Consider the following 57,671-nt stretch of genomic DNA (forward strand, 5'->3'; position numbering starts at 1 on the left):
CCGACGCGATCATCTCCAGCGTGTTCTGCTGACGGCCGAGTTCAGCGCCCACAGCACTGGCCACCTCCGGATCCACCACCGAGAGCTGGTCGTTGAAGACGTCTACGGCACTCGCATTGCTGGACGGACTCATGGGACTCCTTCCGCGCTGGGAACCAGCAGAGGAGATCGACGAGCGAGCGAACGCGGCAGCACCCTGCCCTCGCCTGAGATTCAACTGACATATCAGATGACTTTCACAGCGTAAGCAGCTCGAATCGCACGGTCAAGAGGGTTCGAAATCCCGATCACCGACACCTCGCGAGCCGTCGCCGATCCCGCGCCCACCACGAGGTTTCCCCGCCGCGAACGGCTTTTCAGGCACGACCCGCCGGGCGCGTCCTCCACTCGGCGGCGTGTCGCGCGCCAGGCCTCCCCGATTTTCGACGGACCCCTTGACCCCGCACCCACCAGTGCCTACCTTGCTGTCCAGTTGATATATCAGCTGTCCTCATTTCTCCCGGCTCCAGAAGGCCGGTCTCCCCGCTTCGCCACCCGACCTCGCGTCGGCACCGACTTCCCAAGTCGATGGAGCCTCCAGCCGCGGCCGGCCGCGCCTCGCGCACCGGCTTCGGCGATCACGAGCCCCCAGCCGCTCTGCAGCCGGATCCGTTGCGGCTCAGGGCAAAAACTCCCGAACAGCGCCGTCCTCGTAGCGGTCGTCAGGCCGCCGTTAGGAGACCAGCATGGGCACGACCCCTCGCGTCGTCATCATCGGAGCCGGGATCGTCGGAGCGAACCTGGCCGACGAGCTGACCGAACGCGGCTGGAACCAGGTCACCGTCCTCGACCAGGGACCGCTGCCGCTCACCGGCGGCTCCACGTCGCACGCGCCCGGATTGGTCTTCCAGACCAACGGGTCGAAGACGATGACGGAGTTCGCCGCCTACACGGTCGACAAGCTCAAGGGGCTCGACGTCGACGGCGACTGGTGCTTCAACCAGGTCGGCGGCCTGGAGATCGCGACCACGCCGGAGCGGCTGCACGACCTGCACCGCAAGCAGGGGTGGGCCACTTCCTGGGGCGTGGCGGGGGAAGTCCTCGATCCTGAGGAGTGCGCGAAGCTGCACCCGCTGCTCGACCAGGACCGCGTCCTCGGCGGGTTCCACACCCCCGCCGACGGACTCGCCAAGTCGACCAGGGCGGTCGTCGCGCTCGCCCGCCGCGCCGAATCCCGCGGCGCCACCTTCCGAGGTTCCACCCGCGTGATCGGCATCGACCAGCACGGCGGCCGGGTCACCGGCGTGCGGACCGACCACGGCGAGATCCCCGCCGACATCGTCGTGTCCTGCGCCGGGTTCTGGGGGCGGGCCATCGGCGAGATGGTCGGCATGAAGGTCCCGCTGCTGCCGCTGGCGCACCAGTACGCGCACACCGAACCGCTGCCCGAACTCGCCGGGCGCAACGACGCCCGGATCGAGGCGCGGATGCCGATCCTGCGCCACCAGGACCAGGACCTCTACTTCCGGGAGCACAACGACCGCCTCGGCATCGGCACCTACGCCCACCGCCCGATGCCGGTGCGCCTGAGCGAACTGCCCGAGCAGGACTCCCCGACCGACGCAGCGATGCCCTCGATGCTGCCGTTTACCGAGGACGACTTCGCGGCGTCCTGGGAGCACAGCCGCCGGCTGCTGCCCGCGCTGCGCACGGCGCGGGTCGAATCCGGGTTCAACGGGATCTTCTCGTTCACCCCCGACGACGGGCCGCTGGTCGGCGAATCCCCCGACGTGGCCGGGTTCTGGATCGCCGAGGCGGTGTGGGTGACCCACTCCTCCGGCGTGGCCCGCGCGGTCGCCGAGCTGCTGGTGGACGGCCGCAGCCGGACCGAGCTGCACGGCTGCGACGTGCACCGGTTCGACGAGGTCGAGACGACCGACCACCACGTCGACGAGACCGCCCAGCGCAACTTCGTCGAGATCTACGACGTCAAGCACCCCCTGCAGCCGAAGCTGTCACCGCGCAACGTGCGGGTGAGCCCGTTCCACGCGCGGCAGCGGGAGCTCGGGGCGGTCTTCCTGGAATCCCACGGCTGGGAACGGCCGCACTGGTACGAGGCGAACGCCCCGCTGGTCAAGCGGCTCCCGATGGAGTGGCAGCCGCCGGCGCGGGACGCCTGGTCGGCGATGCACCACTCCCCGATCGCCGCGGCCGAGGCGTGGAAGACCCGCAACGCCGTCGCCCTCTACGACATGACCTCCCTCAAGCGGCTGGAGATCAGCGGGCCGGGCGCGCTGTCCTTCTTGGACCGGCTCACCACCGGCAAGATGGACAAGTCGATCGGCGCCGTCACCTACACCCTGGTGCTCGACGAGGCCGGCGGCGTGCGCAGCGACCTCACCGTCGCGCGGCTCGGCGAGCAGCTGTTCCAGGTCGGCGCCAACGGGAACCTCGACTTCGACCACTTCACCCGACGGCTCCCCGACGACCACAGCGTCCAGGTGCGCGACATCACCGGCGGCACCTGCTGCATCGGCGTGTGGGGGCCGCTGGCCCGCGACCTGGTGCAGCCGTTGAGCCACGACGACTTCTCCCACGAAGGCCTGAAGTACTTCCGCTGCGCCCAGGCGCACATCGCGGGGATCCCGGTGCTGGCGATGCGGGTGTCCTACGTCGGCGAGCTGGGCTGGGAGATCTACACCGGCGCCGAGTACGGGCAGCGGCTCTGGGACGTGCTGTTCGAAGCCGGTCGCGAGCTCGGGGTCGTGGCCGCCGGGCGGGCCGCGTTCAACAGCCTGCGGCTGGAGAAGGGCTACCGCGCCTGGGGGTCGGACATGACCACCGAGCACAACCCGTACGAAGCCGGGGTCGGGTTCGCCGTCCGGCCGCAGAAGGGCGAGTTCGTCGGGCGCGACGCGATCACCGCGATCGACGAAGACGCGGTGACGCGCAGGCTGTCGTGCCTGACGATCGACGACGGCCGCAGCGTCGTGCTCGGTCACGAACCGGTGTTCGTGGACGGGGAGCCCGCGGGCTACGTCACCTCCGCGGCGTTCTCGCACACCCTCGGCATCCCGATCGCCTACGCGTGGCTGCCCGCCACCGCCGTGGTCGGCACCCAGGTCGAGGTCCAGTACTTCGGCCGCGGGGTGCGTGCCACCGTCGCGGCCGAACCGCTGGTCGACCCGGACATGCACCGCATCCGCCGCTGACCGCGCCCGCAGACCCCGGAGGACTCCGCATGCGCACGGACACGATCGACTCCTTCTTGCACGACCTCGCCGCCAGGGTGCCCGCGCCGGGCGGCGGGGCCACCTCCGCGCTGCACGCGGCGCAAGGTGCCGCGCTGGTCGCGATGGTCGCCCGCTACAGCGACGGTGCGCGCTACGCCGCGCACGCCGCGGCCATCACCGAGATCCGGGACGCCGCCGACGAGCTGCGCGCGTCCGCGCTGGCGCTGGCCGAGCAGGACGCCGTGGCGTTCGGCTCCGTCGGCGCCGCCTACGGCCTGCCCAAGTCGAACGACGACGAGAAGGCCGCCCGCACCCGAGCCATCACCGCCGCTCTCGCGGAGGCCGGGCGGGTGCCCGCCCGCGTCATCGCCGTCGCCGCTCAGGTGCTCGACCTCGCCCAGGGGCTGCGCCCGATCGGGAACACCAACGTGATCGCCGACATCGCCGCGGCGGCCGACGCCGCGCGGGCCGCGGCCTCCACCGCGCGGGTCAACATCGAGATCAACCTCGCCGGGATCACCGACGTCGCGATCCGCGCCGAACTGGGCGAGTCGCTGGAGCGGGCCGCCGACGTCTTCCCGCGAGCCGACCAGGTCACCTCAGCCGTCCGGGAGCACATCCTGCGATGACCACCGCACAACGAGAACCCGCCACCCGAGCCCTCGACGGCACCGGCCTCGCCCGCGCGATCCGCGCCGAGGTCGCGGCCACCGCCGCCGCGCTGTCCCAGCGGGGCACCACGCCGAAGCTGGCCGTCGTCGTCGCCACCGACGACGAGACCAGCGCCTGGTACGTGCGCTCCATCGCCAAGACCGCCGCCAAGGCGAACATCGACTGCGAAGTCGTCGACCTCGGAGCCGACGGCTCCCCCGCGCAGGTCCGCGCGGCGCTGGACTCGCTCAGCGCCGCCGACTCGGTGCACGGGATCATCCTGCAGACCCCGCTGCCCGCCGGCGCGAGCTTCGAGGAGCTCGCGTCGGCCATCGCACCGGACAAGGACGTCGACGGCGCGAACCCGGTGTCGCTGGGCCGCCTCACCGCCGGCTCCCGCGCCTTCGCCCCGGCCACCGCCGCGGCGGTGCTGGAACTGCTCGACCACCACGAGATCCCGCTGGCTGGGCGCAGCTGCGTGGTGGTCGGCCGCTCCAACGTCGTGGGGAAACCCGCCGCCCAGCTGCTGCTGCGGCGGGACGCGACGGTGACGATCTGCCACCGCCACACCGCCGACCTCGCCCGGTTCACCAGCGACGCGGACGTCCTGGTGGTCGCGGTAGGGCGACCCGGCCTGATCGGCTACGCGCACGTGCGCGAACGCTCGATCGTCATCGACGTCGGCACCAATCCCACCGCCGGCGGCGGACTCGTCGGCGACGTCGACGAACCCGCCGTCACCGGCCGGGTCGCCGGGTTGACCCCCGTTCCGGGCGGCGTCGGTCCCGTCACCACGGCGCTGCTGCTCCGGCACACCGCGGCAGCGGCGGCGCGGGCTTCGACGTGACGGCGCACCGATCCGCCACCGCACCGCCGCGGGAAGGACTCCGCGCACGACCAGGTTGGGAGCGCACGTGACCCTCTCGGTCTTCGAGCTGTTCAAGGTCGGCATCGGCCCGTCCAGTTCGCACACGGTCGGCCCGATGCGGGCGGCCCACCTGTTCGTCGAGCACCTGCGCGGCTCGGGCGAGCTCCCCCGCGTCGCGGGCGTCCGCTGCGAGCTGTTCGGATCGCTCGGGGCGACCGGGCACGGCCACGGCAGCGTCGACGCCGTGGTGCTCGGGCTGGCCGGGGAGCAGCCGCACCTGGTCGATCCGGTCGCCGCCGAACCGGAAGTGCGGACGGTGCGGGAGGAGAACCGCATCAGCCTCGGCGGCGAGCAGAAGATCGCGTTCTCGGTCGTCGAGGACATCGTCCTGCACCGCACCGGGCGGCTCGACTTCCACAGCAACGGCATGGTCTTCGAGGCGTGCGACGGCGACGGCGCCCGCATCGACCGCCGCGAGTACTACTCGGTGGGCGGCGGATTCGTGCTCGACCAGGACGAGGCCGGGCGCCCGGTGCTGGCCGAGGACGAGACGCCGGTGCCCTACCCGTTCCGCACCGGGCAGGAACTGCTCGCGCACGCCTTCGGATCCGGTCTGCGGATCAGCGACATCATGCTGGCCAACGAGCTGTCCTGGCGCACCGAGCAGGAGGTCCGCGACGGGCTGCTGCACATCTGGTCGGTGATGCGGCAGTGCGTCGAGCAGGGCTCGCACACCAGCGGCACGCTGCCCGGCGGGCTCAAGGTGCGCCGCCGGGCCAACGAGCTGCGCGAACGGCTGGAGGCCACCACCGACGAGCACGACGCGCTGCACGCCATGGAGTGGGTCACCCTCTACGCCCTCGCCGTGAACGAGCAGAACGCCGCGGGCGGCCGGGTGGTGACCGCGCCGACCAACGGCGCCGCCGGCATCGTGCCCGCGGTCCTGCACTACGGCGAGCGGTTCCTGCCGTCGTTCTCCGCCGACGCCGCGGTGCGCTTCCTGCTGACCGCAGGAGCCATCGGCGTGCTGTTCAAGGAGAACGCCTCCATCTCCGGAGCGGAGGTCGGCTGCCAGGGCGAAGTCGGCTCGGCCTGCTCCATGGCCGCCGCCGGGCTCGCCGAGATCATCGGTGGCACCCCGGAGCAGGTCGAGAACGCCGCCGAGATCGGCATCGAGCACAACCTCGGCCTGACCTGCGACCCCGTCGGCGGTCTCGTGCAGATCCCCTGCATCGAGCGCAACGCGGTGGCCTCGATCAAGGCGATCACCGCGGCCCGGATGGCGGTGCGCGGCGACGGCAAGCACCACGTCTCGCTGGACAAGGCGATCAAGACCATGCGCGAGACCGGGGCGGACATGAAGGACAAGTACAAGGAGACCGCCCGCGGCGGCCTCGCGCTCAACGTCGTCGAATGCTGAAAGCCTGTCTTTGATCATGTCGTTCCAGTGAGCGGCGGTGGTGGTCGTTGTCTTGTCAGCGGCAGAGCCGCTGAGCAGTGACCAGCTTGAGCAAGATGACCACCGGCGGGTTCTCAGCGGCTTCCTCGTGAGGACAGCGATTTCGCCGTGTACGGCATACATCAGAAATCGATCCCGCAGCGAGGAAGCCGCTGAGGTTCCGCTGAGTGACCCGCTACGCAGGCCAAGATCAAAGACAGGCACTGAGGAGGATCCGTTGACCCGCTCTTTCACGCTCACCTTGAGCTGCCCCAACCGCAGCGGCATCGTGCACGCCGTCAGCTCGTACCTCTTCCAGCACGGCTGCGACATCGGCGAGCACCAGCAGTTCGACGACCCGGTGCGCGGCAGGCTGTTCCTGCGCACCCACGTCACCGCCGGGCACGACATCGACATCGATGAGATCTCGCGCGGCTTCGAACCCGTCGCCGCCGACTTCGAGATGACCTTCGCCTTCGCCGCCGATCGCAACGCGCGGATCCTGGTGATGGTCTCGAAGCTCGGGCACTGCCTCAACGACCTGATCTACCGCTGCCGCGCGGGCAGCCTCGGCGCCGACATCGTCGCGGTGGTGTCCAACCACGAGGACCTGCGCCCCATGGCCGAGAACGCGGGCCTGCCGTTCATCCACATCCCCGTCACCCGCGACACCAAGCCCGAAGCGGAGGCCCGGCTGCTGCGGGTCGTGGAGGAGCACGACGCCGAGCTCGTGGTCCTCGCCCGCTACATGCAGGTGCTGTCCGACCAGACCTGCAAGGCCTTGCACGGCAGGGCCATCAACATCCACCACTCGTTCCTGCCCGGGTTCAAGGGCGCGAAGCCCTACCACCAGGCCTACGGGCGCGGGGTGAAGCTCGTCGGGGCCACCGCGCACTACGTCACCCCGGAACTCGACGAAGGACCGATCATCGAGCAGGAGGTGATCCGCATCGACCACACCCACGACCCGAAGGCCTTGCAGACGGTCGGCCGCGATGCCGAGGCGCTGGCGCTGTCCCGCGCCGTGCGCTGGCACTGCGAACGGCGCCTGCTGCTGAACGGGCAGAGCACGGTGGTCTTCCAGTGAGCGCCCTCGAACCGCGCGCATGACGGAGATCGACGTCCCTGCCGCCGATTCCTCCTGCCGCCCTTGACATCCGGCTTCCGGCGCGCTGCTATGTGTAGCGCATCGCGCATCGGGTTGCGTCGTGCGCAACTCCCTTGATCCTGCTCACCTGCTCCCCTCCGGGGAGCCACGGCCCCACCTCGCCGAGCGCTCGTCCGGAGCGCCTTGACGCGAATCCGTCCTCTCGAGCAAGGAGCACTTCCATGACGACCGGTGAGCTCTCCGCATCCGTTGAGGAGCAAGGACTCCCCGCGAGCCTGCGGGAAACACTCGCGGGCCACTACTACACCGATCCCGAGATCTTCCGCGCGGAACAGGACTCGATCTTCGAGGCGGGCTGGTTCTGCTCCGTGCTCAGCGCCGACCTGGCCCGTCCCGGCCAGTACGAGACCGTGCAGATCGGCCGGGAGAGCGTCATCGTCGTCCGAGGGCGCGACGGCGGCGTCAACGCCCACCTCAACGTGTGCCGGCACCGCGGGGCCCGGTTGTGCACCGAGGAGCAGGGCGAGGTGCGGCGGTCGTTCCAATGTCCGTACCACGCCTGGACGTACGCGCTGGACGGCAAGCTGATCGCCGCGCCGAACCTCACCGCGATGCCCGACATCGACCGAGCCGAGTACGGACTGCACCGGGTGCACGTCCGCGAGTGGCTCGGCTACGTCTGGCTGTGCCTGGCCGAGGACCCGCCGTCGTTCGAGGACACCGTCGTCAACGACGTCACCAACCGCCTGGGCACACCGGACGCGATCGTCGGCTACCAGGTCGCCGACCTCAAGCTCGGCAGGCGCATCGAGTACGACGTGAAGGCGAACTGGAAGCAGATCGTCGAGAACTTCATGGAGTGCTACCACTGCGCGACGATCCACCCGGAGCTGACCGAGGTGCTGCCGGAGTTCGCCGACGGACTCGCCGCCCAGTACTTCGTGGGCCACGGCGCGGAATTCGGCGAGAACATCCAGGGCTTCACCGTCGACGGCTCCGAGGGCGTCGAACGGCTCCCCGGCGTCAACGAGGAGCAGGACCGGCGCTACTACGCCATCACCGTCCGGCCGCAGGTCTTCATCAACCTGGTGCCCGACCACGTGGTCTTCCACCGCATGTTCCCGGTCGCCGTGGATCGGACCATCGTGCGGTGCGACTGGCTGTACCTGCCGGAGGTCGTCGACTCGGACGTCGACATCGAGCGCTCGGTGGAGCTGTTCCACCGGGTCAACAAGCAGGACTTCGACGCCTGCGAGCGCTGCCAGCTGGCGATGGACTCTCGGTCCTACAAGAGCGGTGGCGTGCTGGTCCCCAGCGAGCACCACATCGAGGAGTTCCACGACTGGGTGCGCGCCCGCGTCGGATGACCCCTGGCACCGGCCCCGTGCGGACGTGTCCGCACGGGGCCCTCGTGCTGCGCCGAAAAGGCGCCCGCACCGCAGGAACCCGTCCCGGTACGGGAGAATCACGTCGTACGTCCTACCGGCCCGCGCTCCAACGTCCCGTCAGCGGCGAAGCCAACGTGCCGCGACCACCGGAGCACGACGACCCCCGGCGGGTTCTCAGTGGCTTCCCCGCGAGGACAGCAAACGCGCGCATGGCGCAAGCCGCTCGAATAATCGATCCCGCAGCGAGGGAGTCGCTGAGGTTCCGCCACCCGACCACCGCGCAAGCCATCCGGGAAGGCGCGTCACTGGCGGGGTTGCTCCAAGGGGACGCCCTCGTCGGACAGCGGCGGGGCGGGGAGCTCGGCGCTGGAGGTCAGCGGGGCTGCGCCGTCGAGGGGGCGTCCGGCCTGCTCCTTCAGGAAGTGGGTGCTGATGACGCCGATGACGCCCGCGCCGACCAGGTAGAAACCCGGCCAGTCGAGGTTGCCGGTGGCCGTCACCGCCGCCTCGATGATCGTCGGCGCGGTCCCGGCGAACAGCGAGACCGCCAGGTTGAAGATCACGGCCAGGCTGCTGTAGCGGATCATCGTCGGGAACAGCGCGGGCAGCGTCGAGGGCGACACCGCGGCGAAGCACACCAACGACATCCCCATGATCAGGAGCCCGGCGACCTGGCCGGCCAGCCCTTCGCGGAGCAGCCACACGGCCGGCAGCCCGAAGAAGATCAGTGACAGGCTTCCCGCCATGAGAACGGGTTTTCGCCCGATTCGGTCGCTGAGCCGGCCGACGGACACGATCACGCACAGCATCAGGACCATGACGGCGACCTGCAGGGTGGCCGCCACCGCCTGGCTGCTCCCACCCGCGCCGTTGCGCGGGAGCGTCGCGGCCAGGTAGGTGGGAACGTAGTTCGTCATCACGTAGTTGGTCACGTTCCACGCGACGATCACACCGGTCGCGACCAGCGCGGCGGAGCGGTAGTGCACCACGACGATCTGCAGCGCGCGCCGCGCGGACATCGTGCTCAGCGCCGGAGAACGCTCCATCAGCTGCCGGAACGCCGGGGTGTCCTCCAGCCGCATCCGCAGGTAGATGCCCGTCAGGCCCAGCGGCAGCGCGAGCATGAACGGCAGCCGCCAGCCCCACGACAGCAGGTCGCCCTCCGGCACGGCGGCGATCACCGCGGCGCACACCCCGGCGCCCAGCGCGTATCCGGCCAGGGTGCTGAATTCCAGCCAGCTGCCGAAGAATCCGCGCCGCCGGTCCGGGGCGTACTCGGCGATGAGGGTGAGGGCACCCGTGTACTCGCCGCCGACGGCGAACCCCTGCAGCATCCGGACGAGCAGCACCAGCAGCGGAGCGGTGAGGCCGATCGTGCCGTGGCTCGGGACCAACCCGAGCAGCACCGTCGCGACCGCCATCAGCAGCATCGTCGCCGAGAGCACCTTCGTGCGGCCGATCCGGTCCCCGAGCCGCCCGAACACGAACCCGCCGAGCGGGCGCATCAGGAACGCGGCGGCGAACGCGGCGAGCGTGTACGCGGTCGCCCACTGGCCGCCGTCGGGGAACAGGACCCGGTCCAGCACGGCGGCGGCCAGGTAGGAGTAGATGCCGAAGTCGTACCACACGGCGACGTTCCCGACGGAAGTCGCCGCGACCGCCCGGTGGACGGTGCGTTCCTCTTGCACGACAGGAGGAGTCAGGCCCCGCCTGCGACGTCTCGGTTGCTCGGTCATGAGGTCTCCCCAGGTGCGAACTGCGGCGCTCCGCGACAGTGTCGCAACCTCAGCAGCCCCATCACCCTGATCGCGGGGATCGACGGTTGATATATCTGTGCACGATAAGACAGCGGTCGGGCTGGGTCAACGCCCCGATCGGCTAGTCGATCCGACGCTCCGGACACGGCCCGCCGGGGACGAAACCCGTGCGCTACAAGCAGATCCCCGCTCCGGTAACGCGAGCGACCCGCTCGACGACGCTCCATCGAGAGCATCCGGCCGAGCGCGATCCCGCGAGCGGCCCAGCCGGCACCGGCCCTCGGGGTCGTTGCGCGGAGCGCAACCGGGCGCTCGGATTCGCCGCCGAAATTCCATCGTTGACGACCAAGGGGGCGAGCCGCATTCTGTCTGTTGCGAATTGCACTACGGGTTCCGCCATCTGCAACAGGAGGCAACATGATCTTCGTAGGTGAGCTCGCCGACCTCCCTCCCGGGGAGTCGGCCCGCGTCCAGGGCGAGGCACCCATCGCGGTGTTCAACGTGGACGGTGAACTGTTCGCGATCGACGACACCTGCACGCACCAGGACGCGTCCCTCTCCGACGGCTGGCTGGAGGGCTGCGCGGTCGAATGCCCCTTGCACGCGGCCTGTTTCGACCTGCGCACGGGCCGCCCCAGCGGGCCTCCCGCGAAGAAACCCGTTCGCACCCACCAGGTGTCCGTCGACGACGGCCTGATCTACGTCCTCGAGTCGACGCGGGTCGACGCGGCAGCGGAAGGGGTGAGTTGATTTGCGGGACATCACGATCGTCGGGGCGTCGCTGGCCGGCCTGACGACCGCCCGCTCCTTGCGGGAGCAGGGTTTCGACGGGCGGATCGTCGTGATCGGCGACGAGGAGCACGCGCCCTACGACCGCCCGCCCCTGTCCAAGGAGTTCCTGGCGGGCACCTCCTCCGAGGACGACATCGGCCTGACCGAGCCGGAGGACTCCGGGCTGGGCATCGAGTGGCGGCTGGGCAGCAGGGCCGAAGCCCTCGACACCGGTGAGCGCGCGGTGCTGCTCGACGACGGGGAGCGCATCACCGCCGACGGTGTCGTGCTGGCCACCGGGGCGCGGGCGCGCACCCTGCCGGACTCGGTGCCCGAAGGCGTGCACACCCTCCGCACGCTCGACGACGCCCGCGCGCTGCGCAAGGAACTCGTGCCCGGGGCGCGGCTGATCGTCATCGGAGCCGGGTTCATCGGAGCCGAGATCGCCTCGACCGCGGTCGGGCTCGGCTGCGAAGTGGACATCGTCGAAGCGGCGGCCGTTCCCCTGCAACGAGCGCTGGGCACCGACATGGGCGCGGTGTGCGGCCGGCTGCACGCCCGCAACGGCGTCCGGATGCACCTGCGGGCCGGTCTGGCCGAACTGGTCGGCGAGCTCCGCGTGACGGCCGTCCGGCTCGAAGACGGGCGCGAGCTGCCCGCCGACGTGGTGGTGGTCGGCATCGGCGCCCAGCCGAACGTGGAATGGCTGGCGGACTCGGGAATCCCGTTGCACAACGGCGTTCTCACCGACGAACGGGGCCTGACCGACGTCCCCGGCGTCGCGGCCGTCGGCGACTGCGCCAACTCGCACCGGTCCTACACCGCGGAATCCATGCGGCTGGAGCACTGGACGAACGCGCTGCAGCAACCCGCGGCGGCCGTCGCGGCGCTGCTGGGCCGGGAGCACGCCGCACCCGCCCACCACGCGGTCCCCTACTTCTGGTCCGACCAGTACGGCCACCAGATCCAGTTCGCGGGGCACCGCACGGCGGACTGCTCGATCCAGGTGGAAGAAGGAGATCTCGACTCCGGCGACTTCCTGGCGCTCTACGTCGACGGCGCGGGCGCTCCGGTCGGAGTGCTCGGCATCGACCGCCCCCGCGCGTTCGGCCGATGGCGCCGACGCCTCGCGGGCAGACTCTGACCGCTCACCGACGCGACGCGCTCCCCAGGCAGCACCGCCGTCCGCACCGGGCTCCGCGCGGACCCGGTCGGAGTCCTGCACGAGCCGGCACGCCGTCGGACGACATCACCCACGCGTTCCGGCGCTGCGACACGGGCTCGGACGGGAACGCGACCCAGGTCTCGTTCCCGCTCGCCTACCCCGGTCGCTCCGGCGGGTGTCAGACCACCGCCCGGATCGCCTTCTCGAAACCCAGCACGTGCTCGCGGGCGAGCCGCTCGGACTCGGCGGAGTCGCGCGCGCCGATCGCCCGCAGCAGCGCGGTGTGCTCACCGACGTGGCTGTCGAAGTTCACCATCCGGTCCAGGAACAGGCAGAAGATCCGAGTCGCCAGGTTGTCGTAGCGCACCAGGGTGTCCTCCAGGTGCGGATTCCCCGCCGCCCTGTAGATGGCGCGGTGCACGTGCAGGTCCCAGCGCATCAACTCGTCCCGGCTGAGCGAGCGCACGTCGACCCGGTCCAGGGCATCGGCCAGCTCGGCCACCTCGCCCAGCTTCGCCGCGTCCGCGGATTCGGCGGCCCGCCGAGCCGCCAGCGGTTCCAACTGCGCCCGCAGCTCGGAGATGTAGGCGAGGTCGGTGATGTCGACGGCCGTGGCGAAGGTGCCCCGCCGCGGGTAGGACACCACGAGCCGGTCGATCTCCAGCCGCTTGAGCGCCTCGCGCACCGGAGTCCGGCCGATGTCCAGCGATCCGGCGAGGGCCACGTCGTCGATCGCGGTCATGGGCGGGATGTCGAGCATGATCAGTCGGTCCCGGATGGCCGCGTACGCCTTGTCGGCCATCGAGGTGTACACCGGTTCACCGCTGGTCACAGCGCCCATCCCGTCCTCGGCGTCGTCGACGGGCAGCAGCTTCCGAAGGTGCCGAGATGACTTGACATATCAGCAGTGTATCTGTTGGCGCTCCACCGATGCCTGGTCGTGGTGGCCCGCGTCACCGGTTCGGCCGGTCTCGGGGACGCCGTCGGAGCAACCGGGCCGGAACCGCCGTCGCCTTTCCGGTCGAGCGCGGAGGAAGAGCGCTGGTCCGCTGCGCCTTTCGGGCCGGGTGGGGAATTTCCGCCGATCTCGCCCCGGATCCTCGGTTCAGCCAGGCGTCCGATTCCTCCGCACTCCGCGGTTTCCCGCTCCGAGACCGCGCCGTGCGAGCGCCTCCCGGCCTGGCGCTGCGCCCTCCCCTGCCGGGCTCGTCCACCACGAGTCGGCCCGCTCGCGGAACAGTTCCGGGGCGAGTCCTCCAGCGCCTTCGGGGATCGCGCCGGTGATCGGGACTCCGGTGACGCGGGGCAGCTCGGTGCGGTTGCAGCGCTCGGCCAGCCCGAGCTCCGCCGGGACCGAGCCGAGCACCAGGCCGTCCGGTTCCAGTCCGCGCGAGCGCAGCGCGTCCACGGTCAGCTCGGTGTGGTTGAGGGTGCCGAGACCGATCCTCGCCACGACGTGCACCCGCACCGGGTGGTCCGCGGCCAGGTCCGCGGCGAGGTCCCGGATCGTGCCGCCCGCGGTGTCGAGGCGGACCCGGACGCCGCCCGCTCCCTCCACGATCACGGTGCCGCGAGTCCCGGCCAGGTCGCGGATCCTGGCCGCGTGCTCACCGACGGTCGGGATCGCCTCGCCGCGCAGCCGGGCCGCCGTGTCCGGCGCGAGCGGATCCGCGAGCCGGGTGAACTCGGCGACCTCGCATCCGGCCAGCCGCCGCACGACGGAGATGTCCGGTTCGTCGGGGCCGACGCCGGTCTGCGCCGGTTTCACGACGATCGTCCCCGGCCCGGATCGGACGGCGAGCGCCGCGGTGGTCACGGTCTTGCCGACACCGGTGTCGGTGCCGACGACGAAGACGATCACGATCGTTCCCGGTGGTCGTCTACAACGTGGGACAGCACGTCGACGGCGACGGCCCAGCGGTCCTCGCCGACCCCGGCTCGGGCGGTGATCCGGAGCCGGGAGATGCCGTCCGGCACCGAGGGCGGCCGGAAGCAGCCGACCCGGACACCCGCCGCCAGCGCCGCGGCCTGGGCGGCGACGGCGACCTGCGGGGACGGCATCGGCGCCGAGAGCACCGCGCCCGCCGAACGCGGCACGCCGAGCCGCTCGGCGAGTTCACCGCCGCGCCGGTGGATCACCGAGGGCAGCTCCGGCCGCCACCGCAATCGGCGCAGCGCGTCCAGCGCACCGGCGGTGGGAGCCGGTGCGAGGCCGGTGTCGAAGATGAACGGGCGGGCGCGGTTGGTGAGGTGGTCGATCAACGCCGCGGAGCCCAGCACCGCGCCGCCCATCGCGCCGAGCGACTTCGACAGCGTCGCGGTGACCACGACCTGCGGGTGCCGCGCCAAGCCGTGAGCGTGCACCGATCCCCGGCCGCAGTCCCCGACGACGCCGATCCCGTGGGCTTCGTCGACGAGCAGCAGCGCGTCGTGCTCGGCGCACGCCGCGGCCAGCTCCGGGAGCGGCGCGGCATCGCCGAGCACCGAGAAGATCGACTCGGTGAGCACGATCGCGCGCCGGTCCCCCGCTGCCGCCAGCGCGGCACGCACGGCCGACACGTCGTTGTGCGGGACGACCTCGATCGCCGCGCGGGACAGCCGCGCGGCGTCGATCAGCGAGGCGTGCGCGTGCGCGTCGGAGACGACCAGCGACCGCTTGTCGGCCAGCGCGGTCACCGCGGACAGGTTCGCGTGGTATCCGGTGGAGAACACCAGCGCGGCCTCGCGGCCGGTGAACTCGGCGAGCTCGCGCTCCAGCTCGGCGTGCAGCTCGGTGGTGCCCGTGACCAGCCGGGAGGCCCCGGCGCCCGCGCCCCACAGGAGGGCGGCATCGGCCGCGGCACGCCGCACTCCGGGGTGCGCGCCGAGGCCGAGGTAGTCGTTGCCCGCGAGGTCGATGACCGCCTCGGTCGCCGGCCTCGGCCGCAGCGCGCGCTGCACTCCGGCGTGCTCGCGCGCGGAGCGCTGCGCGGCGAACCAGTCGTCCCAGCCGCTCATCCGGCCTCCGCCGCAGCTGCGATCCCGCCGCACACGGCGGCGATGTCCTCGTCGGTGCACACGTACGGCGGCATGGTGTAGATCAGGTCGCGGAACGGCCGCAACCACACGCCGTGCGCCAACGCGGCTTCGGTCGCCGCGGCCACGTCGATCTCGTGGTCGAGCTGGACGACGCCGACCGCGCCGAGCACGCGCACGTCGGCGGCCGGAATCCCGTGCAGCGCCTGCAAACCCGCGTTGATCCGGCGCACGTCGGCCGCCCAGTCGCCGTTCACCAGCAGGTCCAGGCTGGCCGTGGCGACCGCGCAGGCCAGCGGGTTGCCCATGAACGTGGGGCCGTGCATGAGCACCCCGGACTCCGAGGCGGACAGCCCGCGCGCCACCTCCGCCGTGCACAACGTGGCCGCCAGCGACAGGTAGCCGCCGGTGAGCGCCTTGCCGACGCACAGGACGTCCGGCCGCACCGGCCCCGCGTCCCCGGCGAACAGGGTGCCGGTGCGGCCGAAGCCGGTCGCGATCTCGTCGAAGACGAGCACCAGGCCGTGCTCGTCGGCGACCTCGCGGAAGACCGCCAGGCAGTGCGCGGAGTAGGGCCGCATCCCGCCCGCTCCCTGCAGCAGCGGCTCCACGATCAGCCCGGCGAGCCGGTCGGCGTGCTCGGCCGCGAGCGCGCGGAACCCTTCCGCCCAGGCGGCGACGTCGGCGTCGTGGCGCGGCGGACGTGCGCCGAACACCTGCTCCGGCAGCGCACCGGACCACATCGCGTGCATGCCGCCGTCGGGATCGCACACGCTCATGCAGTCGAACGTGTCGCCGTGGTAGCCGCCGCGCACCGTGAGGAACCGGGTCCGCCCCGGCCGACGGGCACCGCGCTGGTACTGCAGCGCCATCTTCATCGCCACTTCGACGCTCACCGATCCGGAGTCGGCGAGGAAGACGCGGTCGAGCCCGTCGGGCGTGAGGTCGACCAGGCGGCGGGCCAGTTCGACGGCCGGTTCGTGGGTGAGCCCGCCGAACATCACGTGCGACATCCGCTCGACCTGACCGCGCACCGCCTCGTCCAGCGCGGGATGCCGGTAGCCGTGGACCGCCGACCACCACGACGCCATCCCGTCCACGACCTCACCGATGCCGTCGATGCTGATCCGGCTGCCGCGGGCGCCGGTGACCAGGCGGGTCGGCGCCGGGTCGGTCATCGACGTGTACGGGTGCCACAGGTGCGCGCGGTCGAACGCGAGCTGCTCGTCGGGAGTCATCGGTCAGGCGTTGGGCAGCAGGTCGGTTCCGGCGCCGCGGCGGCGGATCACCGGTCCCGCGGCTCGCTGGGCGAGGTCCTGCTCGGAGCCGAGCACGACGAAACCGTTGTCCCGGATCATCTCCAGGTCGGCTTCGGCGGCCTGGCCCTCCGAAGTCAGGTAGTCGCCGAGGAAGATCGAGTTGGCCACGTGCAGCGCGATCGGCTGCAACGACCGCAGGTGGACCTCGCGACCACCGGCGATCCGGACCTCCTTGTCCGGGCAGACGAATCGCGCCATCGCCAGGATCAGCAGGCACCGCGCCGGGGTGAGCTCCCAGGTGTTCTCGAACGGGGTGCCGTCGAACGGCAGCAGGAAGTTCACCGGGATCGAGTCCGCCCCCAGCTCCCGCAGCGCGAACAGCGCCTCGACAAGCTGCTCGTCGGACTCCCCCAGCCCGGCGATCAGCCCGGAGCACGGGGACAGCCCCGCGTCCTTGGCCTTGCGCACGGTGTCCACCCGGTCCGCGTAGGTGTGGGTCTGGACGATGTTGTGGTGGTGGCTCTCGGCGGTGTTGATGTTGTGGTTGTACGCGTCCACCCCGGCGGCCTTGAGGCGTTCCGCCTGATCGTCCTTGAGCAGCCCCAGGCAGGCGCAGATCTCGACGTCCGGGTGCTGCCGCTTGAGCGCACCGGCCATCTCCGCGACCTTGTCGATGTCCCGGGTGGACGGTCCGCGGCCGGAGGCGACCATGCACACCCGGCTCGCGCCGCCTTCCAGCCCGGCACCGGCCTGCGCGAGCGCGGCGTCCTGGGACAGCCACGAGTACTTGAGGATCGGGGCCGCGGAGCCGATGGCCTGCGAGCAGTAGTTGCAGTTCTCCTGGCACAGCCCCGATTTGAGGTCCACCAGGTAGTTCACCTTCACCGCGTTGCCGAAGTGCGCGCGGCGCAGCCGACCGGCGGCGGCCACCACGGACATCAGCTCGTCGTCGGGGGCCCGCAGCACGGCGAGCGCGTCCTCGGTGGTCGCCGGGCTCCCGGCGAGGACGTCGTCGGCGAGCTGGTCGAAGGTGGTGGTCATCGCTTCTCCCCGGGGTCGGCTGACGCGGCGACCTGAACAGCGTTCAGGTGAACAGCGTTCAGGTTAAACTGGGAGGACGGATCGGTCAACGGGAAGGATTCGCGTGCGCTACCACCGCGCCGACATCGTCGATCGCGCCCTCGCGGTGCTCGACGAGTACGGGCTGGAATCGCTGACGATGCGCAGGCTCGCGGCCGAGCTCGGCGTGCAACCCAGCGCGCTCTACCACCACGTGCCGAACAAGCAGACGCTGCTGGCCGCGATCGCCGACGAGATCTTGCGCCGCGGCCGACGACCGCACCGGGCCACGGAGTGGGACGGGCGCGTCGTCGAGCTCTGCGGGCAACTGCGGGACGCGATGCTCGCGTACCGCGACGGCGCCGAGGTCGTCGCCACGGCGCACACCTTCGGCCTCGGCCGGGACGACACCGCCGGCAGGCTCCGCGACGCGCTGCGCGACGGCGGCCTGCCCGCGGACCTGGTGGACCTGGCCACCCGCACCTTCCTGCACCTCGTGTTCGGGCACGCCACCGAGGAGCAGACCGCGCTGCAGGCCGCGAGCGCCGGTGCGATCGATCGCGACCCCGGCGGCCCCGACGACTTCGAACGAAGCCTGGAACTCGTCCTCGACGGACTTCGGGCCAGGACTCTTCCTTGACCTGAGCACGGCGCGGACGGCGGAACCTCAGCGGATTCCGCACTGCGGGACCGAGTTCGCGAGCGGCTCCGCCACGCGCGACATCGCCGCCCTCACGAGGAAACCGCCGCGGGTCGACCTGCCCTGGTGGCCGCCGCTCAGCGGCTTCGCCGCCGGCAAGACCGCGCGCCACGAGAGGTTCAGTCGTCGAGGGTGATCCTGGCGTCTTCCGCTACCGCCACCAGGAGGACCTTCGTGTCACCGGTGAGCAGTTGCCAGCTGTGGCGGATTCCGCCGGAGCAGTAGAGGGCGTCGCCTTCGGCGAGGTCGTGCTCCGCCGCGCCCGCCACCACTCGGGCCGCGCCGCGGACCACGCCTCTACGCCGCCGCCGAACCCGTGGACCCCGCGCTCGTGCCCGGCGGAGTACCGGACACCGAGGCCGACGGCGTGCTCTACGCCGACGTGCTCCGGGAGGTCGGCCCCGACGGCGAGCTGCTGTGGGAGTGGCGGGCGATCGAGCACCTGCCGCCCGAGGACTACCCGCTGCAGCCGCACTACTGGCGGGAGCACTGGCCGCTGGTCAACAGCGTCTCCGAGCTCGCCGACGGCAACATCGTCGCGAGCCTGCGCAGCGTCTCCGCGGTGATCGTGATCGAGCGGGCGACCGGGAACGTGCTGTGGCGCTTGGGTTCCGACGTGGTCGCCCAGCAGCACTGCGTGTCCGAACTGGAGGACGGCAAGCTGCTGATCTTCGACAACGGCACCTTCCGCGCCAGGGAGAGCGTGACGTTCTCGCGGGTCGTCGAGGTCGACCGCGCGACGTCCGAGATCACCTGGGAGTACCACGACTCCACCCGCGAAGCGTTCTTCACGCCGTTCATGGGCAGCGCGCAGCGGCTGGGCAACGGCAACACGATGATCACCGAGTCCGCCTTCGGCCGGATCTTCGAGATCACCCCGGACGGCCGGGTGTGCTGGGAGTTCGTCGTGCCGCAATTCTCGCGCTACCACGAGCCCGAAGCGGCTCGGGTGTTCCCGAGCGAGTCGAACGCACTGTTCCGGGCCTACCGGTACTCGGCGGCGGAACTGCCGTGGCTGCGGTGAGCCCCTCGGGCGAAGCGGTGCCGCTCAAGACGCTCGCGCCGCTGGCCGTGCAGCACCTGCTGGTGATGATCACCGGGCCGATCTCGTCGGTGTTCCTCGTCGCGCACGCGCTGGACCTCGACGCGGATTCCTCCGCGCGGTTGCTCGCGGCGTTCTTCCTGGTCTCGGCGATCGGCACGGCCTTCCAGTCGACCGGTTTCCTGCGGGTGGGCGCGCGGTTGCCGTTCGTGATGCTGCCTGGTGGCGCCGTCGTCGTGCTGTTCATCCAGATCGCGCAGCGCACCGACGCGCGCACGGCGAGCGGGGCCGTGGTGCTCACCGGGCTCGCCTGCTTCGCGCTCGCCCCCGTGTTCCTGCGGATCGTGCGGTTCTTCCCACCGCTCGTGCTCGGCGTCATGGTGATCGTGATCGGTGTGAACCTGCTGCGCATCACCGCCCAGCTCGTGGCCGGGCCTGCGGGCTCGGCGGAGCCCTCGTCGCTGTGGCTGATGGCGGCGACGATCGTGCTGACGGTGGTGCTGTTCCGCTTCCTGCGCGGCGGCTGGCGCCGGGTCGCGGTGCTGCTGGGCATGGTCGGCGGCATGCTGCTCGGGTTCGCGACGGGCCAGCTCGGCGAGATCACCGGCGGCCCGGTCTTCGCGTGGCCGCAGCCGTTCCCGTTCGGCGTGCCGCACTTCGACCTGCTGGCGACCGTGCCGATGCTGCTGTTCGCGATCGGCGCGATGGCCGAGGCGACGGGCCAGACCGTGCTCAACGCGGAAGCCGTGGGCACCCCCGTCGACCGCAAGCGCCACATCGGCGGCACGATCCGCGGCGATGCCGTCGCTTCGCTGCTGAGCGGCGCGTTCGGCGGTCCGGTGATGGTGACCAGCGGCGAGAACGTCGGCATCGTGCGCATCACGCGGGTGCGCAGCCGCTACGTCACGCTCGGCACGGCCGTGCTCCTGGCGGTGATCGCATTCCTCGCGCCGGTGGCCCGGCTGATCAACGCCGTGCCCGCCGCCGTCGTCTGCGGCACCGGGCTGGTGGTGTTCGGCATGATCACCGGGCTGGGCGTGAAGATGCTGCGCGAGGTCGACTTCGGCCAGGACGGCAACCTGATGGTCGCCACGGCGGCGCTGGTCGCCGGGCTGCTGCCCGTCGTCGCACCGGACCTGTACCAGGCCCTACCGCCATCGCCGGGTCTCATCCTCGGCAGCGGCGTGACCATGGCCGCGCTCGTCGGAGTCCTCGGCAACCTGCTGTTCTCCGCACGCGCGCCAGAGTGATCGAGCCGGACCAGATCGGTCCACGATGGACCGTTCTGATCCGCGCCAGGGTGCCGCTTCGGGGGCGTTCAGCCGGAGGCCGGCTCCCCGTGCGGGCTCCATCCGCCGTGCTCGACGCGGCCCAGTTGCTGGTCGGCGAAGTGCATGCCGAATCCGAGGGTGCCTTCGCCGCTGAGGCGTTCGACCAGCCGCCGCCGGGAGCGCTCCGCCGCGGAACGGTTGGCGTCGAACAGGACCTCCCAGTCGGGGTGGCGGACCTGCGCGGGCGAGTGCAGCGCGTCACCGAAGGCCACGACCTCGCGGCCGTCGCCGGTGTCCAGCACCCACGCGGTGTGGCCGGGAGTGTGGCCGGGCAGCGCCCACGCCCGGACGCCCGGGACGACCTCCGCCCCGTCGTCGACGGTGACCACGCGGTCGGCACCACCGGCGAGTGCCGGATCGCCGCCGGGCTCGACCTCCGCCCACTCGCCGCGGCCCACCAGCCAGCGCGCCGCCGGGAACAGCCCGCGACCGTCGTCGGTGGCGTCCGGCCTGGCCCAGCCGGTGTGGTCGGGGTGGAGGTGGGTGAACGCGACGACGTCGACGTCGGCCGGGACCACCCCGAGGTTCGCCAGCGCGCCGGGCAGATCTTGCACGTGCTCGAAGTGGTCCGCGAAGTCCGGCACCTCGTCCGCGGGGATGCGCCCGTGCCCGGCGTCGATGAGCAGCCGCGTCGAGCCGCGCTCCACGAGCAGCGCCCCGCAGCCCATGGTGAGCAGGCCGTCCCCGGTCCGGTGCTCCCGCTCGTCGTGCCAGTCGTGCTCACCGGTGGACGGGTACACCTTGGGCGGGATCATGTGCAGGCCCGCGTCGGGGATGTGGGTCAGGGTGAGTTCGCCGAGGGTGGCTCGCCACCGGCCGGGAACCCGGCGGGCGGGGTGATCGTCCGAATCGGCGTGCTCGGCTGCGGGACGGGTCATGGCGTCGTCTCCGATGCGGTCGGTGCGGGTGGGACTGCGGTCGCGGACGGCCGCTGCTCGGGTCGATGTCGACGACCGGCGCCGGGCCACCTCTCCGGGTGCCGCGCCGCTCGATGACCACGCGGTGCGCGAGCCGGGTACGCCCGTGCTCCCGGCCTCGGCACGAGGTCGAGCCCACCGTAACCACCCGCCGGGCCTCGCCCCCTCCGATCGCCCTCGGACGCACCGAATTCGGCCCGTTCGGTTCAGCTCCGAACCGGCCGCCCGACGGAGCGGACGTTCGACCGCGGCGAGAACTCGCCGCCGCTCGGGTGCGGGACTCGACGCGAGCTATACAGGTCGGCGGGTGCGCCGAGGCACCGCGTCCGACGACGGGAGTGCTCATGGTCCGCCGTTCGCTGCTCGCCGTCGTCGCCGCCGCGCTGCTGGCCGGGTCGGCCCCGGCCGTCGCCGCGCCGCACCCCGACGCCGGTCCCGGCACGCGGCTGATCGACCGGGACGCGAAGCTCGACGGGTTCGTCGATCCCGCCTGGTACCGGGCGAACATCCCGTTCGTGGACCTGCCCGGCGCCGAGATCGAGGACACCTACTACTACCGCTGGCGGACCTTCAAGGAGGCGTTGAAGTACACCGGCCCCGAGGACGGCTGGATCGTCTCGGAGTTCCTCGGGCCGGTCGGCTACTCCGCGCCCGGCGGCGGGATCTCGGCCGCGGCGGGCCACCACCTCTACGAGGGTCGCTGGCTGCGCGACACCCGCTACCTGGACGACTACCTCGACTACTGGCTGACCGGCAGCGGCGCGGGCCCGAAACCGGCGACGGAACCGCTGAACCCGAACACGACCGATTGGGCTCATCAGTACTCGTTCTGGGTGTCCGACGCGGTCGTCGCCCGCGCGTCGGTCGACGGGCGCTGGGACCGCGCGACCGCGGCGCTGCCGGAGCTCGTCGAGCAGTGGGAGGGCTGGGATTCGCAGTTCGACCCGGAACTCGGCCTCTACTGGCAGACACCGGTGTGGGACGCGATGGAGCACACCGCGAGCTCGTACCAGAGCGACGACCCGTACCACGGCGGCGAAGGGTTCCGGCCGACGATCAACGCCTACCAGTACGGCGACGCCAGGGCGATCGCGAACCTGCTGCGCCGTACCGGCGACCTCGACGGCGCCGCGGAATTCGAGACCCGGGCGGCCCACCTGAAGTCCAATGTGGACGAGCACTTGCGGGACGGCGACTTCTACAAGCACGTCATGCGCGACGGCAACCCGGCGCGCGAACCGATCGCCGACCGCGAGCAGATCGGCTTCGTGCCCTGGTACTTCGGCATGGCACCGCCCGAAGCCGATTCGGCGTGGTCCCAGCTCACCGACCCGCAGGGCTTCGCGGCGCCGCACGGCCCGACCACGGTGGAACGCCGCAGCCCCTGGTACCTGCACGAGGCCGAGGAGGGCTGCTGCCGCTGGTCCGGGCCGAGCTGGCCCTACGCGACCTCCCAGACGCTGACCGCGCTGGCGAACCGGCTCCACGACCGCCCGGAGCAGCCCCACGTCGACCGGCAGGACTACTACGACCTGCTGCGCGGCTACGCCTCGACGCAGCGCAAGGACGGCCGCCCCTACGTCGCGGAGGCGCACCACCCCGACGAGGACCGCTGGCTCTACGACGCGCGCGGCCACAGCGAGGACTACAACCACTCGACGTTCACCGACCTCGTGCTCTCCGGCCTGCTCGGCATCCGGCCGCAGCAGGACGACACCGCGCGGATCGCCCCGCTCGTCCCGGCCGGCTGGGACCACTTCGCGGTCGAGGACGTGCCTTACCGCGGGCACGACCTGAGCGTGTCGTGGGATCGCGACGGGTCGCACTACGGGCAAGGCTCGGGGCTGAGGATCTCGCTGGACGGCGGCGAGATCCACCGGCAGGACGACCTGGGCCCGGTGACCGTTCCCGTGACCGGGGCCGCGAGCGAACCGCCCCGCATGGTCGACGACCTGGTCAACGCGGACGGAACCGGATTCCCCGAAGCGACCGCGTCCTACAGCGGGGAGGCCGACGATCCGGGTGAGGCGATCGACGGCCAGGACTTCCACCTGGACGTGCCCGGCACCCGGTGGACGAACCACGGCAGCCCGAACCACACCGACCACCTGCAGGTCGACCTGGCCGAGCCGATCGACGTCTCGGACGTGCGGATCTCCTTCTACGACGACGGAAAGGGCGTCCGCACCCCGGACTCGTACCGGCTCCAACACCGCCGGGACGGCGAGTGGGTGGACCTGCCGACGAGCCCACCCCGCCCCGGCGAACCCGGCAGGGTCGTCGTGGACCCGCCGGTGCGCACCGACGCGCTGCGCGTCACGCCGCTGCGCGAGGACGGCGGAGCCGTCGGCATCACCGCGTTCCAGTCCTGGCGCCCGGCGGAGTGATCGGGCTGCGGTCTACCGCCCGCGCTGGGGAGCGCGGGTTCCGGTGTCGCCGGTGAGGTTCCAGCTGGCGAGCAGGTTCAAGGCGTCGTGCGACGCCGAACCGGCTTCCGCGGTGTAGAGGAACAGCGTCGTGTCCGGATCGCCGGGCGGCACGAAGGTCTCGTACTGGACCGTCAGCTCTCCGACGACGGGATGGCGCAGCCGCTTCGACCCGTGGGTGCGCTGGTGGACGCGGTGCTCGTCCCACCACCGGCCGAACTCGGGGCTGCGTTCGCGCAGCTCGGCGACCAGCGCGATCGCCGCCCTGTCGTCGGGGTCCGCGCCGACGTCCAAGCGCAGCGCCTCGACCGTCGTGCGGGCGTGCTGCTCCCAGTCCGCGAACAGCGCGCGCACGTCGTCGTCCAGGAACATCCAGCGCGCGTAGTTCCGCTCCGCCGCCGGGATCCGGTCGAAGTCGGTGAACAACGCCCTGGCCATCCGGTTGCTCGCCAGCACGTCCGTGCGGCGGCCGAGGATCAGCGCTGGCTCGCCGTCGAGGGCGTCGAGCAACCGGTGCAGGCCGGGCCGCACCCGTTGGACCCCGCGCGCCCGCTGCCGCCCCGAACCGGCGGAGCGCTCGATCAGGGCTTCGAGATGCGCGCGTCCGGCGTCGTCGAGTTCGAGCGCGCGGCCGATGGCCGCCACCACCGGCGGGGACGGCACGATCCGCCGTCCCTGCTCCAGGCGCGCGTAGTAGTCGGTCGACACCCCGGCGAGCAGGGCGACCTCCTCCCGCCGCAGGCCGGGAACCCGCCGCACCCGGCCATCGGCGGGCAGGCCGGCGCGGGCGGGGTCGCCGAGGCTGCGGGCTCGCCGCAGGAAGTCCGCGAGCTCGCGGTTGGTCCGGGCCATGCGCCCATTGTCGCCGCCGCGGCTCGTCCGCGGGTGGTCCGCTGCGTCCTAGGTTCGCCGGGCCGGGTCCGCGCAGGGCGCGACGAAGGTCCCCGGGAACGCTTTTCGGGCGGCAGCCTGGGAATCGACCTCGGATGCGAGCCGCGAGCCACCCTCCGGGTGCGCTGCGCCGCCCGCGACCTCCCGATCCCCGAAAGGCCTGCTCCGTGAGCAAGATCCTGATCATCATGTCCGCCGCCGACACCTGGGAGCGCGCCGACGGTTCGTCCTACCCGACCGGCTACTGGGCCGAAGAGCTCGCCGCGCCCCACGAGAAGTTCGCCGCCGCCGGTCACGCGGTCGACTTCGCCTCCCCCGGCGGCGTCCTGCAGCCGCTGGACCGGCACAGCGCAGACCCCGAGATCGCCGGCGCGGACTGCGCCCGCCACGTCGCGCACGCCGCGACCGCGCTGCGCGACTTCGGATCGCCGCTGCCGCTGGACGAGGTCGACATCGACGAGTACGCCGCCGTGCTGCTGCCCGGCGGGCACGGGCCGGTCGTCGACCTGCACCAGGACCAGGACCTGGGGCGCCTGCTCATCCGGGCCGACGACACCGGCAAGCTCATCGGCGCGGTCTGCCACGGACCGGCGGGCCTGCTCAGCGCCGTCGACGCCGCGGGCGACTGGCGGTTCGCGAACCGGCGGATGGCCGCTTTCACCGATGAGGAGGAGCAGCTGTTCGGCACCGCCGAGGGCGCTCCGTGGCTGCTCGCGGCCCGGCTCCGTGAGCGGGGCGCGAAGCACGAGTCCGGCCCGGCTTACGCGGCGCACACCGTCCGGGACGGCAACCTGTTCACCGGCCAGAACCCCGCTTCCAGCGGGCCGCTGGCCGACGACATGCTCGCCGCGCTGAGCTGATGAGCCGGTGCTCGCCGCGCCGGGCGAAGGCACGGCGAGCACCGCCGGTGCGCGGATCACGCGGGCGGGATCACCCGTCGAGCTCGCCCAGCCAGCCGGTGACGGTCGAGACGTAGGTGGCCGGATCGTGGCCGTGCATCGAGTGCGGCATGTCCGGGAAGGCCCGGTAGGTGAACGAGTTCCCGGCTCCTTCGATCAGCCGCCGGGCGTGCTCGACCTGCTGGCCGGAGATCGCGCCGATCAGGTTGCCGGTCTCCGGGTCGGCGTGGTGGAAGTGGTGGGTGAACAGCACCGGGACCCGCACCCGCGACAGCATGGTCTCGTGGTCGCAGCCCAGCGCGACCCGGCCGGAGGCGAAGGCGTCGCCCCACTCCGGGTCGTACTCGCGCAGGTTCTGCGGCACACCGGCGGATTCGCCTTCGGCGACGGCGCCCAGCATCGCGGACATCCGGCTCGGCAGCTCCGTCGCCATCGCCGCGCGCATGCCCGCGACGTCGCCGATGGACCACTGCGGCCCGAGCCACTTGTGCCAGAGCCGGAAGATCGGGCCCGCCCCCTGTCGGATGGACGTGCCGACCGCCGGGTCGAGCTCGGAGGAGAACAGCGGCGGGTCCTCGTAGACGGCGGCGCGGACCTGTCCGGGCGCGGCGAAGGCGGACAGCCACGCGGCGATCACCCCGCCGGAGGACAGGCCGCTGACCACCACCGGACGGCCGATGACCCGATCGATGAACCGGACGAGGTCGCCGCCGAAGAGGTCCAGGCTGTAGCGGCCCGGCGTCCACGTGGACCTGCCCTGCCCGCGCAGGTCGACCGCGTAGACCTGGTACCGGTCGGCGAGCAGCCGCATCGCCTCTTCGTACCCCCACCACGATTCGCTCTGGCCGGGGACGAGCAGCAGGGCTGGGTTCGCGGGGTCGCCCGCCACCGCGTAGTTCATGCGGATCTCGCCGAGATCCGCGATGTGCTCCGGATATCCGTGCTCGACGAAGATGTCCGGGTGGTCGGACTGTTCCAGGTACGGCACCGTGGCCGCTCCTTCCGAAGTGCTGAGATCGGCGGTCGCCGACGGTGGAACCGCTGACGCCGTCGAAAACATTCCGGCGTCCGCGCACAGCTCTGCGAGCCGCCGAACCCGAACGGATCAACCCGAACCACAAAACTACGTTAAGTGATCATGTGGACCGAATTTGATCAACCGTTCGTCGCTACGAGGCGACCGCACGGCGGCGAATCGACGAACGAACGTTGCTGTGTGTGATCACCAGTGATGTTCTGATGCTCCATTCGGGGAGGGGTTCATCCGGAAGTTGGCATCAGCACTGGAAGGAACGCTCATGAAAGCCGAGATCTTGCACGACGGAATCACCCACCGCGCAAACGTCTCCTGGTGGAACGACCTGGCGATCTCCGCGTGCGGCAAGGCGTTCCCGGAGAAAACGTACAAGCCGAAGACCTTCCACGGCGGCGTGAACTGCCCTGACTGCAAGCACGCCAAGCGGCAGGAGCGGGCCTGAACCTCCTCCGCGAGCACCGCTCGTCCACGACCGCGCCACCACGTGGCGCGGTCGCGCTCGCGCGCAAGAGCACGCGACGGACCAAGGACCGACGGCGCCCGCCGGAGGCGGGCGCTCTCGTTCGGACCACCGCCGCGCGCCGACGGGACGCTCACCGTCCCGCTCTGGCCTCCGGACGCGCCGGATCTGCGATGACGGGCCCGAATTCCGGCGCTCACCGTGTTCGCTCGACGACTCAACGCGACCGCGCCGCATCCGGTTCACCAGACCTGCACCGGAGGGTTCCGGAACATGCGGGCGAATTCACCGAGTGCGGGATCAGGAACGCTGCGCGAAAAAGGCCGATTCCGGGCGTGTCCTAGCGCACAACCCCGCCCTGAGCACTCTGGACGGACCACCGCGGCGACCCTAGGCTCGGCCGCTTCCGAGTGGAGGGTGTTCCATGCGCCTGTGTCTGTCCATCGCCGCGATCGCGGCATCGTTGCTGGTCACTCCGGCCGCCATGGGTGCCCAGATGGCACCCGCGATCATCGGCGGCAAGACGGTGACCGACTCGTACGACTTCATGACGAGCCTCGATCACGACAAGAAGTTCTTCTGCGGCGGTTCGCTCGTCGCCCCCGGCTGGGTGCTCACGGCGGCGCACTGCGTCACGGACACCGGCCAGAACGGCGAGTCCATCCCGCGCTCGCCCCAGGGCGTGACCGCGCGGATCGGCAGCGATGACCGCACCGCCGGCGGCAGCACGGCCACCGTCAAGCAGATCGTCGTGAACCCCGGCCACAAGGGGTCCGCCGCGGACCTCGCGCTGCTCCGGCTGGACCACGCGGTGCCGAACAAGCCCGCCGGACTCTCGGCCGACCCCGAACCTCCCCAGGACCGCTCGGCGCGCGCCATCGGCTGGGGCCGGACCAACGAGAGCACCCAGGACATTCCCCAGAAGCTGCAAGAGATCAGCACTCGGATCGTCCCCGGTGACCGGTGCACGACCGACATGGACCGGAACCGCAACTTCTGCGCCGAAGGAGCCGTTCCCGGCACCAGCGCCTGCGAAGGCGACTCCGGCGGCCCGCAGATCCGCGGAAGGGAGGGCGACTGGGAACTGATCGGCGTCACCAGCGGACCCGCCGACAACGACGGGAAGTGCAGCACCGGCTACGGCCAGTGGACCAAGGTGGAGTCCTACCGCGACTGGATCAACACGACGATCCGCGGGTGAGGAGTTCCTCCGTCCCGCGCAGGGGCCGGTCAGCGGCGGATCGGAGCCGTCGCACCCGAGGGCGACCACGGCCTGCGGGATCGCCGAACGCGGCGACCGGGTCCGGTTCGCGTCGCCGAGAGGACGGCCGAACGGCCGGCGAGCACCAGGACGGCGCGGAGCGGCGCGGTCAGGAGGACCACGCCGCGAGGGCGGGCGCGACTCCTCCGAAGTCACCTGCCCGATCACTTCGCCGGATTGAAGGACGTGGACGTGATCGCACCGCGACCCGCGCCAGCGCCGGCGCGGGTCGCGGTGCGCGTGCGCGGATCAGGCCCTGGTCACCACGTTGCGCAGGTGCTCGCCCGCGGTGAGCCGGCGGATGTTCTCGACGATGTCCGCGGAACGACCGGCGAAGGTCTGGCGGGTCAGCCCCGAGGAGTGCGGGGTCATGAGCACGTTGCCGAGTTCGTGGAACGGCAGCGAACTCGGGTGCTTCACCTCGCCCGGAACCGGGTAGTCGTACCAGACGTCGATGGCCGCGCCGCCGATCACGCCGTCGCGCAACGCCTCGTACAGCGCCCGCTCGTCGACGATGGGTCCGCGACCGACGTTGACCAGGACCGCGGTGTCGCGCATCCGCTCCAGTTCGGCCGCGCCGATCAGCCCGGTCGTCTCGGGCGTGAGCGGGGTGGAGAGCACCACGACGTCCGAGATCTCCAGCAGTGCGCCCAGATCCGAGATGGTGGAGGTCCACTCCAGGCCCTCCGCGGCGGCGTCGACCTCGCCCCGGCGGGTGACGGCGACGCCCTGCGCCTCGAAGGCGCGGAACCGCTGCCAGGTGATCTTGCCGATGTGCCCGAAGCCGACGAAGCCGACGGTCGCGCCGGTCAGCGCGTTCACCCACGGCGCTCGTCCGCTGTAGACGGGAGTGTCCCAGCGGCCCGAGCGCAGCGCCTCGTCCTGGCTGCGGAAGTCGCGGCGCACCATGGTGCTGGCGGCGACGACGTACTCGGCGATGGACTTCTCGTGGTGGAAGGTGTTCGCCACGATCGTGCCGCTCGGCAGGGCCCGCACCGCGATGCCGTCGGTGCCCGCACCGGCCGCGTGCACCAGCTTCAACCGCTCCCCCGCCTTGGCCAGGTCCTCCGGGAGGTTGCCCGAGACGTACACGTCGGCGTCGGCCACGGCGGCCCGCATCGCCTCGGCGTCCTGCCGGTCCGGCCAGCTCACCCGCGTCCCCGCGGGCAGGCTCGCCTCGATCTCCGCGCGCAGCGGCAGCAGGTTGGTGTCGGCGATGACGACGTTCAGGCCGGGGGCACTCATGCGCTCTCCTCACTGGCGCCGGTTCGACGTCGAACCGGCGCCGCACGCTGTGGATCCGGGCGGCGCGGCGAACCGCCGCCCACTCCCATCGTCGCAGCCCAGCGGCGGTGCCCGGCGTAAATCGGACGAGGATCACGGGGTACCGCCGCAGGTCGCCGACGCGCGAGCGCGGCGGCGGTTGAGCGACCGGTGGCCACCCCGCAGGTTACCCACCGGTAATGTTCTGCCTCGGCAACGACGTCCGCGCACCCGAAGGAGACCGACGATGCCCTCGACGCTGGAGATGTGGCGCAAGTTCTCACCGCGTCCACTCGGGACCAGGCTGTTCTCCTGGGGAGTGTGCCTGCGCGCGCCGTACTTCCGGACCGTCCGGCCGCACATCGTCCGGCTGGAACCGGGCTACTGCGAGGTGCGCTCGAAGAAACGCCGCGCCGTGCACAACCACATCGGGACCTTCCACGCGATCGCCGCGTGCAACGTCGCGGAGGTCGCCGCCGGGGTGCTGGCCGAAGCGAGCGTCCCGGCCACGCACCGGTGGATCCCGGTCGGGATGGCGGTGCGCTACGTGGCCAAGGCGAGCACCGACGTCGTGGGCGTCGCCGAGCTGAACCCGCTGCCGGAGCCCGGCGACGAACCCGCCGAGTGGGTGGTGCCGGTGCGGATCCTCGACACCTCCGGGGAGCCGGTCGTCACCGCGGACATCACGTTGCGGGTGTCGCCGAAGAAGAAGACCGCCGCCGCGAAGTCCTGACCCCGCTCCCGCCGTGCGCGCGAGGCCGGGCGCCGAAACGGCGGAGCCGGCGCCCCTCGTGGGGGCGCCGGCTCCGCCGAATGTTCTCAGCACTTCCCGTGCGGCGGGTGACGTCGCAGGGGAACGTCCGAGTTCGCGTCGTTTCGGCTCTCCGGGGGGACGAGCCGCGTCCGACTGGTGGTCAGTGCGCGACCACGGTGTTGTCCTCGGGCAGCTCCGCGGCTTCGCGCTGAGCTTCCGCGCTGGGCTCGCGAATGATCATCGCGAGCGCGGCGCTGGCCAGGTGCAGCACGGCGTAGATCCACATGACGCCCTGGATGCCGATGATGCCGATGAACGCGGTGCCGATGGCCGGGCCGACGGCCTGGCTCGCACCGGCGCCGAGGGTGTAGGTCGACATGACCTGGCCCTTGCGACCGGGGGCGTGCTGGGTCATCAGCGGGGGCAGCGGCACGTAACCGGCGAGACCGACGCCGAAGATCGCCACGGTGATCGCGACCGGGATGTAGCTGTGCCCCACGGCGTTGGGCACGTAGTACAGGCCGAGGCAGGCGACCGCGCCGAGCACACCACCGAACCAGACGATGGTCTTGTGCCTGCTCCACCGGTCACCGAGCGCGCCGAAGGCGACCACGCCGACCAGGTTCGAGCCCATCATGATCATCAGCAGCGTGGACCACTCCTCGGAGTTGAATCCGACCTGCTCGATCAGGTAGAGCGGGGTGAAGACCCACACGCCGAACTGCGACGTGGTGTTGATCAGCCGGGTCAGCGCGCCCAGGCCGACTCGCGGCCGGGAGAACATGATGGTGAAGCAGCCGACGAGCGTCTGGACCATGCTGGAGCCGTCGGCGGCCAGCGGCGTGAAACCGGAGCGCTCCTTGAGCATCGTGAACACGATGAGGGAACCGGCGGCGATCAGCGCGAGCGACACCCACAGCGTCGGGTAGAAGCCCAGGGCCGGCTTGAGCCCGGAGACCAGCGCGGATCCCAGCACCGGGTAGCCCATGGTGAACGCGAACCAGTACCAGCCGAGCGCCTTGCTGATCTGCTTCTCCGGCGCCCCGACCATGATCCAGACGAGGAAGCCGTAGGCGAACAGCGGGTAGCCGAGACCGCGCACCCCGTAGGTGAGCAGGATCATCACGTAGTTGCTGGTGGGGATGCCGATGGTCAGCATCAGCACGTGGCAGACCGCCCACAGGGCGGCGCCCACCATCATGACCTTGCGCGGTCCCCACTTGTCGGACAGGCCGCCCGCGAGGAAGGCTCCGACCGCTGCGGCGAGGCCGTACACGGTGAACACGATGCCGACGCTGGACTCCGAGAAGCCCAGGTCGACCTTGAAGTAGGTGGAGAGGTAGCTGGTCTCCACTCCATCGCCGATCATGAACAGCAACATCCCGACGTAGCCCCAGAGCAGGGTTCGCGGGATGCCGATGCGATCGAAGAACGTCGCCCCGCCGCTGGACGACGCGGATGCGGGGGGTTCGTGGTCGGTAGACACCACGGTGAGGACCTCCTGACGGGCTTCGGTGCCCGGTTCGGTGCAGCCGGATCGCCTCGCTGCAACGCAGGGCGGTCCGGGTGTTTTTACTGGTCATCCACCTTGCGGTGGTGGCCTTGGATACCTCCGGCGGGTCGCGGTAGCCGCGGCGGTCAGCCGGTTGTGTGGGATCAAGATGCTAGATTTCTCAGATCTTTTCAAGATCTTCACGCAAAATGTGGGATAAATTAGGGCTGAGGGGAGGCGACGATGTCGAGCAGGAAGTCCAGGGCCGAGGTGGAGCAGCGCCGCCAAGCGGTCCTACGTCATGTCGGGAAGGGCGGGGAGGTGCGCATCGACGACCTCGCGGCCCGGCTGGGCGTGAGCCTGATGACGATGCACCGCGACCTCGACGACCTGCACGAGCGCAAGCTGCTGCACAAGCGCCGCGCCGTGGCCATCGCGCTGTCCACCGTGGACATCGAGAGTTCGCTGCGGTTCCGGGAGAACATGCACCGCGAGGCCAAGGCGGCCATCGGCGAGGAGCTGCGCCACCACGTCACCCCCGGCAGCACCGTGCTGCTCGACTGCGGCAGCACCCTGTTCCCGCTCGCCCGGTTGCTCGGGCAGACCGAGGACACCCACGTGATCACCAACTCGCTGCGGGTGGCCTACCTGCTGTCCGAGTCCACGACGCAGGTGACGCTGCTCGGCGACCGCTTCTACCCGGACTTCGAGTCCTGCGCGGGCCCCGAGGTGGTGCGCCAGCTCGAACGGTTCCACGTGGACGTCGCGTTCCTCACCGCGACCTGCGTCCACGAAGGACGGCTCTCGCACCCGATGCGGGAGTACGCCGAGAACAAGGAGGCGTTCCTGCACTCGGCGCGGCGGGCGGTGCTCGCCGTGGACCACAGCAAGTTCGGCCGCTCCGCCACCTACGCCCACGGCGACGTCAGCGGCTACGACACGCTGATCACCGACGACGCGGCACCACCCGGCGAGACCGCGGTGGCCCAGGCCCTCGGGGTCAAGGTGCACGCCGTCGCCCAAACCTGGGACGACGCCTGAGGATTCCGCTCGGGAGGACAGGCCGGGCCGCCTTGCCGAGTGCGGCCAGGGCGCGGCCCGACGTGGAACGTGCTCGTTTCCCGCGGCTGGAGCGCTGCTCCTCCGCCGGCGAAGTCCGGCGCAACCGGGCGTTGACGAACTCCCCCGTCCTCCGACGGCCGAAACGGGAGCGCTTCACACCACCGAACGGCAGCTCCGGCGGGGTGGTCCCGTGCCTCTCGGCGGCCCGTTCGAAGGTCGCCGTCGTCGAGCACGACGAACGCGGTCGGCAGGTCCCGCCGCCCGCCGCCCGCCGACGGGAGATGAGGAACCGGTTGCCCCACCGCGTGATCCGGGAGCGTCGACGAGGGCCGCGGTCGCGTCCGTGCGCCCGTTCCGGAGTCAGGCCGAGTCCCGGCTCAGCTCCACGCTCCGGTGACGTCGATGAGCCACTGCCACGGGTCGGATCCGGTGGCGGGCTGCGAGTTGAAGTACTCCCAGCCGGTCACCCCGGCGAAGTTCGGGTGCTCGGCCTGCAACGCCGACAACGTGGCCCGCAGCCCTTCGACGTCGACGTACCCGGAGCCGCCGTTGCCCTGGTTCGTCAGCGCGGTCACCGAGATCCGCTCCGCCGGGATCACCCCGCGCTCGACGATGGCGTCGAAGTCCGCCGTGGACGAGGCGTCGCCCCAGCCGTTGTAGAACTGGGCGTTGAACCAGGCGATCTCGCCGCCGACCTCGCGGTAGAGCTGGTCGTAGTCGAATCCGGAGAGGTTGCCGCCGCCGGACAGCGCGCTGGCCACCGGTCCCATCGTGATGAGGAAGTCCGGGCCGAAGTCGGCGCGCAGCGCGGTGATGAGCCGCTGGATGCCCTGCTGCGACATCTCCTCCTCCACGTTGAGGTCCACGCCGTCGAGCCCGCGCGTGCTCAGGAAGTCCTTCAGCAGCGGGTAGTACGTGTCGAACTCGGTGTCCAGCCGCTGGAAGCTGCCGTGCGCCGCACCGCCCACCATGCCGAGCACCTGCACGCCGCCGTCCTGCAGCGAGCGCAGGTCCGCCCACATCTGCTCGTACTTCGCGGCGTCCGGCGGATCGTCGTTGAGGTGGACCTCCGTCGGCGAGTTCAGGTGGACCGCGCCGACGATCACGTCGGTCACCGGTGCGCCGTTGGCGGTCAGCTCCAGTGGCGAGACGTACCGGTCGCCGTCGTACTGCGTCTGGTAGTAGACCGCCGCGTGCTTGCCGTCCACCGCGCTCGCCGGTGGCTGCACCGCGACCAGCAGCGCGACCGTCACCGCCGCTGCCACCGCGACCAGCGCGATCAGCACGGCCCGGACACCGCCGACCCGCGTGGGCGACGCGAAGTGGAGACTCATCTCGGGATTCCTCGTTCCTCGACGGGGAGCACCACGACCGGCTCTCCGGCGTGATCACCCATCAGAGCGCGTCCGGCATCCCCGGTCAACAACGCGAACGGAGCAATGCGCTCCCGTTTGCCGTTAGGCGTCGCTGGCGTCGGTGAGGTCCCGGTTCAGGGTTTCCGGGCTGCGCAACGTCGCGATGAAGCTGATCAGCGCGACCACGGACATGTAGATCGCGACCGGGATCCACGACCCGGCGAACGCGGCGACCAGCGCCGTGCACAGCAGCGGTGCGACACCGCCGCCGAGCACCGAGGAGAACTCGCGGCCCAGCGTCACGCCCGCGTAGCGGTAGCGGGTGCCGAACAGCTCCGGGAAGTAGCTCATCTGGACGCCGACCCCGCCGTGGCAGGCGAGGATGAAGCCCAGCACGATCACCACGATGATCGCCGTGGTGGAACCGGTGCTCAGCGCGATGAAGCTCGGTCCGGGCAGCAGGACCAGCACGCCCATGATCGTCGCGTACACGGGCTTGCGCCCGAACCGGTCGGACAGGGCGCCGAACCCGGCGGCGGCCACACCACCGCAGAGCGCGCCGATCAGCAGCACCTTCGGGACGAGCTCGGCGTCGACGCCCACGGAGGACACCAGGTACGAGGCCATGAACACCTGGTAGGTGTAGGACTGGGCGCTCGCGCCCACGTTCATCAGGAACACCAGCAGCAGCGGGCGCCTGCCGCTCCGGAATACCTCCGCCACCGGTCGGCGCGGTTCCGCTTCCTGCTGCTGGATCTCCTGGAACACGGGGCTTTCCGCGAGCCTGCGCCGCAGGATCAGCGCGGCGATCGTCACGAGGAGGCTGCTGGCGAACACCAGCCGCCAGCCCCAGCTCATCAGCTGGTCCTCGGGCAGCAGCTGCGCCAGCACCCAGGCCACCGCGCCGACCGCGGTGCCCAGCGCCGCGCCGGTCATCACCAGCGCGGCCAGCCGCCCCCGGCGGCCGGGCGCCGCGGTCTCGGTGAGCAAGGTGGCGCCACCGGCCTGCTCCGCTCCCGCGCCGAGCCCCTGCAGGCAGCGGCACAGCAGCAACAGCACCGGGGCCAGCAGCCCGACCTGGTCGAACGTCGGCAGCAGGCCGATCGCCAGCGTGGAGCCGCCCATCAGCAGCAACGTCGTCACCAGCACCCATTTGCGCCCGAGCCGGTCCCCCAGTCGGGAGAAGAACAGGCCGCCGAGCGGGCGCGCGGCGAAGCCGACCGCGTAGGTGCTGAAGCTGGCCAGCAGTCCGGCCGCCGGGGACACCCCGGGGAAGAACAGCTCGCTGAACACCAGCGCGGAGGCGGTGCCGTAGATGACGAAGTCGTACTGCTCCAGCGCGGTGCCGATCAGGCCCGCCCACGCCGCTCGGCGCACCGAGCGCGGGTCGGCGGGCTGGGACGGCGCGGCGGTGCCGGCGGGTGCTCTGCTGTCCATGCGTCCTCGAATGGATCAGGTCGCGACGGTGCGCGACGGCGGGGTGGTCCTGCGGGGATTCGTTCAGGTGGCGGTGGTCTCCAGGACCGCGGCGGCCGGGCCGTGCCGGGTGATGAGGTCGACGAGTTCGGCGACCCGCGCGGCGAACTCGCCGTGCCCGGCGAGTTCCGCACCGAGCAGGCCACCGCCGAGCACGTCGTCCACGAAGGACCGGGTGGAACCGTTGCGGCGCGCGGACTCCACGAGCGCGTCCCGCGCCGGGTCGGACATCGCCGCCGCGTGCGGACCGGCGTCGGCGGCCGGCGCCAGGCAGCACAGGTAGGCGGCGACCGTCAGCGCCAGCTGCTGCGGGACCCGCCCGGAACGCAGGTGCGCCAGCGCGGGATCGGGCACCCGCTGGGCGAGCTTCACCGAGCCGTCCGAACCGACCTGGCGGGTCCGGTGGCGCAGCGCGGAGTTCGCCCACCGCTCGAAGAGCCGCTCGACGTAGTCGTCGGCGTCGATCGCGTCGGGCACCTCCAGCGTCGGCAGGTAGTCGTCGCGCAGCGCCCGCCGGGCGGCGTCGGCGATGAACGGCCGCCCTACCGCCTCGGGGATCGTGTCGCACCCGTCGAGGGCGCCCAGGTAGGCGATCAGCGAGTGCGTTCCGTTGAGCAGCCGCAACTTCAGCAGCTCGTAGGCCTCGACGTCGTCGGTGAATAGCGCGCCCGCGTGCTCCCACGCGGGCCTGCCCGCGGCGAACTCGTCCTCCAGCACCCACATGCTGAACGGTTCGGCGGGGACCGGGACCGCGTCGCGGGCTCCGAGCAGCGTGCGGGCCGCGTCGCGGTGCTCGTCGGTCGTGGCGGGCACGATGCGGTCGACCATGCTGTTCGGGAAGGTCACCGACTCGGCCACCCACGGTTCGAGCTCGTCCCGTTCGGCTGCGGGGAGTTCGGCGATGAACTCCCGCACCAGCCGCCGGGTCCGCCGCCCGTTGGCTCCGAGGTTGTCGCAGCTGAGCACGGTGATCGGCCCGGATCCGGCGCGCGATCGGCGTTGCAGACCGCGCGCGATCTGCCCGATGGTGGTGCGCGGCGGCGCGTCGCCGCGCAGGTCGGCGCGCACCGGCTCGGAGTCGACGTCGAGCGCGTGGGTGCGCGGCGAGTAGGTGTAGCCGCGTTCGGTGACGGTGATCGTCACGATCCGGGTGTCGGGCGCGGCGATGGCGTCGAGCACCGCGTCGGTCTGGCGCGCCGCGACGAGCACTCCGGTGTGCACGGCGGGAACGGTGGCGGCGCTGCCGTGCGGGGACAGCTCCAGCACGGAGTAGCGCAGGTCCTGCTCGCGCATCGCGTCGGCGACCTCGGTGGAACGCCCGGCCACGCCGAGGATTCCCCAGGGACCATCGGTGTGCGCGAGGGCCTGCGCGGTGTGCACGGCCTGGTGCGCGCGGTGGAAGTTACCGAGTCCTAAGTGGACGATTCCGGTGCGCTCCGGCGGAGCGGTCCGCAGCAGCGCGGCCGGGGGCACCGTGCTCGCCGCGAGGCGGGGCGTGGTCATCTGCTCACCAATCCGTCATCGAACCGTCGCGGCGGCGCGCGACGGGCAGGTAGGCGGGTTCGTACGGGAACTTCGCGGCGACGTCCTCGTCCACGGCGACGCCCAGGCCCGGCTCGTCTCCGGGGTGCAGGTGGCCGTCGGCGTAGCGCCAGGAGTGCGGGAAGACCTCGTGCACCGCCTCGCCGTAACCCATGTACTCCTGGATCGCGAAGTTCGGCGTGCTCAGGCCCACGTGCAGCGACGCGCCCAGCGCCACCGGCGACACGTCCGACGGGCCGTGCGGTCCCAGCTTGATCTGCCACAACTCCGCGAGCGCCGCGATCCGCCGCAGGTGCGTGATCCCTCCCGCGTGGGTCACGCAGGTGCGGACGAAGTCGATGAGCTGCTCGGTGATCAGCGCCTGGCACTCCCACACGGTGTTGAAGACCTCGCCGATGGCCAGCGGAGTCGTGGTGTGCGCGCGCACGCGGCGCAGCACCTCCTGGTTCTCGGCAGGCGTCACGTCCTCCAGCCAGAACAGGTCCACCGGTTCCAGCGCCCTCCCCAGCCGCGCCGCCTCACCGGGCGTGAGCCGGTGGTGCGCGTCGTGCAGCAGGTGCAGCTCCGGGCCGACGTGCTCGCGCACCCCGGCGAGCACCTCCGGGACGTGGCGCAGGTAGGCGGCGGTGTCCCACACCTCCTCGTGCGGCGCGGCGCCCCGACCCGCCGGCTCGTAGCCGGTGCCGCCCCGGTGCACCCCGTAGACGGTGTCCAGGCCCGGCACGCCCGATTGCGCCCGCACCGCGCGGAAACCGCGGTCCCGCTGGGCGTCCACCGAGTCGAGCAGCTCCGGCAGGTCCCACCCGGACGCGTGGGTGTAGCTCAGCACCCGGTCGCGGACCGCGCCGCCGAGCAGTTCGTACACCGGCAGCCCGGCGGTCTTGCCCTTGATGTCCCACAGCGCCAGGTCCACGGCGCCGATCGACGTCATCGTGACCGGCCCGCGCCGCCAGTACGCGCCCCGGTAGAAGTACTGCCAGGTGTCCTCGATGCGCGCCGGATCGCGGCCGATCAGCAGCGGCGCCAAGTGATCGCGCAGGTAGGCGGCGACGGCGAGTTCGCGGCCGTTGAGCGTCGCGTCGCCCCAGCCGACGACGCCATCGACCGTGGTGATCTTGAGGGCGACGTAGTTGCGGCCGGGGCTGGTGATCAGCACCTCGGCCGCCGCGATCCGGTCGCGGCTCATGCGATCCCCTCTCGGACGGGCCCGGTGGTGCCGCGCACCACGAGCTGGGTGGGCAGGTGCACCGTGCGCGGCAGGCGCCGCTCACCGGCGACGGCGCGGTGCAGCAGTTCCACGCTCACCGCCCCGGCGCGGTCCATCGGGGCAGCGATGCTCGTCAGCGCCGGGTGGGTCACCTCGGCCAGCGGGATGTCGTCGAAGCCGACGACGCTCAGGTCCGCCGGGGCGCGCACGCCCAGAGTCCGCGCGCCCGCGACGATGCCGAGCGCCACCAGGTCGTTGTGCGCGATCACCGCGGTGGCCCCGCCCGCGACGACCCCGGCCGCCGCCGCGGTACCGCCCGCGACCGTCTCCGCCTGGTGGCCCAGCACCTCGAGCCGCACCCCGGCCTGCTCGGCGAGCGCGGTGACGATGCCGAGCCGGTGGGTGTTCGACCAGGACCGGGCGGAACCCTGCACGTAGGCGAGGTGGCGGTGCCCGAGCGCGACCAGGTAGTCCACGGTCTGGCGCAACCCGTCGGTCGCATCGGTGAGCACGCAGTCGACGCCGGTCGTCTCCCGGTTCACCAGCACCGCCGGGGTCCGCCCGCACAGCGCTGGCAACTCCTCGGCGTCCAGCCGCGGTGAACACACGACGATGCCGTCGGCGCGGTCCCGCATCCGCGCGATCATGTCCCGCTCGCGGTCCCGGTCGAAGGCCGTGTCGGCGAGCACCACGGTCTGCTCGCGGTGCCTGCCCTCGCCCTGGGCGGCTTTGACGAAGGCGCCGAACACGGGGTTGGCGATGTCGGGCACGACCACGGCCACCGTGGTGCCGCGCGGCGTGCCGCCCGCGCGGCGGGAACGTCCGGGTTCGTAGCCGAGTTCCTCGGCGGCGGCGAGCACCTTGTGCAAGGTGTCCGCGCCGAGCCTGCCCGGTTCGCCGAACGCGCGGGACGCCGTGGACAGCGCCACGCCCGCGTGCTCGGCCACCTCGGTCAGCGTTGCCGCCACACCGCCTCCGCTCCGTCGCGCCGCACCACCGGATCAGTGCGGCGCGAGTCATCGAACGCCCCCTTGCGCAACGTTGTCAACGCCTTGCCACGACCTTGCCGCCCTCGCCCCGCCACACCTGCCCCCACCCCCGCGCTTCCGGGAGAGGTCGAGGAAGTCGCCCGCAGGCGCGGGATTCGTCCGCAGATCCCCGCAGAGCGGCTCGTGGATCAGCGGCGGTTGAGCCGTGTCGATCAAGACGCGATCTGCGGGCGGGCGCCCGCGAAGCCCCGGACGAGGCCCTGCGTCAGGACGACGTGCTGAGGCGCAGGTGGAGCAGCGGGTAGGGGCGACCCGCGTCATCGGTCTCGCTCCGGCCGACGACCTCGAACCCGCGGTGGGCGTAGAAGCCCGCGGCAAGCACGTTCTGCTCGTTGACGTCGAGCCTGGTCACGCCGTGCTCCGTGATCGCGTGATCGAGGAGCGCGGTTCCGATCCCGCCTTCGCGGCGAGCGGCGTCGACGAAGAGCATCTCCAGCCTGCCGTCGAGCGTGCCGGCGAAGCCGACCGGATCGCCGTCGACCTCCGCGACCGAGAGGACGACGGCGGGGAAGTGGTCCGACGCCAGGTGCCGCTCGATCTCGTCGCGGTCCGCTGCGGCGAGGAAGGTGTGCGTCGCATCGACGGCGCTGCGCCAGATCGCCACGAGCGCCCGGTGCTCAGCGGCTCCGATCGACGGGCGGATGTTCAACTCGGGCACGACGGGCCTCCTCGGGGTCGATGCGGGGTCACCATCTCATCCTGCAGCCGAGCACCCCGGTCCCGATCAGGCGGACCTCGCCGCGATCCGCTGATCCATGGGTCAGGTGGTCGCGTAGGGCAGGACCGGCAGGCCTCGGCCGGCGTCGCGGAGCACGAACAAGGCACCGGCCTCCGGGTGGCGGCGCAGGTCCGTCTCCTGGCGGGAGGTCGTGATGTAGAGGTCCGCCAGGTCGCTGCCGCCGAAGGTGCACGCGGTCACGCGCGGCACCGGCAACTCCACCACGGCGAGCAATCCGCCGTCCGGCGCGTAGCGGTGCACCGCCGCACCACCCCACAGCGCCACCCACACGCAGCCCTCGGCGTCCACCGCCAACCCGTCCGGAGCGCCCAGCGCCGGGTCGATGCGCACCAGCCGCCTCCGATCGGTGAGCTCGCCGTCGCGGTAGGCGAACGCGTCCACGCACTGCGTCGGCGTGTCCACGTAGTAGGCGCCGGCGCCGTCCGGGCTCCACGCCAGGCCGTTGGAGATCGTCACCCCGTCCAGCACCACCTCCGCGTGCCCGGAAGCGTCGAGCCGGTAGAGCCTGCCCGCGCCGGGAGTGGCCGCGTAGGCCATCGACCCGCAGTAGAACCGGCCGTGCGGGTCGCAACCGCCCTCGTTCATCCGCACTCCCGGATCGGCCCACAGCTCCCCGCACGGGCGCACGTCGGCGAGGTCGTCCTCGGCGAGCGCGAAGCCCCGCTCCACCGCGAGCACGGCGCCGCCACCGGCCCTCGGCCGCAGCGCGGCGGCGACGGAACCCACGTGCGCGCGCCGCACGGTTCCGCCGGGCAGCAGCGTGAGCACGTCGCCCGCGAGCATGTCCACCCACCGCAGCCCCGGCCAGCCCTCGTGCCACACGGGTCCTTCCCCGTGCTCGGCGCACGCCTCGGTGATCTGCTCCGCCCGATACCGCCGCACACCCATCCGACCCCTTCCCACTGCACCGCGGCCGGAGTGAGCGGACCGTTCGACCAACCGGACTGGACGAACGGTCCGTTCACTCCACCCCCTGCCCACCCCCTCAGAAGATCAACACTGCCGCCGTTCCCTGTCGGGTTCGAGTGAACGGACCGTTCGTCCCATCGGATTGGGCGAACGGTCCGTTCACTCCGACAAGCTCGTGCGCCGTGCGGGAGTGTGTCGCACGTTGCGATGTGCGATGCATCGGTGCGGGTGTGGTTCGGGGTGAACGGACCGTTCGTCCAGCGGGATTGGACGAACGGTCCGTTCACCCCGATCGCTCGCGGGGCGGGGCTCATCGGTGGGGGTTGAGGAGGATCTTGCCGATGTGGGGGCCGGGTTCCTCCAGGGTTTTCAGGGCTTCGGCGGCGTCGGGCAGGGCGAACTCGTGGGTGATGATCCGCGCCGGGTCCAGCACTCCGGCGGTGAACAGGCGCACCACGTGCGACCAGGCCCGGGAAGGTGCGCCGAACACGGTGTGCACGGTGAGCTGCGCGGACACGAGCCGCGCCGTGGACAGCGAATCCGACTCGGGCGGCACGCCGGTCAGCACCACCCGCCCACCGCGCCGGGCCAGCCGGGTGGCGAGGTGCGCGGTGCCGGGCGATCCCGCGGTTTCGAGCACCGCGTCGAACCGGCCGCACCGCCGCACCGCTTCCAGCGGGGTGAGCACGGTCGTGGCCCCGCAGGACTCGGCGATCTCCCCTCGCCCCGTTCTCGGCTCCACGACGACGAGTTCCGCCGGGCCGGTGGCCGCGAGCAGTTGCGTCCCGAGCAGCCCGAGGCTGCCGCCGCCGACGACGGCGACCCTCTCCCCGGCCACCCCGCCGAGCCGCAGGCAGGCCTCGCCGACGCACGCCGCCGGTTCCAGGACGGCCGCCGACCGCAGATCCGCTTCCGGTGGCAGCACGTGCAGCAGGCGGGCGGGCAGCACCAGGTGCCCGGACCACGCGCCGGGCAGGGTGAACCCGGTTTCCTCGTAGCCCGCCCCGCACAGGTTGTTCTCGCCGCGCCGGCACGCGTCGCAGGACTGGCAGCCGCGGAATCCCTCGCCGACGACGTGGTGGCCCACGTAGTCGGTGGTGACGCCGGGCCCGACCGCGAGCACCGTGCCGGACCACTCGTGGCCGGGGATCACCGGGTACCGCACGAATCCCTCGGGCCGGCCGCCGGTGAACACCTCCCGGTCGGAGCCGCAGATGCCGCTCCACGCCACCCGCACCAGTGCCTCGCCGGGGCCGGGCCCGACCGCTTCGACGGGACCGAGCCGCAGCTCCCCCGGCCGATCGATGATCACCGCGCGATCGTTCACGCGGAGCCCCCGGTGCCGCGGAACTGCCAGTCTTGGGCGTACAGGTCGAAGTGCGCCCCTTCCGGCGGGTGTTCGCGCACGAAGTCCACGTCGAGCTCCACGCCGAGACCGGGCGCTTGGGGCAACGGGAAGTAGCCGTCGGAGACCTCGGGCAGTCCGGGGGCCGCCTGCTTCACGTGCCGGTCGGCGAAGTCGTTGAAGTGCTCCTGGATCTTGAAGTTCGTGGTGGCCGCCGCCAAGTGCAGGTTGGCGGCGGTGAGCACCGGCCCGCCCACGTTGTGCGGTGCGATCAGCACGTAGTGGGTTTCGGCGGTGGCGGCGACCTTGCGGGTCTCCAGGATGCCGCCGAAGTGCCCGATGTCGGGCTGGATGACGTCCGCGGCGCGCCGCTCGAACAGTTCGCGGAACTCGGTGCGATCGTGCACGCGTTCGCCGGTGGCCACCGGGATGCTCACCTTCTCGGCCACTGTGGACAGCGCGGCGAAGTTCTCCGGCGGCACCGGTTCCTCGATCCAGCTCGGGGAGAACTCGGTGAGCTCGCCCGCGATGCGCACCGCTTCGGCCGGGGTGAAGCGGCCGTGCATCTCCACGAGCAGTTCCACGTCGGGACCGACTGCGTCGCGCACCGCTTCGACCAGCGACACCGAGCGGCGCCGCTCGGCGGGCTCCAGTTCCCAGCGGCCCGGCCCGAACGGGTCGAACTTCAGCGCGCGGTAGCCGCGGCGCACCACCTCCCGCGCGGCGGCGTGGAACTCGTCGGGTGACCGCTCCACCGTGTACCAGCCGTTGGCGTAGGCCTTGATCCGATCGCGCACCTTGCCGCCGAGCAGCCGCCACACGGGCTGGCCGAGCGCCTTGCCGATGATGTCCCAGCACGCCATCTCGACGCAGCCGATGCCGGACATCGCGATCTCCCCGGCACGCCCGTAGTCGCCGTGCTTCATTCGCCACACCAGCGATTCCAGGTCGAACGGGTCGGTGCCGACGATGTGCCGGGGCGCCGCTTCGCGCAGGTAGCCCAGCAGCGCCTGGGTGTGCCCGAGCATCCGCGTTTCGCCGACTCCGACCAGTCCGTCGTCGGTGTGCACGAGGACGTAGGTCAGGTCCCGCCACGGGGTGCCGAGCACGAAGGTGTCCAGGTGGGTGATCTTCATTGCGCTCCCCCGTCGGTCGCGTGCTCGCTCATCCAGGAAGTGGCTTCGGCCCGGTTGCGCGGTTGCGGCAGCGCCAGCCCGTCCGCTCCCGGCACGGAGGTGCGCACGTCCGGCGTCTGCCGGGCGAGCAGGTCCAGGCCGATGCGGGCGCGTCGCACCCGTTCCCGCCCCAAGGCCACCGCGGTCGGCGTCAGGTGGGTGCCGCTCGGGTAGATGTTCGGCGCGTTGCGCAGCCCGAACTTGACGTAGACGGGCGCGGCGACCCGCACGATCTCGCCGATCTCCTGGTGCCGCACGAATCCGCCCAGGTCGTCGGGCGCCTCGATGTAGACGTCCAGCGGCAGGTCGGTGGCCGCGCGGATCGCGGCGAGCTGCCCGATGGTGAGATCGGTCGGCACGTTGTAGGTGTCGGCGCCGAAGTCTTCGGCGACGCGCACCGAAGCCGGGTTCGCCAGGCCCATCTGCACGCTGATCTTGAACCGCAGATCCGTTGGCAGGTCGCCGGATTCCCGCATCTTCGCGGCGACCCGCAGCACCCCGAGGTCGGTGATCAGCACGCTGCGCACGCCCGCCTCGGCGCTGCGGTGGATGTCGTCCACCGCGTGCACGAGCCCGTCGGTGCCGCGGGCCTGCGCCGCGACGGGACCACCCCCGGAGGCGGTGGCCATCGCCCCGGTGCCCCAGCCGGCCAGCGGCCGGGCGAACAGGCTCAGCTCGACGGAGGCGTCCGCCGCCGTGCCCGCCATCCGGGCCAGCTCCACGTCGGTGAGCAGCAGCGCCCCGCTGCCCTGGGAGATCCGGTGCACCACCACTTCTCTGGCGCGGGCCTCCTCGAGCACCGCGTCCAGCACTTCCGGGCCTTCGGTGCTGGGGATCTCCACGCGGTAGTGCGCCCCGTCGGGGAAGCGCTTCACGCTGGTGGCGGGGGAATCGTCGGCGGCGAAACCGTGTTCGGCGAGGAACCGTCGGGTGTGCGGCAAGGATCGTCCTTTCATCCGGGACGTCGAAGGATCACTCCTGGTTCGGCGGCTCGGCCCGCAACGGCCGGGTCTTCAGCCACAGCAGGAAGAATCCACCGACCAGCAGCATCGCCAGCCCGGTCCACAGGTTGATGTTGATGCCCTGCGCCTTCGCCAGCGCGTCCTCGTCGGTGAACAGCCCGGCGGCGCCGATCAGCAGCCCGTAGAACACGAACAGCCCGCCGATCACGCTGCGGATGTCGAACAACCGGGCCGCGGTGCCGGATTTCCGCTCCAGCTCCGCGATGTCGGCGGCGTGCTCGTCCGGTGTGCCGTGCCGTTCCGGGCGGTCGGGTTCGGTCATGGTGGCCTCCTTTCAGGTGCGGGATTCGCTCAGAACGAGAACGGGAGGTAGCACGCCGCGGCGAGCACGATCGCGCCCCAGCCCAGCAGCGCCGGGCGGCGGTACCACGCGGAGTCGCCGGGCAGCTCCTCACCGCGGTCGTTCGCCGCGGCCCTGGTGTAGACGAGCCCGCGCAGTTCGGCGTCCGGTTTCGGCGCGGTGGCCAGCGCGACGGGCACGCTGACGGCCACGTCCACGGTGAACGCGATCATCGACGAGATCATGTTCGCGCCCTGGTCGGTGGCGATCGGCACGACGCCGGTCTTGTACGCCACGTAGAAGGTGATCGGCGCGATCGTGCCCGCCAGCAGCCCGTAGAAACCGGCCTTCGCGGTCATCCGCTTCCAGAACAGCGCCAGGATGAACGTCGCGAACAGCGGCACGTTGAAGAACGAGAACAGCGTCTGCAGGTAGTTCATGATGTTGCTGAACGAGGCCGCGATGAACGCCGTGCCCATGCCGGCGAGCACGCCCACCGCGGTGACGACGCGGCCCACCCGCAGGTAGTGCGCGTCCGGCATGCCCGGTTTCAGGTAGGGGCGCCAGATGTCGGTGGTGAACACCGTGTTGAAGCTGGACACGTTCGCGGCCATGCCCGCCATGAACGAGGCCATCAGCCCGGTCACCGCCAGCCCCAGCACCCCGTTGGGCAGCAGGTCCCGCATCAGCAGCGGGATCGCGTCGTTGTAGTCGTAGGCGCCACCGGCCTGCCCGATCTGCGGGTACACCAGCAGCGCGATGATGCCGGGCAGCACCACGATCAGCGGGATGAACATCTTCGGGAACGCCGCGATCAGCGGGGTGCGCCGCGCCGCCGAGAGGTTGCGCGCCGACAGCGAGCGCTGCACCTCGGCGAAGTTCGTCGTCCAGTACCCGAACGACACCGCGAAGCCGAGCCCGAGGGTGATGGTCAGCCAGTTCGCGCCCAGCGGGTTGTCCTGGCCGAACCCGGTTCCGCCCCACGCGGTGAGGAACTCCGGCCCCGGACCGGCGAAGACGTGGTCGATGAAGCCGCCGATGCCGCCGACCCTCGCCAGGCCGAGCACGGTCAGCGGGACCAGAGCGGCCACGATGACGAAGAACTGCAGCACCTCGTTGTAGATCGCCGAGGACAGCCCGCCGATGATGATGTAGGCGAGCACGAACACGCCCGCCACGCCGATCGACACCGGCAGCGGCCAGCCCAGCAGCGCCCGCAGCACGATCGCCAGCGCGTACAGGTTGACGCCGGCGATCAGCACCGAGGCCACCGCGAACAGAGCGGCGCTGAGCAGGTGCGAGGAGCGGCTGAAGCGCAGCAGCAGGAACTCCGGGACGCTGCGCACCTTCGAGTTGTAGTAGAACGGCATCATCACCAGGCCGAGGAACACCATCGCCGGGATCGCGCCGATCAGGTACCAGTGGATCGTGTAGGCGCCGTACTGCGCCCCGTTCGCCGCCATGCCGAGGATTTCCGTGGCGCCGAGGTTCGCCGACACGAACGCCAGCCCCGTCACCCACGCGGGTAGCGATCGGCCGGAGAGGAAGAAGTCCAGGCTGTTGCGAACGCTGCGCTTCGCGGCCAGGGCGATGCCCAGCACCACCGCGAAGTAGACGATCAGGATGAGGTTGTCCATCCAGTTCATGGACAGCCGTAAGCCATCGGCAGTGAGCATGGTTCTCGTTTCCTCGTCGTCGTTGGCGAAGTCGGATCCAGCGCGTTCTTGCGGGTGTTGGTGCGTCGGGTGGGCGGGTCAGCGAGCTCCGGTGCTGTCCCGCACGACGAGTTCGGCCGCGACGATCGATCGGCCGGGCACGTCCGTTGCTCCTTCGACCAGCCGGAGCAGCTGGTCGAACGTCTTGCGCCCCAGGGCGAGGAAGTCCTGGCGCACCGTGGTCAGCGGTGGGGAGAAGTAGGCGGCTTCCGGCACGTCGTCGAACCCGACCACCCGCACGTCGCCCGGCACCGACCGGCCCGCTTCGGACAACGCTCGCAGCAGGCCGAGCGCCATCTGGTCGTTGGCCGCGAACACCGCGTCCGCGCCCGGATACCGCAGCAGCTTCCGGCCCGCCTCGTACCCGGAGCGCGGGCTCCAATCTCCGCGCAGCACCGGAGGCACCGCGGCGCCCCTCGCTTCCAGCGCGGCCCGCCACGACTGCTCGCGGGCCTCGGTCTCGAACCAGCCGTCGGGTCCGGAGATGTGCCAGACCGTCTCGTGCCCGAGCGCGAGCAGGTGTTCGGTGGCCTGGCGTCCGCCGTCGCGCTGGTCCACGGCGACCACCGGGACCGGCGCCTGCTCGGTGTCGGCCACCGCGACCACCGGGACGTCGGCGGGGACGTCGGCGAGCGCCCGTCCCGTCTCCGCGTGCGGTGCGATGACCACTATCCCCGCCACGCCCTGCGCGCAGAGCGCGTCGACGGCCTCACCGATGCCCGCTCTGCCCGGTTCGCGGACGCTGGCCACCGAGATGCCGAATCCGGAGTCGCGGGCGGCGTTCTCGATGCCGAACAGCGTGCTCGCCGGGCCGTAGAGCACCGAGTCCAGCGCCACCACGCCCAGCACCCGCGACCGGCCGGTGGCCAGTCCCCGGGCGTGCGGGTTGGGCCGGTAGCCGAGCCGCCGCACGGCGTCGAGCACCCGCCGCCGGGTGTCGGCCCGCACCGGCCCGGTGCCGTTGACGACGCGGGACACCGTCATGTGCGAGACCCCGGCGAGCCGGGCGACATCGGCCAGCGAGGCCCGCTGCCCCGGGCCGGGCGCACCGGCCGCCGGACCGCCGGATTCCCTGGCCATCGCCGCCCCCGCTTCCACCTCGACCGGATCGAGCCGCCAGTGTTAGCGCTAACACGGAGGTGGTCAAGGTCCTCCGGGGTGAATTGCTCCGTCCGCTGCGGCGGCACTGCGATGGACGGCCGCGCCGCCCACTCCGTCGGACGCAGCCGCGTGCACTTCGCGCCCGGCGCCCGGGATGGCGCGCTCAGCGCCGATCTCCGGAGCAGCGGTCGCGGAGCCCGATCGCCGCCTCCGCCCCGGATGCGCCCCCGCATACCTGGCGCCCGCGGTTCCGCTGGGAGCCAGCGGGTCGGCGCCGGTGCCGTGCGCGCTCAACTGGTTCGGGTGCGGGGTCCGCGGCCGGTCGCCAAGTGGTGGTCGACGGTGAGATTGATGCCGGTGCAGAGGGCGACCAGCAGGGCAGCCGGGACGAGGACCGCGCACGGTTGCAGGAACAGCGCCTCCTGATTGCGCTCGACCAGCACCGCCCAATCGGCGGTGGCGGGGTCGAGTCCCAGGCCGAGGAAGTTCGCCGAGGCGACGAGGTACAGCACCAGGCTCAGCCTGCCGCCCGCGTCCACGGCGACGGGCGCGAGCACGCCGCGACCGATGTAGCCGAAGTGGATGCGCCACCACGATTCCCCTTGCAGCGCCATCGCTTCCACCGCGCCGCGCCGGCCCGCGTCGAGCGCCGCGCCGCGCACGATCCGCACCACGGCGGGAAGTTGCAGCACCGCCACGGCGACCACGAGCGCGCCCGCCGTCCGGGTTCCGGTGGCGGCCAGCACCATCAGCACCAGCAATCCGGGCAGCGCCAGCACCAGGTCCAGGCCGCGGGTGAGCCACCGGTCCGCCCAGCGGTACGGCTGGCCCACCGCGGCCAAGGCCAGCGGCACCCCGGCCAGGTAGGACAGGGCGAGCGCTCCCCCGGCCAGCGCCAGCACCGATCCGCCGCCGTGCAGCGCCAGGCCGAGCACGTCCCGGCCGAGCACGTCGGTGCCGAGCGGGTGCGCGCCGCCGGGGGGCAGCAGCGGGATGCTCGCCGCGCGCACCGGCCCGGCCGACAGCGGCCCGGCCAGCGCCGCCAGCAGCGGCACGCCGAGCAGCACCCAGCCGAGGACGCGGCTCATCGCGCACCCGCCCGGAACCGGCGCGCCGCCAGGTCGATGACCAGGTTCACTCCGATCGTGATCGCGGCGAACAGCAGCGCATGGCCTTGCACCGCGGGCAGATCCCGAGCGCGCACCGCCTCCACGAACCCGGAGCCGAGTCCGTTGAGCGCGAACAGCGCCTCCACCACGACCACGCCGCCGAGCAGTCCGTCCACGGTGCGCGCGAGTTGTTGCAGCACCGGGCCGATCGCGTTCGGCAGCACGTGGCGCAGCACGACGCCGCGCTCGCCGATCCCGGCGCGGCGCGCGTGCGTGGCGAACTCGGCGGAGTTCGCCACCACCACGCCGGTGCGGACCTGCCTCGCAAGCGCGGACAACTGCTTGGCCACCAGGACCGCCACCGGCAGCACCAGCACCGCGGGTTCGGCCGTCAACGACCACCCGGACAGCCCGGCGGCCGTCGCCGGCAACCAGCCCGCCTGCACCGAGAACACGCCCACCAGCAGCAGCGCCAGCGCGAACTCGGGCATCGAGTTCAGCAGCACCACCGCGGAGTTCACCGACCGGTCGAACCGGGATCCGGCGCGCAGCCCGCTGCGCGCGCCGAGCCACAGCGCCAGCGGCAGCACGATCAGCAGGGTCAGCGCCGCCAGCAGCACCGTCGTCGCGGCGTTGCCCGCGATCTCGTCGACCACCGGGCGCCCGGTGCGCAGCGAGGTGCCGAGGTCGCCGTGCAGGATTCCCGCCGCCCAGTCCAGGAATCGGGTGCCCAGCGGCTCGTCCAGGCCGAGGCGCCGTCGCAGGGCGTCGACCCGCCCGGCGTCGGCGTGCTCGCCGAGCACGACTTCGGCGGTGTCGCCGGGAAGCAGCGCGGTGAGCGCGAACACGCCGACGGCGACCAGCGCGATCTGCGCCGCCGCGACGCCGATCCGGGACAGCACCGCGCCGAGCACCCGGGCACCGGGGGCCGCCCCGCGCAGCTGCGGAGCGAGCGCGATCACCCCACGCTCACCCGGTCGAACCGGGCCCAGTCCAGCGAGTTCGGCGGTGCGCCGCGCACTCCGGACACCTGGTCGGAGGTGGCGACGTTCCAGCCGCTGAAGCCCCACACCACCATGCCGCTGTGCTCCCGCGACAACCGCTGCGCCCGCGCCAGCAGCTCCGCGCGCCGCGATTCGTCCGCTGTGGACAGAGCTTCGGCGTGCAGCGCGTCGAACTCGGCGGAGCGGTAGCCGGTGTAGTTGTCGACGCCCGCGTCGGAGGTCATGCGCTGGCCGAGGAACGTCGGCACCGGCAACGCGGCGGTCCTGCTCAGCGAGGCCACGCCGTGCTCCTTGATGTCGGAGAAGTACGTTTCCGACGGCCCGATCCGCGGTGTCACGCGCATCCCGACCTCGCCCAGCTGCTGGGAGATCAGGCTCGCCGCCGACTCGAAGTACGGGTCGACGGAGCTGGTCTGCAATTCCCAGCTGAGCCCGTCGGCGCGGGCCTCCCGCAGCAGGGACCGGGCGAGCTCCGGGTCACGCGCGGGTTCGGGCAGGTCCGCGGGGTAGAACCGCAGACCGGCGCCGAACAGGTCGTTGCCGATCCGGCCTTGGCCGCTGAGCGCGATGCGGAGCAGCGCCTCGCGGTCCAGCCCCGCCCGCACGGCCCGCACCAGCCTGGGGTCGGAGAACGGCGGCCGGTCGACCTTGAGCAGCAACGACTGCATGGTGCCGAACGGCGCGGAGTGCACGCGCGCCCGGCCGCCCTGCTCCAGCAGGCGCACCGAGTTCGCGCTGACGTCGTGGGCGTAGTCGACCTGGCCGGACAGCAGCGCGTTCACCCGCGCGCTCTCCTCCTCCATCGGCACGAACTCCAGCTCGGCCGGGGTGGCCGGGCCGGACCAGTGGCCGTCGAACCGGGCGAACACGGCGGGTTTGCCGGGCTCGAAGGAGACGAAGCGGAACGGTCCGGAGCCGACGGGCGCGGTGAAGTCGGTCGTTCCGGCGGGCACGATCTCGGTGGCCGGGGCTCCCCACGCCGAGGGGAACTCGAAGTTCGGCGCGCCCAGCACCAGTTCCAGCTCGGTCGCCGAAATCGCTTCGCTGGCACCGAAATCCACGTCGGCGAAGTGCGCGCTCGCGTGCGCGGCGGTGGAGTCGTCGGCGATGCGCCGGTACGTGCAGAGCACGTCTTCGGCGGTCACCGGCCGACCGTCGTGGAACTTCGCCGGGCGCAGCCGGATCCGCCAGCGGGTCCCGGTCGGATCCGGCTGCCACGACTCGGCGAGGCGCGGCACCACGCTCATGTCGTCGGCGTAGCCGACGAGCGTGTCGAACAGCGCTTTCGCCCGCGCCTGGTCGACGAACAGCGAGCCGGTGTGCGGGTCCAGGGATTCGGTGGCCCCGCCCGCGGGGAACGCCACCCGCAGCCGCCCCGGGCTCGACCCGGAGCCGCCGGAGCAGGACACCAGGGGCACGGCGGCGAACGCTCCCGCGACACCCGCGAGCAGCCGCCTGCGGCCGATCACGCCGCTCACGCGACGGGGAAGGACTCGGGGAACCGCCCGGAATCCGGCGTGTACAGCGAGTTCGGGTGCACTTCGTACCTCCTCGGGGCTCCGCGACCCCGTGCGAATCGGTACGACGATGCCAGTCTCCTGGCTCATGGATCAGCGCCGCGCCCCGCCTTCCCACCGGTTTCCCGGCAGTGGCCCCAGTGGACGCGGCTCCCCATTCACAGTGGCGGGACCGCGCCGGATTCGCACCGGCTTCCTGCACACCGTCGCAGTGGAACGTCGCGACAACCTTTCAGCCTGCGTCGATCGTTGTCAAGAAACATGTGAACCACCCGATGCAGGACGACCTGCGGTCATCGCACGACCCCGCTGCGACGGCGTTCCCGACCCCCCAGTGATCAGTATTCGTCGTGGTAGCGGACCTTGTCGCTCCCGGCCGGGGCTCCGACGACGCTCGCACGCCCCTCCGGTTCCTCCCACTCCTCCTGCCTGCCCAGTGCGGTCAGGTCGAGCAGGCTGGTGGTGCTGCCGAGGCCGTCGAGTCCGCGCGCGTACGTGGAGTAGGTGTGGAACACGGCGTCACCGTCGCGCAGGAACACGCTCAGGCCGGGGAGTTCGAACGGCTCGGATCCCTCGACGTAGTAGCCGGCTCCGGACTGCTCCAGCTCGGCCTTGCTGCGGTAGTTGTACTCGATCGGCGACACCGACTCGTCGTGGGTGACGTGGAAGTCGTGGTTGAACCGGCCGCCGCCGGACGAGTACCACGGGAAGGCCCAGCCCATCCGCCGCTTGAACGGTTCGATCTTGTCCAGCGGCGCCCGCGAGACCACGACCAGCGACGTGTCCCGCGCGCGCAGGTGCGTCAGGTCGCCGAACTGGTCGACGAACCCGGAGCAGCTCGGGCAGCCCGCGTCCCAGCTCGGGTCGAACATGAAGTGGTAGATCAGCAGCTGGCGGCGCTCGTCGAACAGGTCGAGCAAGGTGGCCGTCCCGTCCGGGCCGTCGAAGCGGTAGTCCTCGTCGATCCGCACCATCGGCAACCGCCGCCGGTCCGCGTTGAGCGCGTCCCGCGCCTTCGTCGCCGCCTTCTCCCGCGCCAGCAGCTCCTTGCGCGCGGCGAGCCATTCCTCCCGCGACACGACCTCGGGCAAGCTCATCGTCGTCCTCCTCGGTTGTCCGTTTCACCGAGGAGGACCACCCGGCCCGCGAGAACTCATCGCGGGGCGCGCCGGTTCCCCCGAACGGACCACCGAGAGCCTGTCTGCGAGCTCGTCTTGGTCCGCGTCTCGTCAGCGGCGAAGCCGCTGAGCGGTGACCACCCACGCGGACCGACCACCGGCGGGTTCTCAGCGGCTTCCTCGCGAGGACAGCGATTTCCGCGTATCGGACGTACATCAGATATCGATCCCGCGGCGAGGGAGCCGCTGAGGTTCCGCCACCCGACCCACTGCGCAGACCAAGGTCACAGACATGCCCTCGGGGTGCTCGCGAGACTCGTTGTCAGGGGTCTGGTGCAGAGTGTCGCCATCACAAGATCGCCACTCGACGAGGACCACCGATGACAGCACCCGAATTCCCCGCGGACACCTTGGATTCCGAAGGAGGTCCCGCCTGGCTCTCCGAACTCGGCTCGGGGGACCCGCACCAGCTCGTGCACCTGGTGCGCGACTTGCAGCCGCTCCAGGCGCTGGAGGTGCTGGGGGCGAAGCTCCAGCACCTCCGGCCGTGCGCCTTGCCGCAGGAGCGCGCCGACGAGCACACCTCGCTGCCGCGCACCGCGCTCGGCGACTCCGAGTGCAGCGCGGTGCTGCTGGCCGGGCGGATCCGCGGCTGGACCTTCGTCTTCGACGACGCGGGCATGACGTCCGAGGTCTCGGACGTCGGCGGAGCCTTGGTGACCCCCGCGATGGCGCTGTCCCGGACCGGTGGTGCGGCGCTGAGCCTGGCCAACAACTTCAGCGGACCGAGCTGCGGCCTCGATTTCGCCGAGCACGGCGCAGAAGTGCTGTGGACGAACTCCGACGACCTCGACGTGATCGCGCCCGGCCTGGAAGGCAGGCTCAAGGACGCCGTCGACGCCGCCGGGATCGTGGAGCAGGACTACCTGGATCCGGGTGAGCGCGATCCGGAGGCGGTCATCCGCATGGGCTGCGTGCTCGCGGGGATCACCTCCTGGACCTCGGCGGACATCCGCGCCGCCGACCTGGTGATGCTGCCGTTCGGTTGAGCTCGATCGTCGATTCCGCAGGGCGCCGCCGTGCCGAACCGGCAGCGCCCCCACCACTTCCCGACTGCGAGGAGATGTCGTGCCCACACCCGGTTTTCCGGCTGGAACCCTGGACACCGACGACCGCCCGATCTGGATGTCCGAACTGGACCCGATCGGTCATTCCACCGTGCACCTCGTCCGCGACGTGCAACCGCGCGCGGCGCTGGAGCTGCTCGGCCTCGACGCCGGTTCCGCCGTGCCGTGCACGTTGCCCGCGCGGTCTCCCGACGAGTCCACCTCGTTGCCGCGCGCGGCCCTCGGCGACCCCGACTGCGTCGCGGTGCTGCTGGCAGGCCGGGTCAGCGGCTGGACGCTGGTGTTCGACGACGCCGGTGCGACCTGCGAGGTCGGCAACCTGGAACGCGCCCGTGCGGTGAACGCGGCGGCCGGCGGCGACTGGTCCGGGCTGGAGTCGATGGCGGGCAAGCCGCGACCGGCTGTGCAGGACCCGAGCGCAGTCCTGTCCGCCGGGGGCGGACCCGCGGTGACGATCCAGACGAACTTCACCGGGCCCCCGGTCGGCGTCGGGTACGCGATCGACGGCGAGCTCGTCTTCAGCACCGACGCGCACGACCTGGACCTGCGGGACCCGCAACCGCGGTCCGACGTCCGCGCGGCGATCGCGGCAGCGGGCGTCTCCGACGAGGACGGCCTGGACCCCGGCGAGCCGGACATCTTCGGCGTGGCCCGAATCGGCTGCGCCCTCGCGGGCGTCACCTGGACGATGGACGACCTGCGAGCGACCGACCTGATCGCGATCACGTTCGACTGAGGCGGCCAGGCCTTCCCTTCGATCAGCGTCCTGTCAGCGGCGAAGCCGCTGAGCAGCGCCCCCGGAGCAAGACGACCACCGGCGGGTTCTCAGCGGCTTCCTCGTGAGGACGGCGATTTCTCCCGTGGCGGAGCCACCAGTGGAATCGATCTCGCGGCGAGGAAGCCGCTGAGGTCCGCCACCCGCCCCACTGCGCAAGAGGATCAGCGGCGAGTCCGGCGGGTGGGGGTGGCGGTGGTGGGATCGTCCGGCCAGGGGTGCTTCGGATATCTGCCTCGGAGGTCGGCGCGGACCTGCGGGTAGCCGGTGGCCCAGAAGGACTCCAGGTCGGAGGTGACCGCCGCCGGGCGCCCGGCGGGTGAGAGCAGGTGCAGCACCAGGGGAATCCGGCCGCCCGCGAGCATCGGGACCTGGCGCCAGCCGAACACCTCCTGCACCTTCACCGGCAGCACGGGCCGATCACCCGAGTAATCGATCTTGATCCGGGATCCGGACGGCACCTCGACGCTCTCCGGCGCGAGCTCGTCGAACCGGGCCGCCTGGTCCCACGGGATCAGCCTGCGCAGCCCGCCCCTGGCGGAGATCCGCGCCAGGTCCGCCCGCTTGCGGGCGCGGGACAACTCCGGTTCCAGCCAGGAGTCCACATCGGACAACAGCGATTCGTCGTCGACGGCGGGCCACGGTTCGCCGAGCACCGAGCGCAGGAATCCGATGCGGTCCCGCAGCCGGGCCGCGTCCTGGCTCCACCGCAGCAGGTCCGGCCCGTCGGCGCGGAGCCCGTCGAGCAGCGCCGCCCGCACCAGCGCCGGATCGGGTTCGCGCAGCGGCCTGCTGTCCACGGTGATCGCGCCGATCCGCTCCTCCCGCACCGCCCGCACGTCGCCGCCGGACCAGCCGACCTCGTCGCGCACGGTGAGCAGCGGGGCCGCCACGCGCCGGGCCAAGTCCTCGTCGGCGGGAGCGGCGAGTCGCACCGTGCCGTGCGCGGCACCGGGACTGCGGTCGGCGACCGCCACCGCGAGCCACTCCGCGTGCCGCAGCGGCGACCCGGTCGGCACCTCGACGGCCGTGCCCGACGCCATCAGGTAGATCGGCGAGTCCGGCGCCCGGCGGCGAGCGAGGCGCTCCGGGAAGGCGAGAGCGACGATCTCGGCCGGGTCCGCCCTCCCCTGCCGCGCCGGCTTCTCCGAGCGCGCGGCAAGCCTGCGGGATTCCCGCCGCCACCGATCGGCGCCGGGCCCGCCGCGGCGCAGCCGAGCCAACGCGGAGTCCACATCGGACTCGGAGGTCACCGTGTCGTCGTCGAGCAGCGCCACGACCTCGCTCGCCGCCCGAGCCCCGGCCAGTTCGGTGCCGTCGAGCAGCGCTCGCGCCAGCCTCGGATGCAGCCCGAGCTCGGCCATCCGCCGCCCCCTGCCGGTCACCGCACCATCGGAGTCCAGCGCGCCGAGCCCGCGCAGCACCTCGTGCCCGGCGGCCAGCGGACCGGTCGGCGGCTCGTCCCACCAGGTCAACGCGGAACCGTCCGGAGTTCCCCAGCAGGCCAGCTCCAGCGCGAGGCGGGTGAGCTCGGCGGTGCGGATCTCCGGCTCGGCGAACGCGGGCAACGTGCTGTGCTCGTGCTCCGGCCAGCAGCGGTAGGCGAGGCCCGGCCCTTGTCGCCCGGCGCGGCCCGCCCGCTGCTCGGCGCCCGCCTGCGACACGCGCACCGTGGCCAGGCCCGCCAGCCCGCGCCGGGTGTCCACGCGGGACACCCGGGACATCCCGGAGTCGACGACCGCGCGCACGCCCGGCACCGTCAGGCTCGACTCGGCGACGGCCGTCGCGAGCACCACCTTGCGCCGCTTCCCCTCGCGCAGCGCGGAATCCTGCTCGGCGTGCGGGAGTCGGCCGTGCAGCGGGAGGACGTCCACATCGGACAGTCCGGACAGCGCGGCGGCCACGCGGCGGATCTCGCCCGCACCGGGCAGGAAGGTGAGCACGTCACCGTCCTGCTCGTCGAGCGCGGTCCGCACCGCCCGCGCCACGCACGCCTCGAGCCGCTCGCCCCGGTTCGGCGGCAGGTAGCGGTGCTCGACCGGGTAGGTGCGCGCTTGCGCGTGCAGCACCGGGGCGCCGCCCAGCACCTCCGCCGCACGGGTGGCCGCGATCGTCGCGGAGGTCGCCAGCAGCCGCAGGTCCGGGCGCAGCCCGTCGCGGGCGTCGAGCAGCAGGGCCAGCAGCAGGTCCGCGTCGAGGTGGCGCTCGTGGCACTCGTCGAGCACCACCACATCGACCCCGGAGAGCTCCGGGTCCGCCTGCAACCGCCGCACCAGCAGGCCCGAGGTGACGACTTCGACGACGGTGCGCGGCCCCCGCACGTGCTCCCCGCGCACCGAATACCCCACGCGCTCACCGACGTCCTCCCCGACCAGCTGCGCCATCCGGCGAGCAGCCGCGCGGGTCGCCAGCCGCCGCGGCTCTGCCACCACCACGCGCAGCCCGCGCTGCGCCAGCGCCAGCGGCACCAGCGTCGTCTTCCCGGTGCCCGGCGGAGCGACCAGCACCGTGGTGCCGTGCTCGGCGAGCGCGTCGGCGACCTCGCCGAGCACCGGGCGCACCGGCAGGTCCGGCAGCGGGAGGGAGGAGAAGTCGGTCATCGCAGCACAGTGTCCAGGTCGTTCGCCGCAGGCCGGGAGCTCGGGCTCATTCGGGGTCACCGGCGAGGTTGTCGGTGCACCGGATCAGCAGGTCCGCCAGCAGGGCACGCTCCTCGGCGCCGAACCCGGCCAGCATCCGCTCCTCCACCGCGGTCATCACGTCACCCGCCCTGGCCAAGCGCTGTTCGCCGAGCGAGGTCAGCCGAGCCGGTTTCGCCCGCCCTGCCGCGGGACGGTCGGCGACCTCCACGAGGCCGCCGCCGCGCAGGCCCGCGAGGACG

Annotated in this window: 50 protein-coding genes, 1 pseudogene and 1 riboswitch (1 of these 52 running past the window's edge); of the genes and pseudogenes, 19 read left to right on the forward strand and 32 right to left on the reverse strand. The window is 71.8% G+C overall.

Features of this window, described 5'->3' with window-relative positions; genetic code table 11:
- A pseudogene (locus OOZ19_RS26465) lies at nt 1-133 on the reverse strand (serine hydroxymethyltransferase); the annotation flags it as partial.
- Nucleotides 134-725: 592 nt separating this feature from the next.
- On the opposite strand from OOZ19_RS26465, the gene OOZ19_RS26470 reads away from it, so the two are divergent.
- The 6 genes from OOZ19_RS26470 to OOZ19_RS26495 all read left to right on the forward strand — a co-directional run bounded on the left by OOZ19_RS26470 (nt 726) and on the right by OOZ19_RS26495 (nt 8,644).
- A complete protein-coding gene (locus OOZ19_RS26470) occupies nt 726-3,191 on the forward strand; it encodes a GcvT family protein (protein WP_266092875.1) in 2,466 nt (821 codons plus the stop codon).
- 29 nt (nt 3,192-3,220) lie between these two features.
- Nucleotides 3,221-3,841 carry a cyclodeaminase/cyclohydrolase family protein gene (locus OOZ19_RS26475; RefSeq protein ID WP_266092876.1) on the forward strand — a complete coding sequence of 207 codons (621 nt, stop codon included), beginning with the start codon at nt 3,221-3,223 and terminating at the stop codon, nt 3,839-3,841.
- Nucleotides 3,838-4,710, forward strand: coding sequence for a bifunctional 5,10-methylenetetrahydrofolate dehydrogenase/5,10-methenyltetrahydrofolate cyclohydrolase (locus OOZ19_RS26480; RefSeq protein WP_266092877.1), 873 nt, complete (start codon nt 3,838-3,840; stop codon nt 4,708-4,710). Before OOZ19_RS26475 ends, OOZ19_RS26480 begins: the two co-directional genes overlap by 4 nt.
- A 67-nt stretch (nt 4,711-4,777) precedes the next feature.
- The gene (locus OOZ19_RS26485) at nt 4,778-6,151 is read left to right on the forward strand and encodes an L-serine ammonia-lyase (protein WP_266092878.1); all 1,374 of its coding nucleotides are present in this window, start codon (nt 4,778-4,780) and stop codon (nt 6,149-6,151) included.
- A gap of 256 nt (nt 6,152-6,407) precedes the next feature.
- A complete protein-coding gene (gene purU / locus OOZ19_RS26490) occupies nt 6,408-7,256 on the forward strand; it encodes a formyltetrahydrofolate deformylase (protein WP_266092879.1) in 849 nt (282 codons plus the stop codon).
- Between the two features lie 242 nt (nt 7,257-7,498).
- Nucleotides 7,499-8,644, forward strand: a complete 1,146-nt coding sequence (locus OOZ19_RS26495; protein WP_266092880.1) for an aromatic ring-hydroxylating oxygenase subunit alpha — start codon at nt 7,499-7,501, stop codon at nt 8,642-8,644.
- Nucleotides 8,645-8,967: 323 nt separating this feature from the next.
- Here the strand turns inward: OOZ19_RS26495 and OOZ19_RS26500 are convergent, their stop codons facing one another.
- Nucleotides 8,968-10,401 (reverse strand): MFS transporter, encoded by a 1,434-nt coding sequence (locus OOZ19_RS26500; protein ID WP_266092881.1) that lies wholly within the window; start codon nt 10,399-10,401, stop codon nt 8,968-8,970.
- Nucleotides 10,402-10,839: 438 nt separating this feature from the next.
- Between OOZ19_RS26500 and OOZ19_RS26505 the strand changes: the two genes are divergently transcribed.
- Entirely contained in the window at nt 10,840-11,172 is a 333-nt protein-coding gene (locus OOZ19_RS26505) for a bifunctional 3-phenylpropionate/cinnamic acid dioxygenase ferredoxin subunit (protein WP_266092882.1), read from the forward strand.
- A 1-nt stretch (nt 11,173) separates the two neighbouring features.
- On the forward strand, nt 11,174-12,337 hold the full coding sequence (locus OOZ19_RS26510) for an NAD(P)/FAD-dependent oxidoreductase (RefSeq protein WP_266092883.1): 1,164 nt from the start codon (nt 11,174-11,176) through the stop codon (nt 12,335-12,337).
- A gap of 199 nt (nt 12,338-12,536) precedes the next feature.
- Here OOZ19_RS26510 and OOZ19_RS26515 read toward each other — a convergent pair whose 3' ends face one another.
- From OOZ19_RS26515 to bioB, 5 genes are all read right to left on the reverse strand, one after another.
- A complete protein-coding gene (locus tag OOZ19_RS26515) occupies nt 12,537-13,199 on the reverse strand; it encodes a GntR family transcriptional regulator (protein ID WP_266092884.1) in 663 nt (220 codons plus the stop codon).
- A gap of 264 nt (nt 13,200-13,463) precedes the next feature.
- Nucleotides 13,464-14,219 (reverse strand): dethiobiotin synthase, encoded by a 756-nt coding sequence (gene bioD / locus OOZ19_RS26520; RefSeq protein WP_266092885.1) that lies wholly within the window; start codon nt 14,217-14,219, stop codon nt 13,464-13,466.
- Nucleotides 14,216-15,355, reverse strand: a complete 1,140-nt coding sequence (locus OOZ19_RS26525; protein WP_266092886.1) for an 8-amino-7-oxononanoate synthase — start codon at nt 15,353-15,355, stop codon at nt 14,216-14,218. The genes bioD and OOZ19_RS26525 overlap by 4 nt, the downstream gene beginning before the upstream one ends.
- Nucleotides 15,352-16,611: an adenosylmethionine--8-amino-7-oxononanoate transaminase gene (locus OOZ19_RS26530; protein ID WP_266092887.1), complete on the reverse strand. Its 1,260-nt coding sequence runs from the start codon at nt 16,609-16,611 to the stop codon at nt 15,352-15,354. The genes OOZ19_RS26525 and OOZ19_RS26530 overlap by 4 nt, the downstream gene beginning before the upstream one ends.
- A gap of 3 nt (nt 16,612-16,614) precedes the next feature.
- Nucleotides 16,615-17,673, reverse strand: coding sequence for a biotin synthase BioB (bioB, locus tag OOZ19_RS26535; protein WP_266092888.1), 1,059 nt, complete (start codon nt 17,671-17,673; stop codon nt 16,615-16,617).
- Between the two features lie 103 nt (nt 17,674-17,776).
- Here bioB and OOZ19_RS26540 point away from each other — a divergent pair, with 103 nt between their 5' ends.
- The gene (locus OOZ19_RS26540; RefSeq protein ID WP_266092889.1) at nt 17,777-18,331 is read left to right on the forward strand and encodes a TetR/AcrR family transcriptional regulator C-terminal domain-containing protein; all 555 of its coding nucleotides are present in this window, start codon (nt 17,777-17,779) and stop codon (nt 18,329-18,331) included.
- 179 nt (nt 18,332-18,510) lie between these two features.
- Here OOZ19_RS26540 and OOZ19_RS26545 read toward each other — a convergent pair whose 3' ends face one another.
- On the reverse strand, nt 18,511-18,684 hold the full coding sequence (locus OOZ19_RS26545) for a hypothetical protein (RefSeq protein WP_266092890.1): 174 nt from the start codon (nt 18,682-18,684) through the stop codon (nt 18,511-18,513).
- 23 nt (nt 18,685-18,707) lie between these two features.
- Here OOZ19_RS26545 and OOZ19_RS26550 point away from each other — a divergent pair, with 23 nt between their 5' ends.
- A complete protein-coding gene (locus OOZ19_RS26550) occupies nt 18,708-19,415 on the forward strand; it encodes an aryl-sulfate sulfotransferase (protein ID WP_266092891.1) in 708 nt (235 codons plus the stop codon).
- Nucleotides 19,403-20,683: a uracil-xanthine permease family protein gene (locus OOZ19_RS26555; protein ID WP_266092892.1), complete on the forward strand. Its 1,281-nt coding sequence runs from the start codon at nt 19,403-19,405 to the stop codon at nt 20,681-20,683. Before OOZ19_RS26550 ends, OOZ19_RS26555 begins: the two co-directional genes overlap by 13 nt.
- Before the next feature lie 68 nt (nt 20,684-20,751).
- On the opposite strand, the gene OOZ19_RS26560 is transcribed toward OOZ19_RS26555, so the two are convergent.
- A complete protein-coding gene (locus tag OOZ19_RS26560; protein ID WP_266092893.1) occupies nt 20,752-21,642 on the reverse strand; it encodes an MBL fold metallo-hydrolase in 891 nt (296 codons plus the stop codon).
- 383 nt (nt 21,643-22,025) lie between these two features.
- On the opposite strand from OOZ19_RS26560, the gene OOZ19_RS26565 reads away from it, so the two are divergent.
- Nucleotides 22,026-24,068: a discoidin domain-containing protein gene (locus tag OOZ19_RS26565; RefSeq protein ID WP_266092894.1), complete on the forward strand. Its 2,043-nt coding sequence runs from the start codon at nt 22,026-22,028 to the stop codon at nt 24,066-24,068.
- A 12-nt stretch (nt 24,069-24,080) separates the two neighbouring features.
- On the opposite strand, the gene OOZ19_RS26570 is transcribed toward OOZ19_RS26565, so the two are convergent.
- Complete coding sequence (locus OOZ19_RS26570) at nt 24,081-24,959, reverse strand: helix-turn-helix transcriptional regulator (protein ID WP_266092895.1); 879 nt, start codon at nt 24,957-24,959, stop codon at nt 24,081-24,083.
- A 206-nt stretch (nt 24,960-25,165) separates the two neighbouring features.
- Here OOZ19_RS26570 and OOZ19_RS26575 point away from each other — a divergent pair, with 206 nt between their 5' ends.
- A complete protein-coding gene (locus OOZ19_RS26575; protein ID WP_266092896.1) occupies nt 25,166-25,858 on the forward strand; it encodes a type 1 glutamine amidotransferase domain-containing protein in 693 nt (230 codons plus the stop codon).
- Nucleotides 25,859-25,928: 70 nt separating this feature from the next.
- On the opposite strand, the gene OOZ19_RS26580 is transcribed toward OOZ19_RS26575, so the two are convergent.
- Entirely contained in the window at nt 25,929-26,885 is a 957-nt protein-coding gene (locus OOZ19_RS26580; RefSeq protein ID WP_266092897.1) for an alpha/beta fold hydrolase, read from the reverse strand.
- Nucleotides 26,886-27,195: 310 nt separating this feature from the next.
- Here OOZ19_RS26580 and OOZ19_RS26585 point away from each other — a divergent pair, with 310 nt between their 5' ends.
- A complete protein-coding gene (locus OOZ19_RS26585) occupies nt 27,196-27,375 on the forward strand; it encodes a hypothetical protein (protein ID WP_266092898.1) in 180 nt (59 codons plus the stop codon).
- Between the two features lie 442 nt (nt 27,376-27,817).
- Entirely contained in the window at nt 27,818-28,594 is a 777-nt protein-coding gene (locus OOZ19_RS26590) for a S1 family peptidase (protein ID WP_266092899.1), read from the forward strand.
- A 309-nt stretch (nt 28,595-28,903) separates the two neighbouring features.
- Here the strand turns inward: OOZ19_RS26590 and OOZ19_RS26595 are convergent, their stop codons facing one another.
- Complete coding sequence (locus OOZ19_RS26595) at nt 28,904-29,899, reverse strand: 2-hydroxyacid dehydrogenase (protein WP_266092900.1); 996 nt, start codon at nt 29,897-29,899, stop codon at nt 28,904-28,906.
- A 265-nt stretch (nt 29,900-30,164) separates the two neighbouring features.
- Between OOZ19_RS26595 and OOZ19_RS26600 the strand changes: the two genes are divergently transcribed.
- Nucleotides 30,165-30,650 (forward strand): hotdog fold domain-containing protein, encoded by a 486-nt coding sequence (locus tag OOZ19_RS26600; RefSeq protein WP_266092901.1) that lies wholly within the window; start codon nt 30,165-30,167, stop codon nt 30,648-30,650.
- A gap of 181 nt (nt 30,651-30,831) precedes the next feature.
- On the opposite strand, the gene OOZ19_RS26605 is transcribed toward OOZ19_RS26600, so the two are convergent.
- Complete coding sequence (locus OOZ19_RS26605) at nt 30,832-32,160, reverse strand: MFS transporter (RefSeq protein ID WP_266092902.1); 1,329 nt, start codon at nt 32,158-32,160, stop codon at nt 30,832-30,834.
- Nucleotides 32,161-32,406: 246 nt separating this feature from the next.
- Between OOZ19_RS26605 and OOZ19_RS26610 the strand changes: the two genes are divergently transcribed.
- The gene (locus OOZ19_RS26610) at nt 32,407-33,204 is read left to right on the forward strand and encodes a DeoR/GlpR family DNA-binding transcription regulator (protein WP_266092903.1); all 798 of its coding nucleotides are present in this window, start codon (nt 32,407-32,409) and stop codon (nt 33,202-33,204) included.
- Between the two features lie 398 nt (nt 33,205-33,602).
- Here the strand turns inward: OOZ19_RS26610 and OOZ19_RS26615 are convergent, their stop codons facing one another.
- From OOZ19_RS26615 to OOZ19_RS26695, 17 genes are all read right to left on the reverse strand, one after another.
- A complete protein-coding gene (locus OOZ19_RS26615; protein WP_266092904.1) occupies nt 33,603-34,559 on the reverse strand; it encodes a glycosyl hydrolase family 18 protein in 957 nt (318 codons plus the stop codon).
- 123 nt (nt 34,560-34,682) lie between these two features.
- Entirely contained in the window at nt 34,683-36,017 is a 1,335-nt protein-coding gene (locus tag OOZ19_RS26620; RefSeq protein WP_266092905.1) for an MFS transporter, read from the reverse strand.
- Nucleotides 36,018-36,080: 63 nt separating this feature from the next.
- Nucleotides 36,081-37,559, reverse strand: coding sequence for a mannitol dehydrogenase family protein (locus OOZ19_RS26625; protein WP_266092906.1), 1,479 nt, complete (start codon nt 37,557-37,559; stop codon nt 36,081-36,083).
- A 4-nt stretch (nt 37,560-37,563) separates the two neighbouring features.
- The gene (manD, locus tag OOZ19_RS26630) at nt 37,564-38,784 is read right to left on the reverse strand and encodes a D-mannonate dehydratase ManD (protein WP_266092907.1); all 1,221 of its coding nucleotides are present in this window, start codon (nt 38,782-38,784) and stop codon (nt 37,564-37,566) included.
- The gene (locus OOZ19_RS26635) at nt 38,781-39,773 is read right to left on the reverse strand and encodes a LacI family DNA-binding transcriptional regulator (protein ID WP_266092908.1); all 993 of its coding nucleotides are present in this window, start codon (nt 39,771-39,773) and stop codon (nt 38,781-38,783) included. Before OOZ19_RS26635 ends, manD begins: the two co-directional genes overlap by 4 nt.
- A gap of 286 nt (nt 39,774-40,059) precedes the next feature.
- Nucleotides 40,060-40,512, reverse strand: a complete 453-nt coding sequence (locus OOZ19_RS26640) for an acetyltransferase (RefSeq protein WP_266092909.1) — start codon at nt 40,510-40,512, stop codon at nt 40,060-40,062.
- A gap of 102 nt (nt 40,513-40,614) precedes the next feature.
- Entirely contained in the window at nt 40,615-41,481 is an 867-nt protein-coding gene (locus tag OOZ19_RS26645; RefSeq protein WP_266092910.1) for an SMP-30/gluconolactonase/LRE family protein, read from the reverse strand.
- 331 nt (nt 41,482-41,812) lie between these two features.
- On the reverse strand, nt 41,813-42,814 hold the full coding sequence (locus OOZ19_RS26650; protein ID WP_266092911.1) for a zinc-dependent alcohol dehydrogenase: 1,002 nt from the start codon (nt 42,812-42,814) through the stop codon (nt 41,813-41,815).
- An 11-nt stretch (nt 42,815-42,825) separates the two neighbouring features.
- A complete protein-coding gene (locus tag OOZ19_RS26655) occupies nt 42,826-43,983 on the reverse strand; it encodes a mandelate racemase/muconate lactonizing enzyme family protein (protein ID WP_266092912.1) in 1,158 nt (385 codons plus the stop codon).
- Nucleotides 43,980-44,963, reverse strand: coding sequence for a U32 family peptidase (locus OOZ19_RS26660; RefSeq protein ID WP_266092913.1), 984 nt, complete (start codon nt 44,961-44,963; stop codon nt 43,980-43,982). The genes OOZ19_RS26655 and OOZ19_RS26660 overlap by 4 nt, the downstream gene beginning before the upstream one ends.
- Before the next feature lie 31 nt (nt 44,964-44,994).
- A complete protein-coding gene (locus tag OOZ19_RS26665; protein WP_266092914.1) occupies nt 44,995-45,306 on the reverse strand; it encodes a hypothetical protein in 312 nt (103 codons plus the stop codon).
- Nucleotides 45,307-45,335: 29 nt separating this feature from the next.
- Nucleotides 45,336-47,000: a sodium:solute symporter family protein gene (locus OOZ19_RS26670; RefSeq protein WP_266092915.1), complete on the reverse strand. Its 1,665-nt coding sequence runs from the start codon at nt 46,998-47,000 to the stop codon at nt 45,336-45,338.
- A gap of 78 nt (nt 47,001-47,078) precedes the next feature.
- Complete coding sequence (locus OOZ19_RS26675) at nt 47,079-48,119, reverse strand: LacI family DNA-binding transcriptional regulator (RefSeq protein ID WP_266092916.1); 1,041 nt, start codon at nt 48,117-48,119, stop codon at nt 47,079-47,081.
- A 311-nt stretch (nt 48,120-48,430) separates the two neighbouring features.
- Nucleotides 48,431-49,228, reverse strand: a complete 798-nt coding sequence (locus OOZ19_RS26680; RefSeq protein ID WP_266092917.1) for an ABC transporter permease — start codon at nt 49,226-49,228, stop codon at nt 48,431-48,433.
- The gene (locus OOZ19_RS26685; protein WP_266092918.1) at nt 49,225-50,211 is read right to left on the reverse strand and encodes an ABC transporter permease; all 987 of its coding nucleotides are present in this window, start codon (nt 50,209-50,211) and stop codon (nt 49,225-49,227) included. Before OOZ19_RS26685 ends, OOZ19_RS26680 begins: the two co-directional genes overlap by 4 nt.
- Complete coding sequence (locus tag OOZ19_RS26690) at nt 50,208-51,731, reverse strand: ABC transporter substrate-binding protein (protein ID WP_323055183.1); 1,524 nt, start codon at nt 51,729-51,731, stop codon at nt 50,208-50,210. Before OOZ19_RS26690 ends, OOZ19_RS26685 begins: the two co-directional genes overlap by 4 nt.
- A gap of 93 nt (nt 51,732-51,824) precedes the next feature.
- Nucleotides 51,825-52,007: riboswitch (cobalamin riboswitch) on the reverse strand.
- A gap of 101 nt (nt 52,008-52,108) precedes the next feature.
- Complete coding sequence (locus OOZ19_RS26695) at nt 52,109-52,867, reverse strand: DUF899 domain-containing protein (protein ID WP_266092919.1); 759 nt, start codon at nt 52,865-52,867, stop codon at nt 52,109-52,111.
- A 401-nt stretch (nt 52,868-53,268) separates the two neighbouring features.
- On the opposite strand from OOZ19_RS26695, the gene OOZ19_RS26700 reads away from it, so the two are divergent.
- Nucleotides 53,269-53,937 carry a hypothetical protein gene (locus OOZ19_RS26700; protein ID WP_266092920.1) on the forward strand — a complete coding sequence of 223 codons (669 nt, stop codon included), beginning with the start codon at nt 53,269-53,271 and terminating at the stop codon, nt 53,935-53,937.
- A gap of 79 nt (nt 53,938-54,016) precedes the next feature.
- Nucleotides 54,017-54,751 (forward strand): hypothetical protein, encoded by a 735-nt coding sequence (locus OOZ19_RS26705; RefSeq protein ID WP_266092921.1) that lies wholly within the window; start codon nt 54,017-54,019, stop codon nt 54,749-54,751.
- A gap of 203 nt (nt 54,752-54,954) precedes the next feature.
- Here OOZ19_RS26705 and hrpB read toward each other — a convergent pair whose 3' ends face one another.
- Complete coding sequence (gene hrpB / locus OOZ19_RS26710) at nt 54,955-57,390, reverse strand: ATP-dependent helicase HrpB (protein ID WP_266092922.1); 2,436 nt, start codon at nt 57,388-57,390, stop codon at nt 54,955-54,957.
- Nucleotides 57,391-57,436: 46 nt separating this feature from the next.
- Nucleotides 57,437-57,671, reverse strand: partial view of a MarR family winged helix-turn-helix transcriptional regulator gene (locus OOZ19_RS26715; protein WP_266092923.1) — the 3' portion only. 209 nt of this gene lie beyond the right edge of the window; 235 of the gene's 444 nt are visible here — the last part of the coding sequence; its start codon lies off the right edge, out of view — the gene reads right to left on this strand; it ends in the stop codon at nt 57,437-57,439.

Origin of the sequence: Saccharopolyspora sp. NFXS83, assembly GCF_026241095.1 — a bacterium.
Lineage (GTDB): Bacteria > Actinomycetota > Actinomycetes > Mycobacteriales > Pseudonocardiaceae > Saccharopolyspora_C.

Bases quoted from the DNA above. Each gene is read 5' to 3' on its own strand.
- OOZ19_RS26470 (WP_266092875.1), top strand. From the start codon at position 726: ATGGGCACGACCCCTCGCGTCGTCATCATCGGAGCCGGGATCGTCGGA.
- OOZ19_RS26475 (WP_266092876.1), top strand. From the start codon at position 3,221: ATGCGCACGGACACGATCGACTCCTTCTTGCACGACCTCGCCGCCAGG.
- OOZ19_RS26480 (WP_266092877.1), top strand. From the start codon at position 3,838: ATGACCACCGCACAACGAGAACCCGCCACCCGAGCCCTCGACGGCACC.
- OOZ19_RS26495 (WP_266092880.1), top strand. From the start codon at position 7,499: ATGACGACCGGTGAGCTCTCCGCATCCGTTGAGGAGCAAGGACTCCCC.
- OOZ19_RS26500 (WP_266092881.1), bottom strand. From the start codon at position 10,401: ATGACCGAGCAACCGAGACGTCGCAGGCGGGGCCTGACTCCTCCTGTC.
- OOZ19_RS26505 (WP_266092882.1), top strand. From the start codon at position 10,840: ATGATCTTCGTAGGTGAGCTCGCCGACCTCCCTCCCGGGGAGTCGGCC.
- OOZ19_RS26515 (WP_266092884.1), bottom strand. From the start codon at position 13,199: ATGGGCGCTGTGACCAGCGGTGAACCGGTGTACACCTCGATGGCCGAC.
- OOZ19_RS26525 (WP_266092886.1), bottom strand. From the start codon at position 15,355: ATGAGCGGCTGGGACGACTGGTTCGCCGCGCAGCGCTCCGCGCGCGAG.
- OOZ19_RS26530 (WP_266092887.1), bottom strand. From the start codon at position 16,611: ATGACTCCCGACGAGCAGCTCGCGTTCGACCGCGCGCACCTGTGGCAC.
- bioB (WP_266092888.1), bottom strand. From the start codon at position 17,673: ATGACCACCACCTTCGACCAGCTCGCCGACGACGTCCTCGCCGGGAGC.
- OOZ19_RS26560 (WP_266092893.1), bottom strand. From the start codon at position 21,642: ATGACCCGTCCCGCAGCCGAGCACGCCGATTCGGACGATCACCCCGCC.
- OOZ19_RS26565 (WP_266092894.1), top strand. From the start codon at position 22,026: ATGGTCCGCCGTTCGCTGCTCGCCGTCGTCGCCGCCGCGCTGCTGGCC.
- OOZ19_RS26570 (WP_266092895.1), bottom strand. From the start codon at position 24,959: ATGGCCCGGACCAACCGCGAGCTCGCGGACTTCCTGCGGCGAGCCCGC.
- OOZ19_RS26585 (WP_266092898.1), top strand. From the start codon at position 27,196: ATGAAAGCCGAGATCTTGCACGACGGAATCACCCACCGCGCAAACGTC.
- OOZ19_RS26590 (WP_266092899.1), top strand. From the start codon at position 27,818: ATGCGCCTGTGTCTGTCCATCGCCGCGATCGCGGCATCGTTGCTGGTC.
- OOZ19_RS26595 (WP_266092900.1), bottom strand. From the start codon at position 29,899: ATGAGTGCCCCCGGCCTGAACGTCGTCATCGCCGACACCAACCTGCTG.
- OOZ19_RS26600 (WP_266092901.1), top strand. From the start codon at position 30,165: ATGCCCTCGACGCTGGAGATGTGGCGCAAGTTCTCACCGCGTCCACTC.
- OOZ19_RS26610 (WP_266092903.1), top strand. From the start codon at position 32,407: ATGTCGAGCAGGAAGTCCAGGGCCGAGGTGGAGCAGCGCCGCCAAGCG.
- OOZ19_RS26615 (WP_266092904.1), bottom strand. From the start codon at position 34,559: ATGAGTCTCCACTTCGCGTCGCCCACGCGGGTCGGCGGTGTCCGGGCC.
- OOZ19_RS26620 (WP_266092905.1), bottom strand. From the start codon at position 36,017: ATGGACAGCAGAGCACCCGCCGGCACCGCCGCGCCGTCCCAGCCCGCC.
- OOZ19_RS26625 (WP_266092906.1), bottom strand. From the start codon at position 37,559: ATGACCACGCCCCGCCTCGCGGCGAGCACGGTGCCCCCGGCCGCGCTG.
- manD (WP_266092907.1), bottom strand. From the start codon at position 38,784: ATGAGCCGCGACCGGATCGCGGCGGCCGAGGTGCTGATCACCAGCCCC.
- OOZ19_RS26645 (WP_266092910.1), bottom strand. From the start codon at position 41,481: ATGGGTGTGCGGCGGTATCGGGCGGAGCAGATCACCGAGGCGTGCGCC.
- OOZ19_RS26655 (WP_266092912.1), bottom strand. From the start codon at position 43,983: ATGAAGATCACCCACCTGGACACCTTCGTGCTCGGCACCCCGTGGCGG.
- OOZ19_RS26665 (WP_266092914.1), bottom strand. From the start codon at position 45,306: ATGACCGAACCCGACCGCCCGGAACGGCACGGCACACCGGACGAGCAC.
- OOZ19_RS26670 (WP_266092915.1), bottom strand. From the start codon at position 47,000: ATGCTCACTGCCGATGGCTTACGGCTGTCCATGAACTGGATGGACAAC.
- OOZ19_RS26675 (WP_266092916.1), bottom strand. From the start codon at position 48,119: ATGGCCAGGGAATCCGGCGGTCCGGCGGCCGGTGCGCCCGGCCCGGGG.
- OOZ19_RS26680 (WP_266092917.1), bottom strand. From the start codon at position 49,228: ATGAGCCGCGTCCTCGGCTGGGTGCTGCTCGGCGTGCCGCTGCTGGCG.
- OOZ19_RS26695 (WP_266092919.1), bottom strand. From the start codon at position 52,867: ATGAGCTTGCCCGAGGTCGTGTCGCGGGAGGAATGGCTCGCCGCGCGC.
- OOZ19_RS26700 (WP_266092920.1), top strand. From the start codon at position 53,269: ATGACAGCACCCGAATTCCCCGCGGACACCTTGGATTCCGAAGGAGGT.
- hrpB (WP_266092922.1), bottom strand. From the start codon at position 57,390: ATGACCGACTTCTCCTCCCTCCCGCTGCCGGACCTGCCGGTGCGCCCG.